This is a genomic window from Streptomyces sp. NPDC044063 (assembly GCF_056434285.1).
The window spans coordinates 100,836-158,506 of the sequence record NZ_JBWKFM010000009.1 but is presented as its reverse complement, the minus strand read 5'-3'; the positions used below and the strand labels follow the sequence as shown (position 1 = coordinate 158,506).

The 57,671-nt window shown below is 74.3% G+C and carries 44 protein-coding genes and 1 tRNA gene (1 of these 45 only partly in view); 26 read left to right on the top strand and 19 right to left on the bottom strand.

The window, feature by feature from the left end; genetic code table 11:
* Window positions 1–93, bottom strand: partial view of an HAD family hydrolase gene (locus AC07BS_RS14220; protein ID WP_478645630.1) — the 5' portion only. Its footprint begins 747 nt before the window's first position; only the first 93 of its 840 coding nucleotides appear in the window; the start codon lies at window positions 91–93; its stop codon lies beyond the left edge, outside the window.
* 451 nt (window positions 94–544) lie between these two features.
* On the opposite strand from AC07BS_RS14220, the gene ssd reads away from it, so the two are divergent.
* The 7 genes from ssd to AC07BS_RS14185 all read left to right on the top strand — a co-directional run bounded on the left by ssd (window position 545) and on the right by AC07BS_RS14185 (window position 5,631).
* Window positions 545–1,657 (top strand): septum site-determining protein Ssd, encoded by a 1,113-nt coding sequence (ssd, locus tag AC07BS_RS14215; protein WP_478932258.1) that lies wholly within the window; start codon window positions 545–547, stop codon window positions 1,655–1,657.
* Window positions 1,654–2,811, top strand: coding sequence for a TadA family conjugal transfer-associated ATPase (locus tag AC07BS_RS14210; protein ID WP_478645636.1), 1,158 nt, complete (start codon window positions 1,654–1,656; stop codon window positions 2,809–2,811). Before ssd ends, AC07BS_RS14210 begins: the two co-directional genes overlap by 4 nt.
* A complete protein-coding gene (locus AC07BS_RS14205; protein ID WP_478932256.1) occupies window positions 2,808–3,761 on the top strand; it encodes a type II secretion system F family protein in 954 nt (317 codons plus the stop codon). Before AC07BS_RS14210 ends, AC07BS_RS14205 begins: the two co-directional genes overlap by 4 nt.
* A gap of 245 nt (window positions 3,762–4,006) precedes the next feature.
* Window positions 4,007–4,633: a type II secretion system F family protein gene (locus AC07BS_RS14200; RefSeq protein WP_478932254.1), complete on the top strand. Its 627-nt coding sequence runs from the start codon at window positions 4,007–4,009 to the stop codon at window positions 4,631–4,633.
* Between the two features lie 81 nt (window positions 4,634–4,714).
* Window positions 4,715–4,945 carry a DUF4244 domain-containing protein gene (locus AC07BS_RS14195; RefSeq protein WP_478932252.1) on the top strand — a complete coding sequence of 77 codons (231 nt, stop codon included), beginning with the start codon at window positions 4,715–4,717 and terminating at the stop codon, window positions 4,943–4,945.
* Window positions 4,932–5,303: a TadE family type IV pilus minor pilin gene (locus AC07BS_RS14190; protein ID WP_478645644.1), complete on the top strand. Its 372-nt coding sequence runs from the start codon at window positions 4,932–4,934 to the stop codon at window positions 5,301–5,303. The genes AC07BS_RS14195 and AC07BS_RS14190 overlap by 14 nt, the downstream gene beginning before the upstream one ends.
* Before the next feature lie 7 nt (window positions 5,304–5,310).
* Window positions 5,311–5,631, top strand: coding sequence for an Rv3654c family TadE-like protein (locus tag AC07BS_RS14185; RefSeq protein WP_478645647.1), 321 nt, complete (start codon window positions 5,311–5,313; stop codon window positions 5,629–5,631).
* 25 nt (window positions 5,632–5,656) lie between these two features.
* Here AC07BS_RS14185 and AC07BS_RS14180 read toward each other — a convergent pair whose 3' ends face one another.
* Entirely contained in the window at window positions 5,657–8,170 is a 2,514-nt protein-coding gene (locus AC07BS_RS14180) for a DEAD/DEAH box helicase (protein WP_478932250.1), read from the bottom strand.
* A gap of 54 nt (window positions 8,171–8,224) precedes the next feature.
* On the opposite strand from AC07BS_RS14180, the gene bldG reads away from it, so the two are divergent.
* From bldG to AC07BS_RS14125, 11 genes are all read left to right on the top strand, one after another.
* Window positions 8,225–8,566 carry an anti-sigma factor antagonist BldG gene (gene bldG / locus AC07BS_RS14175; protein WP_030367299.1) on the top strand — a complete coding sequence of 114 codons (342 nt, stop codon included), beginning with the start codon at window positions 8,225–8,227 and terminating at the stop codon, window positions 8,564–8,566.
* 161 nt (window positions 8,567–8,727) lie between these two features.
* Window positions 8,728–9,207: an ATP-binding protein gene (locus AC07BS_RS14170; RefSeq protein WP_478645652.1), complete on the top strand. Its 480-nt coding sequence runs from the start codon at window positions 8,728–8,730 to the stop codon at window positions 9,205–9,207.
* 708 nt (window positions 9,208–9,915) lie between these two features.
* Window positions 9,916–12,300 carry a sodium-translocating pyrophosphatase gene (locus AC07BS_RS14165; protein WP_478932248.1) on the top strand — a complete coding sequence of 795 codons (2,385 nt, stop codon included), beginning with the start codon at window positions 9,916–9,918 and terminating at the stop codon, window positions 12,298–12,300.
* Window positions 12,301–12,633: 333 nt separating this feature from the next.
* Window positions 12,634–13,206, top strand: coding sequence for a small secreted protein (locus AC07BS_RS14160; RefSeq protein ID WP_478645656.1), 573 nt, complete (start codon window positions 12,634–12,636; stop codon window positions 13,204–13,206).
* 168 nt (window positions 13,207–13,374) lie between these two features.
* Entirely contained in the window at window positions 13,375–14,913 is a 1,539-nt protein-coding gene (locus AC07BS_RS14155; protein WP_478932246.1) for a DUF7059 domain-containing protein, read from the top strand.
* Between the two features lie 284 nt (window positions 14,914–15,197).
* The gene (gene topA / locus AC07BS_RS14150) at window positions 15,198–18,074 is read left to right on the top strand and encodes a type I DNA topoisomerase (protein WP_478932244.1); all 2,877 of its coding nucleotides are present in this window, start codon (window positions 15,198–15,200) and stop codon (window positions 18,072–18,074) included.
* Window positions 18,075–18,228: 154 nt separating this feature from the next.
* A complete protein-coding gene (gene tmk, locus AC07BS_RS14145) occupies window positions 18,229–21,660 on the top strand; it encodes a dTMP kinase (protein WP_478932243.1) in 3,432 nt (1,143 codons plus the stop codon).
* 534 nt (window positions 21,661–22,194) lie between these two features.
* Window positions 22,195–23,430, top strand: coding sequence for a DNA polymerase III subunit delta' (locus AC07BS_RS14140; RefSeq protein WP_478932241.1), 1,236 nt, complete (start codon window positions 22,195–22,197; stop codon window positions 23,428–23,430).
* A 220-nt stretch (window positions 23,431–23,650) separates the two neighbouring features.
* Complete coding sequence (locus tag AC07BS_RS14135; RefSeq protein WP_478932239.1) at window positions 23,651–25,252, top strand: alpha/beta hydrolase; 1,602 nt, start codon at window positions 23,651–23,653, stop codon at window positions 25,250–25,252.
* 99 nt (window positions 25,253–25,351) lie between these two features.
* Window positions 25,352–25,425 (top strand) — tRNA-Thr (locus AC07BS_RS14130).
* Between the two features lie 148 nt (window positions 25,426–25,573).
* On the top strand, window positions 25,574–26,185 hold the full coding sequence (locus AC07BS_RS14125) for a histone deacetylase (protein ID WP_478645947.1): 612 nt from the start codon (window positions 25,574–25,576) through the stop codon (window positions 26,183–26,185).
* On the opposite strand, the gene AC07BS_RS14120 is transcribed toward AC07BS_RS14125, so the two are convergent.
* The 3 genes from AC07BS_RS14120 to AC07BS_RS14110 form a co-directional block, all read right to left on the bottom strand.
* Complete coding sequence (locus AC07BS_RS14120) at window positions 26,130–27,188, bottom strand: UDP-N-acetylmuramate dehydrogenase (protein ID WP_478932238.1); 1,059 nt, start codon at window positions 27,186–27,188, stop codon at window positions 26,130–26,132. The genes AC07BS_RS14125 and AC07BS_RS14120 overlap by 56 nt on opposite strands.
* A gap of 13 nt (window positions 27,189–27,201) precedes the next feature.
* Complete coding sequence (locus AC07BS_RS14115; protein ID WP_478932236.1) at window positions 27,202–28,617, bottom strand: hypothetical protein; 1,416 nt, start codon at window positions 28,615–28,617, stop codon at window positions 27,202–27,204.
* A 64-nt stretch (window positions 28,618–28,681) separates the two neighbouring features.
* Entirely contained in the window at window positions 28,682–30,001 is a 1,320-nt protein-coding gene (locus AC07BS_RS14110; RefSeq protein ID WP_478645700.1) for an MFS transporter, read from the bottom strand.
* Between the two features lie 193 nt (window positions 30,002–30,194).
* On the opposite strand from AC07BS_RS14110, the gene AC07BS_RS14105 reads away from it, so the two are divergent.
* Window positions 30,195–31,139 carry a hypothetical protein gene (locus AC07BS_RS14105; protein ID WP_478645702.1) on the top strand — a complete coding sequence of 315 codons (945 nt, stop codon included), beginning with the start codon at window positions 30,195–30,197 and terminating at the stop codon, window positions 31,137–31,139.
* A gap of 189 nt (window positions 31,140–31,328) precedes the next feature.
* Here AC07BS_RS14105 and AC07BS_RS14100 read toward each other — a convergent pair whose 3' ends face one another.
* The 4 genes from AC07BS_RS14100 to AC07BS_RS14085 all read right to left on the bottom strand — a co-directional run bounded on the left by AC07BS_RS14100 (window position 31,329) and on the right by AC07BS_RS14085 (window position 35,324).
* A complete protein-coding gene (locus AC07BS_RS14100) occupies window positions 31,329–32,132 on the bottom strand; it encodes a TIGR03084 family metal-binding protein (RefSeq protein ID WP_478932233.1) in 804 nt (267 codons plus the stop codon).
* Window positions 32,133–32,200: 68 nt separating this feature from the next.
* The gene (locus tag AC07BS_RS14095; protein WP_478932231.1) at window positions 32,201–33,172 is read right to left on the bottom strand and encodes a carboxymuconolactone decarboxylase family protein; all 972 of its coding nucleotides are present in this window, start codon (window positions 33,170–33,172) and stop codon (window positions 32,201–32,203) included.
* 5 nt (window positions 33,173–33,177) lie between these two features.
* A complete protein-coding gene (locus AC07BS_RS14090) occupies window positions 33,178–34,824 on the bottom strand; it encodes an FAD-dependent oxidoreductase (protein ID WP_478645706.1) in 1,647 nt (548 codons plus the stop codon).
* Window positions 34,821–35,324, bottom strand: a complete 504-nt coding sequence (locus AC07BS_RS14085) for a DUF5987 family protein (protein ID WP_478932228.1) — start codon at window positions 35,322–35,324, stop codon at window positions 34,821–34,823. The genes AC07BS_RS14090 and AC07BS_RS14085 overlap by 4 nt, the downstream gene beginning before the upstream one ends.
* Before the next feature lie 297 nt (window positions 35,325–35,621).
* Between AC07BS_RS14085 and AC07BS_RS14080 the strand changes: the two genes are divergently transcribed.
* Together AC07BS_RS14080 and AC07BS_RS14075 are read left to right on the top strand one after the other, a co-directional pair.
* On the top strand, window positions 35,622–36,518 hold the full coding sequence (locus AC07BS_RS14080) for a ParB/RepB/Spo0J family partition protein (protein WP_478645711.1): 897 nt from the start codon (window positions 35,622–35,624) through the stop codon (window positions 36,516–36,518).
* Between the two features lie 43 nt (window positions 36,519–36,561).
* Entirely contained in the window at window positions 36,562–37,332 is a 771-nt protein-coding gene (locus AC07BS_RS14075; RefSeq protein WP_478932368.1) for a helix-turn-helix domain-containing protein, read from the top strand.
* A gap of 63 nt (window positions 37,333–37,395) precedes the next feature.
* Here the strand turns inward: AC07BS_RS14075 and AC07BS_RS14070 are convergent, their stop codons facing one another.
* The 7 genes from AC07BS_RS14070 to AC07BS_RS14040 all read right to left on the bottom strand — a co-directional run bounded on the left by AC07BS_RS14070 (window position 37,396) and on the right by AC07BS_RS14040 (window position 49,994).
* Window positions 37,396–38,742: a cytochrome P450 gene (locus tag AC07BS_RS14070; protein WP_478932226.1), complete on the bottom strand. Its 1,347-nt coding sequence runs from the start codon at window positions 38,740–38,742 to the stop codon at window positions 37,396–37,398.
* Window positions 38,739–39,197, bottom strand: coding sequence for an acyl-CoA thioesterase (locus AC07BS_RS14065; RefSeq protein WP_478645714.1), 459 nt, complete (start codon window positions 39,195–39,197; stop codon window positions 38,739–38,741). Before AC07BS_RS14065 ends, AC07BS_RS14070 begins: the two co-directional genes overlap by 4 nt.
* Entirely contained in the window at window positions 39,194–45,040 is a 5,847-nt protein-coding gene (locus AC07BS_RS14060) for a type I polyketide synthase (RefSeq protein WP_478932223.1), read from the bottom strand. Before AC07BS_RS14060 ends, AC07BS_RS14065 begins: the two co-directional genes overlap by 4 nt.
* Window positions 45,037–46,020 carry an enediyne biosynthesis protein gene (locus tag AC07BS_RS14055; RefSeq protein WP_478645718.1) on the bottom strand — a complete coding sequence of 328 codons (984 nt, stop codon included), beginning with the start codon at window positions 46,018–46,020 and terminating at the stop codon, window positions 45,037–45,039. The genes AC07BS_RS14060 and AC07BS_RS14055 overlap by 4 nt, the downstream gene beginning before the upstream one ends.
* Window positions 46,021–46,026: 6 nt before the next feature.
* Window positions 46,027–47,934: a CRTAC1 family protein gene (locus tag AC07BS_RS14050; RefSeq protein WP_478932221.1), complete on the bottom strand. Its 1,908-nt coding sequence runs from the start codon at window positions 47,932–47,934 to the stop codon at window positions 46,027–46,029.
* 6 nt (window positions 47,935–47,940) lie between these two features.
* On the bottom strand, window positions 47,941–48,912 hold the full coding sequence (locus AC07BS_RS14045) for a DUF1702 family protein (protein ID WP_478645722.1): 972 nt from the start codon (window positions 48,910–48,912) through the stop codon (window positions 47,941–47,943).
* 110 nt (window positions 48,913–49,022) lie between these two features.
* Window positions 49,023–49,994: a DUF1702 family protein gene (locus AC07BS_RS14040; RefSeq protein ID WP_478645724.1), complete on the bottom strand. Its 972-nt coding sequence runs from the start codon at window positions 49,992–49,994 to the stop codon at window positions 49,023–49,025.
* Between the two features lie 199 nt (window positions 49,995–50,193).
* Between AC07BS_RS14040 and AC07BS_RS14035 the strand changes: the two genes are divergently transcribed.
* Both AC07BS_RS14035 and AC07BS_RS14030 read left to right on the top strand, forming a co-directional pair.
* A complete protein-coding gene (locus tag AC07BS_RS14035; protein ID WP_478932218.1) occupies window positions 50,194–50,862 on the top strand; it encodes a ScbR family autoregulator-binding transcription factor in 669 nt (222 codons plus the stop codon).
* Window positions 50,863–50,945: 83 nt separating this feature from the next.
* Window positions 50,946–52,559 carry an MFS transporter gene (locus AC07BS_RS14030; protein ID WP_478932216.1) on the top strand — a complete coding sequence of 538 codons (1,614 nt, stop codon included), beginning with the start codon at window positions 50,946–50,948 and terminating at the stop codon, window positions 52,557–52,559.
* 53 nt (window positions 52,560–52,612) lie between these two features.
* Here the strand turns inward: AC07BS_RS14030 and AC07BS_RS14025 are convergent, their stop codons facing one another.
* Window positions 52,613–53,020 (bottom strand): SgcJ/EcaC family oxidoreductase, encoded by a 408-nt coding sequence (locus AC07BS_RS14025; protein ID WP_478645732.1) that lies wholly within the window; start codon window positions 53,018–53,020, stop codon window positions 52,613–52,615.
* 185 nt (window positions 53,021–53,205) lie between these two features.
* Here AC07BS_RS14025 and AC07BS_RS14020 point away from each other — a divergent pair, with 185 nt between their 5' ends.
* The gene (locus tag AC07BS_RS14020; protein WP_478932214.1) at window positions 53,206–53,832 is read left to right on the top strand and encodes a maleylpyruvate isomerase N-terminal domain-containing protein; all 627 of its coding nucleotides are present in this window, start codon (window positions 53,206–53,208) and stop codon (window positions 53,830–53,832) included.
* Between the two features lie 203 nt (window positions 53,833–54,035).
* Here the strand turns inward: AC07BS_RS14020 and AC07BS_RS14015 are convergent, their stop codons facing one another.
* On the bottom strand, window positions 54,036–55,580 hold the full coding sequence (locus tag AC07BS_RS14015) for an acyl-CoA carboxylase subunit beta (RefSeq protein WP_478932366.1): 1,545 nt from the start codon (window positions 55,578–55,580) through the stop codon (window positions 54,036–54,038).
* A gap of 225 nt (window positions 55,581–55,805) precedes the next feature.
* Here AC07BS_RS14015 and AC07BS_RS14010 point away from each other — a divergent pair, with 225 nt between their 5' ends.
* Window positions 55,806–56,303 carry a flavin reductase family protein gene (locus AC07BS_RS14010; RefSeq protein WP_478645736.1) on the top strand — a complete coding sequence of 166 codons (498 nt, stop codon included), beginning with the start codon at window positions 55,806–55,808 and terminating at the stop codon, window positions 56,301–56,303.
* Between the two features lie 25 nt (window positions 56,304–56,328).
* Here AC07BS_RS14010 and AC07BS_RS14005 read toward each other — a convergent pair whose 3' ends face one another.
* Window positions 56,329–56,976 (bottom strand): ScbR family autoregulator-binding transcription factor, encoded by a 648-nt coding sequence (locus AC07BS_RS14005; RefSeq protein WP_478932211.1) that lies wholly within the window; start codon window positions 56,974–56,976, stop codon window positions 56,329–56,331.
* Window positions 56,977–57,189: 213 nt separating this feature from the next.
* Between AC07BS_RS14005 and AC07BS_RS14000 the strand changes: the two genes are divergently transcribed.
* The gene (locus AC07BS_RS14000) at window positions 57,190–57,555 is read left to right on the top strand and encodes a winged helix-turn-helix transcriptional regulator (protein ID WP_478645740.1); all 366 of its coding nucleotides are present in this window, start codon (window positions 57,190–57,192) and stop codon (window positions 57,553–57,555) included.
* Window positions 57,556–57,671: the final 116 nt, after the last annotated feature.

Below are 57,671 nucleotides of genomic sequence, written 5' to 3'. Positions count from 1 at the left end.
GGTGAGCGTGCTCGACTTCGCAATGACTGTCTTGTCCAGATCAAAGAACGCGGCAGTCCGAGGCAAGGAGTGGTTTTCCACTCCGCCGAGCATAGGGGCCCTCCATTCGGCGTAAGCTGAGGCGTGTGGGTTTGCCTGAGAAGGCTCTCGGGTACACCATGGAAGTCACGGATCGTTCGCGACCGTGTCTAACCCGGTCCGACTCCTCCCCCCCCGAGTCGGCCGTGGGGACGACCCCCGCTCTCCCCCCCGGCGGGGGTCGTCGCATGTCCGGATACTTTTCCGGTCTCCTCATCGGGTCCTCCCCCGCATCGTGCGCCCGGACGGGCGTCGCCACCGCCTCCTTCTTACCTGTTACGCAGGGTAATCGGCGCGCTGCTCTCCGGAAGTCACCGGGATAGGTGAGGGGGATATTCACATCCGTTGAGTTGTCCACAGTTTTTGACCAAGATCCACACGATTTCCCGGTTCGCTGCACGGTGATTCCCCGCGAGTTCCGCGATGCCCGCGGATGCGAGAGCGCGTAGTGAGAGGGGAGGAGACCGTGACCGGATCCAATGCATCCGATTGCCCGGCCGCCGCCGGGGACGGGCGGCAGGGCAGGCCGCTGATCGTCACGGAGGACGAGGGGCTGCTCGACGACCTGTTGAGACTGTGCGCGGCGGCCGGGGCCGTGCCCGAGGTCGCGCACGGGGCACCCCCGAGCGCCGGCGTCTGGGAGAGTGCCCCGCTGATCCTGGTCGGCGACGACCGCGCCACCGGACTGCGCGGCACCGCCCGCAGGGACGGCGTCGTGCTCGTCGGCCGCGATCTCGACGACTCCGGCGTCTGGGAGAGGGCCGTCGGCCTCGGCGCCCAGAACGTCGTGCTGCTGCCCGACGGCGAGGGCTGGCTGGTCGACCGGATCGCCGACGCCGTGGAGGGCGTGGGCCGTCCCGCGCTCACGGTCGGCGTGATCGGCGGCCGCGGTGGTGCCGGGGCGAGCACGCTGGCCTGCGCCCTGGCCGTCGGCGCGGCCCGCGCCGGCCACCGGACGATGCTGATCGACGGCGATCCGCTCGGCGGCGGCCTCGACGTCCTGCTCGGCGGCGAACGGGCCGAGGGTCTGCGCTGGCCCGCCTTCGCCGACTCCCGTGGCCGCGTCGCCGGCCGGGCGCTGGAGGAGGCCCTGCCCGAACTCCACTCCCTGCGCCTCCTGAGCTGGGGCCGGGGGGACTGTGCCGCCGTCCCGCCCGACGCGATGCGCGCCGTCCTGGCCGCCGCCCGCCGGCGCGGCGGCGTGGTGGTCGTGGATCTGCCGCGCCGCCTCGACGAGACGGCCCTGGAGGCCGTCGGCCAGCTCGACATGGGCCTGCTGGTCGTGCCCGCCGAGCTGCGGGCCGTCGCGGCCGCGCACCGGGTGGCCGCCGTGCTGAGGATGCTGCTGGGCGATCTGCGCGCCGTCGTGCGCGGTCCGTTCGGCTCCGGGCTGCCGGGTGAGGAGATCGCCCGGCTGCTGGGCCTGCCGCTCGCCGGTGAGCTGCCCCCGGAGCCCGGGTTGACGGACGCGCTGAACGCCGGCCGCCCGCCGGGCGGCGCGGACCGCGGACCGCTGGCGCGGTTCAGCGCCGGATTCTGGGCCCGGGCGCTCCCCGAGGGCGGGGGGAGGCCGTCATGAGCGGCGCGCTGCTGGAGGCGGTGCGGCTGAGGCTGGCCGAGAGCGGCGCCGAGCCGACGCCCGCACGGGTCGCCGAGGCCCTGCGCTCCGAAGGCCGGCTGCTCGGGGACGCCGAAGTGCTCGGCGTGGCGGCCCGGTTGCGCTCGGAGCTGGTCGGCACCGGTCCGCTGGAGCCGCTCCTCGCCGAACCCGACGTCACCGATGTGCTCGTCACCGCCCCCGACCAGGTGTGGGTCGACCGGGGCGCGGGCCTGGAGCGGACGGGGGTCTCGTTCCCCGACGCGGCGGCGGTGCGGCGGCTGGCCCAGCGGCTCGCCGCGATCGCCGGCCGGCGGCTGGACGACGCCCGGCCGTGGGTGGACGCCAGACTTCCCGACGGCACGCGGCTGCACGCCGTCCTGCCCCCGGTGGCCGTCGGCTCCACCTGCCTCTCGCTCCGGGTCGTGCGGCCCCGCGCGTTCGCGCTGGAGGAGCTGGTGGCAGCGGGGACGGTGCCGCCCGGCGGACAGCGGCTGCTGCGGGCGGTGCTCGAGGCCCGGCTGTCGTTCCTCATCAGCGGGGGCACGGGCTCGGGCAAGACGACGCTGCTGTCCAGCCTGCTGGGGCTGGTCGCCCCGGACGAGCGGATCGTGCTCGCCGAGGACTCGGCCGAGCTCCGCCCCGACCACCCGCACGTCGTACGGCTGGAGACCCGGCCCGCGAACCAGGAGGGCAGCGGTCTGGTGACGCTGCGGGACCTGGTGCGCCAGGCGCTGCGGATGCGACCGGACCGGCTGGTGGTGGGCGAGGTGCGCGGCGCCGAGGTCACGGACCTGCTGGCCGCGCTCAACACCGGGCACGAGGGCGGGTGCGGGACGGTCCACGCGAACGCCGCCTCGGACGTCCCGGCCCGGCTGGAGGCGCTGGGGTCGACGGCGGGGCTCGACCGCGCCGCCCTGCACAGCCAGCTGGCGGCGGCGCTGTCGGTGGTGATCCATCTCGTCAGGGACCACGGCGGCCGACGGCGGGTCGCGGAGGTGCACGTCCTGGAGCGTGACCGGGCCGGCTTCGTGACCACCGTTCCCGCCGCCGTCGGGGGCACGACCGGGTTCGAGCGGGCGCCCGGGTGGGACCGGCTCGTGGCCCTGTGCCGTCGCGGCGGGAGCGGGCCATGACCGGCCGGTCGCGCCTGGCGATCGCCGTGCCGGTGCCGTCGTGGGCCCCGGCGCCGTGGGCCGGCCCGGGACTGCTGGTGTGCGTCACGGTTCTCGTGGCCCTTGCGGCCTTGGTGGGGCTGAGGGTGCGTCAAGGGGCGGGGGTGCGCCGGGCCAGGCTGCTGCTCGCGGAAGGTGACGCGCTCGTCGGGACCCGGCCGGGCGTGACGCTGCCGCCGTGGTGCGTGGCATGGGGCGTGCGGCTGTGGCGGACGGCGCGGGAGAGGCGCGAGTTGGTGTGCCTTCCGGTCGGCTGCGCGGTCGGGCTCCTGGGCGACTCGTTCCTGCCGGTCGTCGCGGGAGCGCTGGCCGTGCCGACGGCGCGGCGGGTGCTGGCCGCGCGGCGGCGGGAGCGGGAGCGCGAACGCCGGGAGGCGGCCGTCATCGAGCTGTGCGGCACCGTCGCGGGCGACCTGCGGGCCGGCAGGCAACCGGGTGAGGCGGTCTCGGTGTTGAAAGGACAGGAGGTGGGGCCGGGCTGGCCGGCGGTGCCGGCGGCCGCCCGGTTCGGCGGGGACGTGTCGAAGGCGCTGCGGCGGGCCGGCAGGCAGGAAGGGGCGGAAGGGCTCAACGGCGTGGCGGCGTGCTGGCGGGTCGCGGTCGACGGCGGGGCGGGGCTGGCCGCCGGTCTGGAGCGGATCGCGGCCGCCCTCGGCGCCGAGCGCGACCAGCGGGAGGAGCTGCGCGCGCAGCTGGCGGGCACGCGGTCGACCGCCGTGATGCTGGCCCTGCTGCCGGTGCTGGCCCTGCTGATGGGCAGCGCGCTGGGGGCGGAGCCGCTGCGGGTGCTGCTGCACACCCCGGCCGGGCTCGGCTGCCTGGTGGTCGGCGGGCTGCTGGAGTCCGCGGGAATCGCGTGGACGCGACGGATCGTACGGGCCGCCGAGGGCCCGGGGAGGGGGCGGACGTGAGTGCGGGGATTGTCCACAGCCTGTGGGCGGTGGTCCTGGCGGTGGCGGCGGCGTGGGCCGTGCCGGCCCTGGGGAGCGGGGCCCGGGGCAGGAGATCGGCCCGGCGGCGGGGAGCGGCGCTGTTCGCCGGTCCGGTGGCCGGGGCTGCCGGTTCCGCCGGGCGCGGGAGACGGAGGGTTCTGGCGGGTCTGAGGGGTTCACCAGAGCCAGTGAGTCCTGGGGGATCGACGGGTTCCACGGGGTCGGTGGGCTCGAAGGGCCGGCGGTCGGGGACGCCGTGGTGGGCCGCCGTGGTGGCGGGGGCCGGTCTCCTCGCGATCGGGTTCGTCGGGGGGATCGTCTGGTGCGGCGCGGGGCTCGCCGTCGCGTACGCGGTGTGGTGGCGGGGCCGGACGGCGGAGCGGGCGGCCGACGAGGTCCTGGCCGAGGAGGTGGGGCGCCAGCTTCCGTTGGCGGCCGATCTCCTGGCCGCCTGTCTGGCCGCGGGGGCCGGCCCCAGGGAGGCCGCGGAGGCGGTCGGGGGCTCGCTCGGCGGCCCGGTGGGGGAGCGGCTGGCGCAGGCCGCCGCGGAGGTGCGGCTGGGCGGCGATCCGGCCGTGGCCTGGGGGCGGCTCGGTGAGCTGCCGGGGGCCGGGAGCACGGCCCGCTGTCTGGAGCGGGCACAGGCCACAGGTGTTCCGGCCGTGGAGCCCATGGCCCGCCTGGCGGCGCACCTGCGCGCGGGGCGGGCGCGGGCGGCGGCGATACGGGCCAGGCGGGCGGGCGTGCTGGCCACGGCACCGCTGGGCCTGTGCTTCCTGCCCGCCTTCCTGGCCGTCGGGGTGGTCCCGGTGGTGATCGGACTGGCCGGCGGGCTGATGCGAAGCACGTGACCGGCGAAAGGGCCCGGTCATGAGGAAAGTGACGAGGCGCCAGGCGGGAGCGGGTCCGTGGCGCAGGGGGAGGAAACGACGATGGCGACAGCGATGGGAACGGCCGTGACGGAGACGGCGGCGGCCTGGTGGTCGCGGTGCCGGCGGCGGGCGCGGAGCGCCGGGGAGGCCGGGATGACGACCGCGGAGTACGCGGTGGGGACGCTCGCCGCCTGTGCGCTGGCGGCGGTGCTCTACAAGGTGGTCACGAGCGGGCCGGTGAACGCGGCGTTGCAGCAGCTGATCGTGAAGGCGCTCCATGCGACGTTCTGACGGGCGGTCGGCGCGGGCCGGGGGCGACGGCGGTTATGTGACCGCCGAGGCGGCGCTGGTGATGCCGGTGCTGGTGTTCCTCACGCTCGCCCTGATCTGGGGAGTGATGGCGTCGGCCGCGCAGATCCAGTGCGTGGACGCGGCGCGGGCGGGGGCGCGGGCGGCCGCCCGGGACGACCCGCCGGCGGCGGCCGTCGCCGCGGCCCGGTCGGCGGCCCCGCGCGGCGCGCGGATCTCGGTGGCGCGGGAGGGGGACCTGGTACGGGTGCGGGTCCGGGCGGAGGCGGCCGGCCCTGGACCACTGGCGGTGCCGCTGGGCGGAGAGGCGGTGGCCCTTGCGGAGGACACGGTGGGGTGACCGGGGCATGGCGTCGGTGTGGGTGGCGGTCGCGGCCATGGCGTTCTGTGTGGTGTTCGCCGCGGTGATGGCCATGGGCCAGGCTGTGGCGGCCCGGCACCGGGCGGGAGGCGCGGCGGATCTGGCGGTGCTGGCGGCGGCCGATCACGCCCTCCTCGGCGAGGGCACGGCCTGCCGGCTGGCCCGCGAGGTCGCCGCGGCCCAGGCGGCGCGCGTGGTGCGGTGCGCGGTGCGGGGGGAGTTCGCGGACGTGGAGGCGGAGGCGAGGGCCGGCCCCTACGCCGTACGGGTCCGCTCCCGGGCGGGGCCGCCCCAGGCCCTCCCCTGAGTCCAGGGCGCCACCCCGGGGGACCCTACGGCCCCTCTGGGGCCTCCCTGCCCTCCTGGCCCTCCCCGCCCTCGGTGTTCTCCGGGTTCTCCGGGTTCTCCGGGGCGGGGGCGCCGGCGAGGAGGTGGGTCAGGAGGCGGATCGCCGCCCGTTTGTCGAGCGGGTCGTTGCCGTTGCCGCACTTGGGGGACTGGATGCACGAGGGGCAGCCGGTGTCGCACTCGCAGGCGGCGATCGCCTCGCGGGTGGCGCCGAGCCAGCGGGCGGCCGTGTGGAAGGCGCGCTCGGCGAATCCGGCGCCGCCGGGCTGGCCGTCGTAGACGAAGACGGTGGGGAGGAGGGTGTCGGGGTGGAGGGGCACGGAGACGCCTCCGATGTCCCAGCGGTCGCAGGTGGCGAAGAGGGGGAGCATGCCGATGGAGGCGTGTTCGGCGGCGTGGAGGGCGCCGCCGAGGGCCTCGGGGATGATCCGGGCGGCGTCGAGCTGGTCCTCGGTGACCGTCCACCACACGGCGCGGGTGCGCAGGGTGCGGGGCGGCAGGTCCAGCTTGGTCTCGCCGAGGACCTCGCCGGTGATCAGTTTGCGGCGGAGGAAGGAGACGACCTGGTTGGTGACCTCGACGGAGCCGAAGCACAACCGCGCGTCCCCCCAGGGGATCTCGGTGGTGGTCTCCAGGACGGAGATGGCGGTGGTGTCGCGGGCGGTCGTCGAATACGGCGGGTCGGCCTGCTCGACGAGGGCGACGGACTCGTCCAGGTCGAGGTGGCGCACGAGGTAGGTGCGGCCCTGGTGGAGGTGGACGGCGCCCTCGTGGACGGTGCCGTGGGCGGCGGCCGCGTCCACGGTGCCGAGCAGCCGGCCCGTGCCCTCCTCCACGATCTGGACGGGCCGCCCGCCGCCGCCCCGGATGTCGGCGAGGTCGGCGGCCCGTTCGCGGCGGGTCCAGTGCCAGGCGGAGGCCCGGCGCCGGAGCAGCTTGCGGGCTTCGAGCTGGGAGATGACGACCATGGCCTCAGGGCCGAAGAGCGACAGGTCGGACTCGGTGAGCGGCAGTTCCTCGGCCGCGGCGCACAGATGGGGGGCGAGGACGTAGGGGTTGTCCGGGTCGAGGACGGTGGACTCGACGGGCTGCCGGAACAGAGCGTCGGGGTGGTGGACGAGGTAGGTGTCCAGCGGGTCGTCCCGGGCGACGAGGACGGCGAGCGCGCCCCGGCCCGTACGTCCCGCGCGGCCGGCCTGCTGCCACAGGGAGGCGCGGGTGCCGGGGTAGCCGGACAGCAGGACGGCGTCGAGGCCGGCGACGTCGACGCCCAGTTCGAGGGCGGAGGTGGCGGCGAGGCCCAGCAGCTCGCCGGTGTGGAGGGCGCGCTCGATGGCGCGGCGTTCCTCGGGGAGGTAGCCGCCGCGGTAGGCGGCGACGCGGGAGGGGAGGGAGCGGTCGACGGCGGCGAGGCGTTCCTGCGCGATCAGGGAGACCAGCTCGGCGCCGCGCCGGGAGCGGACGAAGGCGACGGTGCGGACGCCCTGGACGGCGAGGTCGGTGAGGAGCTCGGCGGTCTCGGCGGTGGCGGTGCGGCGGACGGGGGCGCCGCGCTCGCCGTGGAGCTCGGTGAGCGGGGGCTCCCAGAGGGCGAAGACGAGCTCGCCGCGCGGTGAGGCGTCCTCGGTGACGCCGGTGACCGGAAGGCCGGTGAGGCGGCTCGCGGCGACGGCGGGTTCCGAGGCGGTCGCGGAGGCGAGGAGGAAGACGGGGTCGGAGCCGTAGCGGGCGCAGACGCGCCGCAGCCGGCGCAGCACCTGGGCGACGTGCGAGCCGAAGACGCCGCGGTAGGTGTGGCACTCGTCGATGACGACGTAGCGCAGGGCGCGCAGGAAGGAGGCCCAGCGGGGGTGGGCCGGCAGGATCGAACGGTGGAGCATGTCGGGATTGGTCAGCGCGTAGTTGGCGTACTGGCGCACCCATTCGCGTTCCTCGACCGGCGTGTCGCCGTCGTAGACGGCGGGCCGGACGCCCTTGCCCAGGGGCTCGGCCAGGGCGCGGACGGCGCGGCGCTGGTCGGCCGCCAGGGCCTTGGTGGGGGCGAGGTAGAGGGCGGTGGTGCCGCGTCCATTGGGGGCCTCGGAGCCGTCCAGGAGGGTGCTGAGCACCGGCGCCAGATACGCGAGGGACTTGCCGGAGGCGGTGCCGGTGGCCACGACCACGGACTCGCCGCGCAGCGCGTGCTCGGCGGTGCGTGCCTGGTGGGCCCAGGGTCGTTCGATGCCGGCCGCCCGGATGGCGTCGATGACCTCCGGCCGGATCTTCTCGGGCCAGGGGGCATGACGTCCGGGACGCGGGGGCAAGTGCTCCGTATGAGTGATGCGTGCAGCCCGGCTCGGCCCGGCGGCGATGCGGTCGAGGACCGTCCGGGGAGCGGGATGTACGCCCGCCTCCGGCGGGAGTTGATCGTTGGCCATCGACACCGAGTGTGTCACTGGAGTGACGGACAATGGCGTCAAGGCGTCGTGCACGCCTGCCGGTAAGTGATTGAATGCCATCGCGGCTGCCGATCCATGGGGGGCGACCGCTCGATGCAAGGTGCTGGAGGATCCGTGGACCTGTCCCTGTCGACCGAGACCGTAGGCGACCGCACGGTTGTCCGGGTCGGTGGCGAGATTGATGTGTACACCGCGCCCAAGCTGCGGGAGCAGCTGGTCGAGCTGGTCAACGACGGCAGCTATCACCTCGTCGTGGACATGGAGGGCGTCGACTTCCTCGACTCCACCGGGCTCGGCGTGCTGGTCGGCGGACTGAAGCGGGTACGGGCCCATGAGGGCTCGCTGCGGCTGGTCTGCAACCAGGAGCGCATTCTGAAGATTTTCCGTATCACCGGCCTGACCAAGGTGTTCCCGATTCACACCTCGGTCGAGGACGCGGTGCAGGCGACCGACTGACACCCCGCCGGGCGGACGCGGCGGCCGGGCTGACCGGCCGGTGGCGGACGCCCGACGACAGAACCGCGCCGGGGGGTCATGGGCCCGAGGGTCCGGCCCCTCCGCGAGTCCGCCCTCTTCCAGGAGAGGGAAAGAGGGCACGTTCCACCGAGGGGGATGGCATGGCCACCGTCGAACTTCTCTTCAGTGCCCTTCCCGAGCACGTCCGGACCGCCAGGCTCGTGGCGGCCGCGGTGGCGCGCCGGGCCGGAGTCGACGAGGCCGTGCTGGACGAGGTCCGGCTCGCCGTCGGTGAGGCCTGTTCGCGTGCCGTCAGCCTTCATGCCAGCCAGGGGATCTCCAGCCCGGTGCGGGTCGTGCTGACCGAGGACGAGAAGAAGTTCTCCATCGAGGTCGACGATGACGCCCCGCGGGCCACTCCGGTGGCCCTGGCCACGTCGGGTGCGGCGGGCGCGTCGGCGTCACCGGGCTCCGCCGGTGCCGGCCGGGCGCCCGAGGAGGCCGGTGGTGGCGACAGCGAGGACGACATGGGTCTCGCGGTGATCAGCGGTTTGGTCGACGACGTCGAGGTCTCGGCCGGTGAGGCCGGCGGGACGATCCGGATGAGCTGGCCGACGACCCCGGCCCCCGCCGCGTCGTAGCCCGCCCGTCACGCCCTGGCCCGTCAGCCGTGTCCTGGCCCGTCGGCCGCGTCCTGGCCCGTCGGCCGCGTCCTGGCCCGTCGGCCGCGTCCTGGCCCGTCGGCCGCGTCCTGGCCCGTCGGCCGCGTCCTGGCCCGTCGGCCACCTCCTAGCCGTCAGCCACCTCCTAGCCGTCAGCCGCGTCCTGGCCCGTCGGCCATGTTCTGGCCCACCCCTCGCGCCCTGGCTGCCTGTCCCGTCCTGGCCCCTCCGCCACGCCCTGGCCGGCCGCGTCCGGCCGCCGCCTCGTGGCCCCGGCCGGTGCCCGCCGACCGTAGGCCGGTGGCCGTCTTCTGCTGTAGGCCGGGCGCCTCAGGTGCCGTATTCGCGACCGGGGAAGGGGCGAGCGTGCCCGGGGCGTGGCCGATCGTGTCCGCGTTCCTGTCCCTCCCGCCTCAGGCTCCCGTCGTGCGTTCCGCGCGGGTTTCCCGGATCTTCACGGGGAGCGTCGCATCGGCGGATCATTTCCGGGATCTTCACCGATGAACAATGCGCCGGGAATCTCGAAGCGTCTCATTCCGTTTGCCGCGCTCTGTTTTGATCCGGTCATGCTCCCTACAATCCGTCCATCTTGAGCTCAGGACGCCTGAGCGTGGCGGCCGTTCCCGTGCCTGTCCCCGTTGTCGCGGTGCGGCCGCGCGCCCATGTGCCAAACGTCAGGGAGGACGAATGGCGGGGCCTTTTACCCCTCGACAGGTGGACTTCACTCAGACTCTCGCGGTCGAGCTGACCGACGGCAATCGCACCCTGGTGATGGTGATCGCGGCGGTCGCGATCGCGGCACTCGCGGTGGCGGTGGTACTGGTGCGACAGGTGCTCTCGGCCGGCGAGGGGACCGATTCCATGCGGAGAATCGCCGCGGCGGTGCAGGAGGGCGCGAACGCCTATCTCGCCCGGCAGTTGCGCACGCTCGGCGTGTTCGCCGTGATCGTGTTCTTCCTCCTCATGCTGCTTCCGGCGGACAACTGGTCGCAGCGGCTCGGTCGTTCGCTCTTCTTCCTGGTCGGCGCGCTCTTCTCGGCGGCGACCGGCTACCTCGGCATGTGGCTGGCGGTGCGCAGCAATGTGCGGGTGGCCGCCGCCGCGCGTGAGGCCACGCCCGCCGAGGGCGAACCCGAGAAGGACCTGACGGCCGTCGCGCACCGGGCCATGAAGATCGCGTTCCGCACGGGTGGCGTCGTGGGGATGTGCACCGTCGGGCTGGGCCTGCTGGGCGCCTCCTGCGTCGTTCTGGTGTACGCGGCCGACGCGCCCAAGGTGCTGGAGGGCTTCGGCTTCGGTGCCGCCCTGCTGGCCATGTTCATGAGGGTCGGCGGCGGCATCTTCACCAAGGCCGCCGACGTGGGCGCCGACCTGGTCGGCAAGGTGGAGCAGGGCATTCCGGAGGACGACCCGCGCAATGCCGCCACCATCGCCGACAACGTGGGCGATAACGTCGGCGACTGCGCGGGCATGGCGGCCGACCTCTTCGAGTCCTACGCGGTCACGCTCGTCGCCGCGCTGATCCTGGGCAAGGCCGCCTTCGGCGACGCGGGGCTCGCCTTCCCGCTGCTCGTGCCCGCCATCGGTGTGGTGACCGCGATGATCGGCATCTTCGCGGTGGCGCCCCGGCGCAGCGACCGGAGCGGCATGACCGCCATCAACCGGGGCTTCTTCATCTCGGCCGTCATCTCCCTCGCCCTGGTGGCGGTGGCGGTGTTCGCCTATCTGCCGTCGAGCTACGCGGACCTGGCCGGCATCGGTGACGAGGCGATCAGCGGCCACGGCGGGGACCCGCGGGTGCTCGCGCTCGTGGCCGTCGCCATCGGCATCGTGCTGGCCGCCCTCATCCAGCAGCTCACCGGCTACTTCACGGAGACCGGCCGGCGGCCCGTGCGCGACATCGGCAGGACCTCCCTGACCGGACCCGCGACCGTCGTGCTCTCCGGCATCTCCGTCGGGCTGGAGTCGGCGGTCTACTCGGCGGTGCTGATCGCGCTCGGCGTCTACGGCGCGTTCCTGCTGGGCGGCACCTCCATCATGCTGGCGCTGTTCGCGGTGGCCCTGGCCGGTACGGGTCTGCTCACCACCGTCGGGGTCATCGTCGCCATGGACACCTTCGGGCCGGTCTCGGACAACGCGCAGGGCATCGCCGAGATGTCCGGCGACGTCGAGGGCGCGGGCGCGCGGGTGCTCACCGACCTCGACGCCGTCGGCAACACCACCAAGGCGATCACCAAGGGCATCGCCATCGCCACGGCCGTGCTGGCCGCGTCGGCGCTGTTCGGGTCGTACCGCGACGCGATCGCCACCGCCGTCGCGGACGTACAGGCCGACGCGGGGGCGCTCGGCCTGAGCCTGGACATCTCGCAGCCGAACAACCTCGTGGGCCTGGTGCTCGGCGCCGCGGTCGTCTTCCTCTTCTCCGGCCTGGCCATCAACGCGGTGTCCCGGTCGGCCGGCGCGGTGGTCTACGAGGTGCGCCGGCAGTTCCGCGAGCACCCCGGGATCATGGACTACAGCGAGAAGCCGGAGTACGGGCGGGTGGTGGACATCTGCACCAAGGACGCCCTGCGCGAACTGGCCACGCCCGGCCTGCTCGCCGTCATGGCGCCCATCGCCGTCGGCTTCTCGCTCGGCGTCGGGGCGCTCGGCTCGTACCTCGCGGGCGCGATCGGCACCGGCACGCTGATGGCCGTCTTCCTCGCCAACTCCGGTGGCGCCTGGGACAACGCGAAGAAGCTGGTCGAGGACGGGCACCACGGCGGCAAGGGCAGCGAGGCGCACGCGGCGACGGTCATCGGCGACACCGTCGGCGACCCTTTCAAGGACACCGCCGGTCCCGCCATCAACCCGCTGCTGAAGGTGATGAACCTGGTCGCGCTGCTCATCGCGCCGGCCGTGGTGAAGTTCTCGTACGGCGCCGACGCCAACCGGGGTCTGCGGATCGCCGTCGCGGTGGTGGCGATCGTCGTCATCGTGGGCGCGGTCTACGTGTCCCGGCGGCGCGGTGTGGCCATGGACGGCGACCCCGGGCCGGCGACGCGGCCGGCCGATCCGGCGGTGGTCTCCTGACGGTTCCTCAGCGCGGCACGCGACGGCCGAGCACGTGACGGCCGAGCACGTGACGGCCGAGTACGTGACGGCCGAGTACGTGACGGCCGAGTGCGTGACGGCCGAGCACGCGTCGGCCGAGTATGTGACGGCCGGACGCGTGCCGGAGCGCACCGTACGTCCTCCGTTCGTCCTCCGTTCGTCCCCGCGGAAAGGGCCACCACGTGCGGCGAATGCCACGCCCAGCGTGGTGCAAATGGATTGAAATAAGGACGTATGGTGTGCTCGGCTCCTGGCGCTCGTGCCCCGGCCGTGTAAGTTCCGGGGCCGAGAGCCATTGAAGGGACCAATCCGGTGAACAAGAAGCTTGTGGCTGCTCTGTCCGGCGGGGCGGCACTTGTCCTGGCGCTGACGGGCTGCGGCGGTGGCGGCGACGACAGCAAGAAGAAGCTCGACGACTGGGCCAAGAACGTCTGTGACCAGATGCAGCCTCAGGTGAAGAAGATCCAGGAGGCCAACTCCTCGATCGCCAATGTCCAGAACGAGGAGGACTCGAAGAAGATCCAGCAGACCGATTCGACGGCCTTCCAGGCCAACGCCGACGCCTACAAGGCGCTGGCCACCTCGGTCGACCGTGCCGGCGCGCCGCCCGTCAAGGACGGCGAGACCAGCCAGAAGAACGCGGTCAAGGCGCTCAACGACCTCTCCGCGGCCTACACGGGTCTGAAGAAGCGCATCGACGAGCTGGACATCAAGGACAAGGCGAAGTTCGCCGAGGGCCTCAAGGGCATCGCCGGGGACATCGGCAAGCTCAGCAGCCGCAGCGACGACGCGCTCAAGAAGCTCCAGTCCGGTGACGTGGGCAAGGCGATGGCGCAGCAGCCGGGCTGCAAGTCGAACGCCTCGTCGACGCCGACCAAGAAGTGACGTCGGCCAAGAAGTGACGTCGGCCGAGAAGTGACGCCGATCAGGAAATGAAACGCCGGCCGGGAAGTGCCCCGGTCGGCCGTTCCGTTGGCTTCGTCCGGCGCGTCGCCCCCGTGGGCGCCGCGCCGGGCTTTCGCCATTCTCCGCGGGCGCCCCGACAATGGTCCCGTGAGTACCACGCACCTCCCCACCGCCGACCCCGCGCGCACCGCCCGGCTGCGCGACTCCCTGCTGGCCGCGGCCTTCACCGCCGACGGCCTCCTCGAGCTGCTGGGCGCCCCCGCCTACGCCGCGCTCGCCCGCAGCGAGACCGTTCCCGCCCTGCGCGCCACGCGCGGCGACGGCCCGCTGGAGACGCTGGTCCGGCTGTTCCTGTTGCAGCGCCCGGTGCCGTACGGGCAGGCCGCCGCCGTGCTTCCGGTCGACGACTGTCTCGCGGACGGCTGGCTGGTGCGCGACGCGCGGGACGAGACGCTGGTGCGGGCGACCGTGGACGTGCGCCCGTACGGCGGTCCCGAGGGCCAGGACTGGTGGATCGTCTCCGACCTGGGGTGCGCCGTCGGCGGCGCGGGCGGGATCGCCGGGGGCCCGGGCGGCCCGGCCGGCGTGGACCGTTCGGAGCTCGTCCTCGGCGTGGGCGGCGCGTCCACCACGCTCGCCGGGATCACGGTCCGCACCCCCGTGGGGAGCGCCCTCGACCTGGGCACCGGTTCCGGCATCCAGGCCCTCCACGCGGCCCAGCACGCCACCCGGGTCACGGCCACCGACCTCAACCCGCGCGCACTGGGCATCGCCCGGCTCACGCTCGCACTGTCCGGCGCACCGGAGGCCGATCTGCGCCAGGGTTCGCTCTTCGAGCCGGTCGCCGGGGAGACCTTCGACCTGATCGTCTCCAACCCTCCTTTCGTCATCTCCCCCGGCGCCCGTCTGACCTACCGCGACGGCGGCATGGGTGGCGACGACCTGTGCCGGACGCTGGTCGGCGGGGCGGCGGAGCGGCTCAACGACGGCGGCTACTGCCAGCTTCTGGCCAATTGGCAGCACGTCGAGGGCGAGGACTGGCGGGAGCGGCTGGCCTCCTGGGTGCCGCGCGGCTGCGACGCGTGGATCGTCCAGCGCGAGGTGCAGGACGTCACGCAGTACGCCGAGCTGTGGCTGCGCGACGCCGGCGACCACCGCACCACGCCGGAGGAGTACGCGGCCCGCTACGACGCGTGGCTGGACGAGTTCGAGGCCCGGCGGACCAAGGGCATCGGATTTGGCTGGATCACGCTGCGCAAGACGGGTTCCGACCGTCCCTCCGTGATCGCCGAGGAGTGGCCGCACCCGGTCGAGCAGCCGCTGGGCGACACCGTGCGGGCGCATTTCGAGCGGCAGGACTTCCTGCGCGGCCACGACGACGCCGCGCTGCTCGCCGCGCACTACCGGCTGGCCCCCGAGGTGGCACAGGAGCAGGTCGGCCTGCCGGGCGCCGAGGACCCCGAGCACGTGGTGCTGCGGCAGAACAGGGGCATGCGGCGGGCCACGAAGGTCGACACGGTGGGTGCCGGGTTCGCGGGCGTGTGTGACGGCTCTCTCAGCGCCGGCCGCATCCTGGACGCCATCGCCCAGCTGGTGGGGGAGGACCCGGTGCTGCTGCGCGACCGCACCCCCGAGTCCATCCGGACGCTTGTCGACCAGGGCTTCCTCACTCCGGTCAGCGGCTGAGCCGGCCGCCGGGGCCGCTCGCGGACTGCCGAGAAGGGGGGATGGAGGGGTCGTGTTCGCGTCAGGTTTTTCACTTCCCCCCTTCCCCCCGGGTCGTGGCAGCCTTGCCAGTGGCGGTGTGACGGTCCGGGCGGCAGACAGGACGCTTGTCGGGTTACCGTTCGAGTGGCGTTGCGGGCTTTTTCCGTTTGACACGGGGGCGGGATGTACCGTCACACTCCGCAGCGTCACGTAACGCCCACACGAAACGCCCACACCGAGTGCCGACCGGAAGAAGAGCGAAGTTGTCCCCGACCAGCGAGACCGCACAGGGCGGCCGCCGACTCGTCATCGTCGAGTCGCCTGCCAAGGCGAAGACGATCAAGGGCTACCTCGGCCCCGGATACGTCGTCGAGGCGAGCGTCGGGCACATCCGTGACCTGCCGAACGGGGCCGCCGAGGTCCCGGCCAAGTACAAGGGTGAGCCCTGGGCCCGGCTCGGCGTGAACGTCGAGGCGGACTTCCAGCCCATCTATGTCGTCAACGCCGACAAGAAGGACCAGGTCAAGAAGCTCAAGGAGCTGCTGTCCGAGTCCGACGAGCTCTTCCTGGCCACCGATGAGGACCGCGAGGGCGAGGCCATCGCCTGGCACCTCCAGGAAGTGCTCAAGCCCAAGGTCCCGGTCCGCCGGATGGTCTTCCACGAGATCACCAAGGACGCCATCCAGGCCGCCGTCGCCAATCCGCGCGAGCTGAACAAGCGGCTCGTCGACGCCCAGGAGACCCGCCGCATCCTCGACCGCCTCTACGGCTACGAGGTCTCGCCGGTCCTGTGGAAGAAGGTCATGCCGCGGCTCTCGGCCGGCCGTGTGCAGTCCGTGGCCACCCGTCTCGTCGTCGAGCGGGAGCGCGAGCGCATCGCCTTCCGCTCCGCCGAGTACTGGGACCTCACCGGCGTCTTCGGCACCGGCCGGGCGGGCGACGCGGGCGACCCGGCGACCATCGCCGCCCGGCTGACCTCGGTCGACGGCCGGCGCGTGGCCCAGGGCCGCGACTTCGGCTCGACCGGGCGGCTCAAGGACGGCGCTCCGGTGCTGCACCTGGACGAGGCGAACGCCCGCGCGCTGGCCGCGGCGCTCGCGGACGCGTCGTTCGCCGTGCGCTCCGTCGAGTCCAAGCCGTACCGCCGTTCGCCGTACGCCCCCTTCCGCACCACCACGCTCCAGCAGGAGGCCTCGCGCAAGCTGGGCTTCGGCGCCAAGGCGACGATGCAGGTGGCACAGAAGCTGTACGAGAACGGCTTCATCACCTATATGCGTACGGACTCCACCACGCTGTCCGACACGGCCGTGAAGGCGGCCCGTGCCCAGGTCACGCAGCTGTACGGGGCCGACTACCTGCCGGAGAAGCCGCGCACGTACGCGGGCAAGGTCAAGAACGCCCAGGAGGCGCACGAGGCGATCCGTCCTTCGGGTGATCGTTTCCGCACTCCCGCGGAGACCGGTCTGACCGGTGATCAGTTCCGGCTCTACGAGCTGATCTGGAAGCGGACCGTCGCCTCCCAGATGAAGGACGCGATCGGCAACTCCGTCACCGTGCGGATCGGCGGCCGGTCCGCCGACGGCCGGGACGCCGAGTTCAGCGCGTCCGGCAAGACCATCACCTTCCACGGCTTCATGAAGGCCTACGTCGAGGGTGCCGACGACCCGAACGCCGAGCTCGACGACCGCGAGCGCCGGCTGCCGCAGGTCGCCGAGGGCGACGCGCTGACGGCCGAGGAGATCGCCGCCGACGGCCACGCCACCAAGCCCCCGGCCCGCTACACCGAGGCGTCGCTGGTCAAGGAGCTGGAGGAGCGGGAGATCGGCCGCCCGTCGACGTACGCGTCGATCATCGGCACGATCCTCGACCGCGGCTACGTCTTCAAGAAGGGCACGGCCCTGGTGCCGTCCTTCCTGAGCTTCGCCGTGGTCAACCTGCTGGAGAAGCACTTCGGCCGGCTCGTCGACTACGACTTCACCGCCTCCATGGAGGAGGACCTCGACCGCATCGCCCGCGGCGAGGCCCAGGCCGTGCCGTGGCTGCGCCGGTTCTACTTCGGCGAGGGCGAGGGTGTCGGGGGCGGCGCCGCGGACGCCGGCAACGGCGACGGCGACCACCTCGGCGGCCTCAAGGAGCTCGTCACCGACCTGGGCGCGATCGACGCCCGCGAGGTGTCCTCCTTCCCCGTCGGCAACGACATCGTGCTGCGCGTCGGCCGCTACGGCCCCTACGTCGAGCGCGGCGAGAAGGACGCGGAGGGCCACCAGCGGGCCGACGTGCCCGGCGACCTCGCCCCCGACGAGCTCACGGTGGAGTACGCCGAGGAGCTGCTCGCCAAGCCGAGCGGCGACTTCGAGCTGGGCCGGGACCCCGTCTCGGGCCACCAGATCGTCGCCAAGGACGGCCGCTACGGCCCGTACGTCACGGAGATCCTCCCCGAGGGCACCCCGAAGACCGGCAAGAACGCGGTCAAGCCGCGGACGGCGTCGCTCTTCAAGTCGATGTCCCTCGACACGGTGACGCTCGACGACGCCCTGAAGCTGATGTCGCTGCCGCGCGTCGTCGGCGCCGACGCCGAGGGCGTGGAGATCACCGCGCAGAACGGCCGCTACGGTCCGTACCTGAAGAAGGGCACGGACTCGCGGTCGCTGGAAACCGAGGACCAGCTCTTCACGATCACGCTGGACGAGGCCCTGGCCATCTACGCGCAGCCCAAGCAGCGCGGCCGGGCCGCGGCCAAGCCCCCGCTGAAGGAACTGGGCACCGACCCGGTCAGCGAGCGCCCGGTCGTGGTGAAGGACGGCCGCTTCGGCCCGTACGTCACCGACGGCGAGACGAACGCGACCCTGCGCCGCGACGACGACGTCGAGACGATCACGCCGGAGCGCGGTTACGAGCTGCTGGCCGAGAAGCGCGCGAAGGGCCCGGCGAAGAAGACCGCCAAGAAGGCCGTGGCGAAGAAGACGACGGCCAAGAAGGCGCCGGCGAAGAAGACCGCCGCGAAGAAGACCGCCGCCAAGAAGACGACGACGACCAAGAAGGCCGCCGCCACGAAGAAGACGGCGGCGAAGAAGACGACGGCCGCGGCGGCGAAGGCGGCCGCGGAGGCGCCGGCTTCGGCGTCGGCCTCGGCGGAATAGGCGTCGCCTTCGGCGGAGTGACAGCTGGTCGGTGGGGGTGGACCTGGGCGGTCCACCCCCGCCACCGTGTTCCGGGGGTGTGCACCCGGACACATGTTCGTTCACGCGTTCGGCGCAAGGTTCGGCATTCGGGCACTCCGGATAGGCTGGCAGGATGACGCGAGCCCAGCAGCCAACAGGGGAATCCCCCACTTCCGGAGCACTGGCGGCGGACTCCCGCGAGCGTGCCGTACGGGCCCTGCTCCGCTTCCGTCCGCTCAGGCGCCTGTGGAGCGCCCAGGTCAGCGGGGGCGTCGGCGACGCCCTCTCCGTCCTCGTCCTTCTGCTCCTGTCGTTGCAGGCCGCGCTGGTCGCGGGATCGTTCGGCGGCGGGTACCGGGGCGCGGCCCTGGCCGTCGCGGCCGTCGTCGCCGCGCGGCTGCTCGCGACGCTCCTCTTCGGCGCGGCCCTGCTCGGGCCGCTGTCCTCGCTGTTCGCCCCGGCCGGCCCGCTGGACCGCCGCTGGAGCATGATCGGCGCGGACGGGCTGCGGCTGGTGCTGCTCGGCCTGGCGCCGACCTGGATCGACCTCACCGAGGGCAAGGCGCTCGCCTGCCTGCTGGTGACCGCCTTCGTCGCCGGCGTCGCCGAACGCGTCTGGACCGTCTCCAAGGACGGCGCCGTGCCGGCCCTGATGCCGAACGCGCCGCCGGAGGGCGACGCCGTACGGCCGCTGCCCGACCACTACGCGGCGCTGCGCCTGCTGACCCTGCGGACGACGTTTGTCGCCCTGCCGCTGGCCGCCGCCGCTCTCGTCGCCGTCACGCTCGTCGGCAACGTGCTGGGCGGCGCCGGGCTCGACTGGTTCCACAGCCACCAGGCCGCCCTGGGCGCGTACCTGGCCGCCGCGCTCTTCGCGACGTCGGGCACGATCCTCTACCTCCTGCCGCTCCCGGGTGTACCCAAGGGCGCGCAGGCACCTCGCGTGCGTTCCCCCCTTGAGGGGATGCGCCGCCCCAAGACCGCTGACGGCACGCCCGACCCCGGCCGTACCGGCGCGATCCCTGTCCTGGTCCTGGCCTGCGCCGCCGTCGCCGGAGCGATCGCCGCGGCCGTCGGCGTCGCCGTGCTCCAGGCCGGTGAGCTCGGCGGCGGCCCCGTCGGCTTCGGGCTGCTCGTCCTCGCGCTCAGCGGCGGCCCGGTCGCCGGCATCCGGGGCGCCCGCAAGGTGCTGCCCGGCTTCTCCCGGCGCCGCCTGCTCGCGCTGGCGCTCGCCCTGACCGGCCTGGCGCTGCTCGCCGCCGGCCTGGTCCCCGACCCGACGACCGTCCTGCTGCTCCTCCTCGTCGCGGGCGTCGGTGCCGGCGTCGTCGCCGGCACTGGGCACGCCCTCCTCGACCAGGAGACCGAGGAGAACCACCGGGCCCGCGTCACCGAGCACCTGCACGCCGTCGTCCGCGTCCTCGTCGCCGTGGGCGCCGTCGTGGCCCCCGTCTTCGCCGCGCTCGTCGGCCCGCACCGGGTCGAGAGCGGCAACTTCGTCTTCGCGCACGGCGGGGCCGCGTTCACCCTGATGCTCGTCGGCGCCCTCCTGCTGCCCGTCGGCGCGATCGTCCTGGGCAAGACCGACGACCGTCACGGCGTGCCGTTCCACAAGGACCTGCTGGACACGCTGCGCGGCGGCGAACCGGCCGAGGGCACCAGCCCCACCGGCTTCTTCATCGCCTTCGAGGGTGGCGACGGCGCCGGCAAGTCCACCCAGGTGCGGGCCGTCGCGGAGTGGATCCGCGCCAAGGGCCACGAGGTCGTCGTGACCCGCGAGCCGGGCGCCACGGCCATCGGCAAGCGGCTGCGCGCCATCCTGCTGGACGTCGCGTCCGCCGGACTGTCCGACCGCGCCGAGGCACTGCTCTACGCCGCCGACCGCGCCGAGCACGTCGACTCCGTCGTCCGCCCCGCCCTCGCGCGCGGCGCGGTCGTCATCACGGACCGCTACATCGACTCCTCCGTCGCCTACCAGGGCGCCGGGCGCGACCTGTCCCCGACCGAGATCGCCCGCATCTCCCGCTGGGCGACCGACGGCCTCGTACCGAACCTGACCGTGCTCCTCGACGTCTCGCCGGAGACCGCCCGCGAGCGCTTCACCGAGGCGCCGGACCGGCTGGAGTCGGAGCCCGCCGAGTTCCACCAGCGGGTCCGCGCCGGCTTCCTGACCCTCGCCGCCGCCGACCCGGCGCGGTACCTCGTCGTGGACGCCGGCCAGGAGCCGGAAGCCGTCACCTCCCTCGTACGCCACCGGCTCGACCGGACGCTGCCGCTGTCCGCGGCCGAGATCGAGGCCCGCGAGGCCGCCCGTGAAGCCGCCCGCAAGGCGGCCGAGGAGGAGGCCCGGCGCAAGGCCGAGGAAGAGGCCGCGCGCAAGGCCGAGGAGGAGCGGCTGGCGCGCGAGCGCCAGGAGCGGGAGCGCGCCGAGGCGGAGGAGCGCGAGCGCCGCGAGGAGGAGCGCCTGGCGGAGGAGGCCCGGCAGCGCGCCGAGGTCGCCCGCAAGGCGGCGGAGGAGGAGCAGCGCCGCCGCGCGGCGGAGGAGCGCGCCCGCGCCGCCGAGCAGGAACGGCTCCGCAAGCAGGCGGAGGAGGAGGCCCGGCAGCGTGCCGAGGCCGAGGAACGACGCCTGGAGAAGCAGCGCAGGGCCGAGGAGGCCCTGCTGAAGGCCGAACGGGCACGGCTGGCGGCGGAGGCCGCGGCGGCAGCGGCGGCGGGTGCGGCGGCAGCGGCGGCGGTGGCGAACGCGGCCGACGCGGCCGACGCGGCCTCCGCGGCCTCCGCGGCTGAGGCGCCGACGGTGGAGCGTCCGGCGGTGGGCGCGACCGACGAGCCGACCGTGGAGACGCGGATGCCGGACGCCTCCGGCGAGCGGGACGCGGAAGAGGCGCCCGCCGATCCGCGTGATGCTTGGACGGCGAAGCTGACGAAGTCGGACGAGCCCGCGGCCGCGGTACGTCCGCCGGTCGTCGGGACGGGTCCGCTCCGCAAGGCCGCTGACGCGGCCGGCGCCGGGGACGCCCCCACCGTGGAAACGCCGGCGCCGGCGCCGCGCGGCACGGAGGACGAGACGGCGGTCCTGCCGCCCGTCCGGGACGAGGACGAGACGGCGGTACTGCCTCCGGTGGACGGCGGGAGCCGGAAGCCGGCGTGGCCGGCCATGCCGCCGACGGCTCCGCCGGCCGCGCGCGTCACGTGGGGCCTGGAGCCCCCGGCGGGTGCGGCGGGCTCGGAGTCGGAGGAGACGGCGGTGCTGCCCAAGCCGGCCACCCCGCCCGTACCGGCGGCCCGTCCGGAGGACCCGGCGGACCGGGTGCCGGACTGGCTGTTCCGGAAGCAGGACGAGGCCGCCGCGGACGCCCCGGGCGAAGCCGAGCCCACCCGTCGCCTGCCGCACGTCGACGGCGAGGACGAGAGCGAGAGCGAGGGCGGCGACCGTACACCCCAGCGGCCCGTACGGAAGGCACGGCGCCGGCCCGAGTGGGCGGACGACGCCCCCACGCTGGCGGACGACCTCCTCGGCCGCCGCGACCGCGGCGACGACGGGGACCGCGAGCGCGGCTGAGCCGCCCACGGCTCCGCCGGCCCTGCACGCGACGACGCCCGTACCGGTCGCCGTTCTGGGGGACCCGGTGGACCGGGTCTCCGACCGGGCGGGCGGTGACGGGGCGCGCGAGCGCGGCTGAGCCGTGCCCGGCGCGGGTGTGCTGGTCACGGCGGTACGGGTGGTGGCGGCGGCTACGGCGTGGCCCGCTGGCCGCGGGCGTGGCGGGCGTGGCAGGCGCGACGGGTGGGTGGACCGCGACGGCCCGCGCCCCGGCGTGCGGGACGCGCTGCCGCGGGTGTCGGCGGCGGGTGCGGCGTGGCCCGCAGGCGTGGCAGGCGCGGCAGGCGTGCCCGGCGCGGCGGAAGGTGGACCGCGACGGCCTCCGCCGCTACGGGTGCCGGTGGGTGCGGCCTCCCGGCGCGGGGGCGCGGGCCGTCGCCCCCGCGGCGGGACGAGGCCGCGGCGGCCTTCGCCGCCCCGCCGTGCGGGGCGTGCTGTCAGTCGTGTGGCCCACAATGGGTAATCGCAGGACCGACGGCGCGGAGGACAGGCATGGCGGTGTGGGACGACCTGGTCGGGCAGGACCGGGTGATCGAGCAGCTCGCCGCTGCCGCGCGGGACGCCGACGCGCTGGTCACGGCCGGGGCCGGGGCCGGGGCCGTTACGGCCGGGGCCGGTGACGCGGGCGCTCCCGGCGCGTCCAAGATGACGCACGCGTGGTTGTTCACCGGGCCGCCCGGTTCGGGGCGGGCCACCGCCGCCCGGGCGTTCGCCGCCGCGTTGCAGTGCGTCAGCCCGGACCGGGCGTACGGCGGGCCGGGCTGCGGTTTCTGCGACGGCTGCCACACCACCCTCGTGGGGACGCACGCGGACGTCGAGATCGTGCGGACGGACGTGCTGTCGATCGGCGTCAAGGAGACGCGTGACCTGGTGCGGCGCGCCCAGCTGTCGCCCGCCGGCGGCCGCTGGCAGGTGATCGTGCTGGAGGACGCGGACCGGCTCACCGAGGGCGCCGGGAACGTCCTGCTCAAGGCGGTGGAGGAGCCCGCTCCGCGGACGGTGTGGCTGCTGTGCGCGCCGTCGCTGGAGGACGTGCTGCCGACGATCCGCTCCCGCTGCCGGTCCCTGACGCTGCGGACGCCGTCCGCCGCCGCGGTCGCCGACATCCTGGTGCGCCGGGACGGCGTCGAGCCGGAGCTGGCCGGGCGGTCCGCCCGCGCCACCCAGGGCCACATCGGCCGGGCCCGCCGCCTGGCCACCGACGAGCGGGCCCGCGCCCGCCGCGCCGCGGTGCTCAAGGTGCCGCTGCGCGTCGCGGACATGGGCGGAGCCCTCAAGGCGGCCCAGGAGCTGATCGACGCGGCCGCCGAGGACGCGAAGCAGGTCGCCGAGGAGGTCGACACCAAGGAGACCGAGGAGCTGCGCGCGGCGCTCGGCGCCGCGGCCGGCACCGGCGGTCGGCTCCCCCGGGGCACGGCGGGCGCGATGAAGGAGTTGCAGGACCGCCAGAAGCGCCGCGCCACCCGTACCCAGCGCGACAGCCTCGACCTGGCCCTGACCGACCTGACCGGCTTCTACCGCGACGTGCTGGCGCTCCAGCTCGGCTCGCGCGTCGAGCTGGCGAACGACGACGCCCGGGACGCCCTGGAGCGTGTCGCCGCCGGTTCCCGCCCGGAGGGGACGCTGCGCCGCATCGAGGCGATCGTCGCCTGCCGGCGGGCCCTCGACCGGAACGTGGCGCCCCTGCTGGCGGTCGAGGCGATGGCGGTGGCCCTCCGCGCGGGCTGACGCGCGTGCCCGCGCCGACGTGCCCGCGGAGGCCCGTGAGTAATACGGGCGGGAGGGGGCAGACCGCAGGTTGGGTGATTCCTCACTCGTACGAGGACTAGTGACCGGTAAGGCTGGCCAAGGCGGGTATCCGTCCGGATACGCTCCGTAAGCACGCATGTGGTGCGAATGCGCCGCCTGCGCGTGATGCCACCTGTCTCCCACCCCGAGGGACCAGCCGATGGACACCAGCCGTCTGCTCCGTACGTCCGGCATGCTCGTCGCCGCCGCGGCCCTGCTGCTCTCGGCGGCCGTCCAGGGCAGCGCGGTGCCGGACTCGGGTGCGGCCGGCGGGGCGAGAGGGCGGAGCGCGGCGGCCGACACCCCGGTGCCCGTGCTGGAACCGCTGCCCGTCGCGCTGCCGGCGGCGCTGCGCCCGTACTACGCGCAGAAGCCGGTGTGGCGTCCCTGCACCGGCAAGTCCGGCGCCGGCTTCGAGTGCGCCACGCTGCGCGCCCCGCTGGACTACGCCGAGCCGAAGGCCGGCGACGTCCGGCTCGCGGTGTCCCGGAAGAAGGCCTCGGGTCCCGGTCGGCGCGTCGGCTCCCTGCTGGTCAATCCGGGCGGGCCGGGCGGCTCGGCGATCGGCTTCCTGCGCGGGTACGCGGCCGCGGGCTATCCCGCCGCCGTCCGCGCCCGGTACGACCTGGTGGCGATGGACCCGCGCGGGGTGGCCGGGAGCGAGCCGGTCACCTGCCTGTCCGACACGGAGATGGACGCGTACGCGCGGGTGGACCAGACCCCGGACGACGCCGGGGAGGTCCAGGAACTGGTCGCCGCCTACAAGAAGTTCGCGGCGGGCTGCGCGGCCCGCTCCGGGAAGCTGCTGCGGCACGTCTCCACGGTGGAGGCCGCCCGCGACATGGACGTCTTCCGGGCGGTGCTGGGCGACGAGAAGCTCCACTACGTCGGCGCCTCGTACGGCACGTTCCTCGGCGCCACCTACGCCGGGCTGTACCCCTCCCGGGTCGGCCGGCTGGTGCTCGACGGCGCGCTGGACCCCTCGCTCGACCAGGAGCAGGTCAACCGCGACCAGAACGCGGGCTTCCAGACCGCCTTCGCGTCCTTCGCCCGGGACTGCTCCCGGCACGACGACTGCCCGCTGTCGGGCGGCGGCCGGGCGGACGTCGCGGCGGCCCGGCTCAAGGCCTTCTTCCACGAGCTCGACGGCCGTCCCCTCCCGGTGGGCGGGTCCCGCGAGCTGACCGAGAGCCTGGCGACCACGGGTGTGATCTCGGCCATGTACGACGAGGCGTCCTGGCCCCTCCTGCGCAAGGCCCTGCGCGACGCCCGGCAGGGCGACGGCGGCCTCCTCATGCGCCTCTCGGACGCCTACTACGAGCGCGACGAGCACGGCGTCTACAGCAATCTGATGCCCGCCAACTCCGCTGTGAACTGCCTCGACCTGCCGCCCGGCTTCAGTGGCCCGGCGGCGGTCCGGCGCGCCCTGCCCGACTTCGAGGAGGCGTCCCCGGCCCTCGGCACCAGCTTCGCCTGGTCCGCTCTGACCTGCGCCTACTGGCCGGTCCCGGCCGTCGGCACCCCTCACCGCATCCCGGCCCGCGGCGCCGCGCCGATCCTCGTCGTGGGCACCACCCGCGACCCCGCCACCCCCTACCCCTGGGCCCGCGCCCTGGCCTCCCAGCTCGCCTCGGGCCGCCTGCTGACGTACGACGGCGACGGCCACACGGCCTACACCCGGGGCAGCTCCTGCGTGGACTCCGCCATCAACGACTACCTCCTGACCGCCACCCCGCCCCCCGCCTCCCGTACCTGCTCCTGACCTGCGCGATCCCCCTCCGGCCCAGCACGGTCGGAGCACCCCCGGAAACTGTGTAGACTTGGCCGCGCTGCTGATGCCGACCTCGGTAACCGGCAGCTTGCCGCCTTAGCTCAGTTGGCCAGAGCAACGCACTCGTAATGCGTAGGTCTCGGGTTCGAATCCCGAAGGCGGCTCGGTTGAAACCCAGTCCGGATCCTGTCCGGGCTGGGTTTCGTCGTTTCCGGAGGGTCCCCGGTCCCCGTTCCCGGTTCCTCGTTCCTGGTGACTCTTGTTCCTGGAGTGATCGTGGCCACTGTCTGGTATGCCGCCTACGGTTCCAACATGGATCCCGTCCGGCTGCTGCACTATCTGGCCGGTGGGCGGCCGGTGGGGGCGGGGCGGGTGTATCCGGGGTGCCGGGATCGGACGCCGCCTCGGGAGTCGCGGGCCGTGGAGTTGCCCGGGGCGTTGTACTTCGCGACCGAGTCGCCGGTCTGGAAGGGCGGCCGGGCCTTCTACGATCCGCAGGTGCCGGGGCGGGTGCGGGCGCGGGCGCATCTGGTGACCTCGGGGCAGTTCTCCGACATCGTCGCGCAGGAGATGTACCGGGCCCCCGGGGGCGATCTCGACCTGGCGGAGGCGCTCCGGGAGGGGCGGCAGGTGCTGGGGCCCGGGCGGTACGAGACGCTGGTGTGTCCCGGGCGGCTGGACGGGGTGCCGCTGCTGACCTTCACCGCGCCCTGGCGCATGGCCGAGGTGCCCCACACCCGGCCGTCCGCCGCCTATCTGCGGCATCTCGCGGTGGGGCTGCGCGGGGCGGGGGTGTGGGACGAGGGGTCCGTCGCCGACTATCTCGCGCGGGCGCCGGGCGCGGCGGGGCACTGGAGCGCGGAGCGGATCAGGGAGCTGCTGGAGCCGCCTCCCAGTCCCCCAGGAAGTCGATCTCCGAGGTGAGGCGGACGCCCGTGTGCAGCAGGACGCGGTCGCGGACGAGGTCGATGGCCCGGGCGAAGGCGGTGGCGGTGGCGCCGTCGTCGGCGACGAGCGTGGGGTGGAGGGTGGAGACGCGGACGCCGGGGGTGAGCGGGGTGCCCGGGGGGAAGCCGGAGTGGCGGATGAGCCAGCCGGCGCTGACGCGGGTGGAGCCGTCGGGGAAGCGGTTGACCGGGGCCGCGCGTTCGCGCAGGGCCGTGGCCTGGTCGGGGGTGACCTCGGGGCTGAGGAAGACGCTGCCGACCGAGCGCCGGTCGGGGGCGCGGTCGTCGAGGACCATGCCCTTGCCGCGGCGTACGGTCAGGACCGCGCGGGCGGCGTCGGCGAGCGGGACGCGGCTGCCGCGGGGGACGCCGAGTTCGGCCGCGACCGCGCCGTAGTCGACCGGGGCGCTCAGCGCTGACCGGCGCAGGGCGAAGACCAGGGTGAGCAGGGTCCAGCGGCGGGTGTGCTTGAAGACGCTGGTGCGGTGGCCGAGGCCGCAGTCGGCGGCGTCGAGGGTGACCTCGCGGCCGAGGTGCCAGTCCCAGGCGGTGACCCGGAGCAGGGTGTCGGCGACGACCTGGCCGTACGCGCCGACGTTCTGGACGGGGGTGGCGCCTGTGGTGCCGGGGATGCCGGTGAGCATCTCCATGCCGGTCAGGCCCTCGGCGACGGTGAGCGCGACCAGGTCGCCCAGCGGGTGGCCGGCCTGGACCTCCAGCAGCAGGCCGCCGTCCGGCGCGGTCCCGGTGACGCGGACGCCCCGGGTGGCCATCCGCAGGACGGCGGGGGAGCAGCCGGCGTCGGCGGCCAGGACGTTGCTGCCCTCGCCCAGGCAGACCGGCGGCCCGGGGCGGGTGGCGGCCAGCGCGGCGAAGTCCGGGAAGTCCTCCGGGTCGTGGAGTTCGGCGAGGACGGACGCGGGTCCGCCGACGCCGAGGGTCGTCATCGGGGCGAGCGGTAACTCATGGGTGACGTGCATGTGTTCCTTCTGCCTAGCAGGCGGCGCGGGGGCTGTCCTCCTCCCGCGGCCGGTCGGCCGTCAGGAGGTCGTCGGTCCGCTGCACGATCCGCCGGGCCGCCTGGCTGTCGAAGCGCAGGAAGCGCCGGCGCAGGTCGGTCAGGCGGGCGGTGGCGCGCAGCGAGGTGACGGTGTCGGTGAGGTCGAGGGCGTCCCCGGCGGCCTCGGCCGCGCCGTCGACCTCGCCGCGGGCGAGGCGGGCCTCGGCCAGGGAGGCGCAGTGCAGCAGCCGGTTGCGGGGCTGGCTTTCGCCGAGCAGTTCGATGCCGTGCTGGAGGTGCCATTCCGCCTGGTGGGGGCAGCCGATCTCCAGCCAGGCGCGGCCGGCGTCGGCCACCATGACGGCGGGGGAGAGCCAGTAGGCCCAAGGGGCGTCGGCCGGGGGGCCGCCGGCCTCGGCGAGCTCGGCGGCCTCCTCCAGGGCGCGCCGGCAGCCGGTCCCGTCGCCGAGCCCGGCGTGGGCGCGGGCCTGACGAGTGGCCAGCAGGGCCTGGGTGATGCCGGGTTCCTCGCCGGCGGAGCCTTGGCGGGCGATGCGGATCAGCCGCAGCGCCTCGTCGCCCCGGCCCGCCCAGCCGGCGCGGTAGCTCATGCAGGAGATGACGTACGCGGCCAGGGAGCGGTCCCCGGCGGTGCGGGCGGCTTCCAGCGCGGTGAGGAAGCAGGTGCGGCTGCGGCGTTCCAGGCCGAGGTCGGCGGCGAGCCAGCCGGCGAGCTGGGCGAGTTCGGCGATGATGCGGTGGAGGCGGACGCCGGTGGCGGGGGAGTAGGCGTAGTCGGTGGCCATCGTGCGGGCCCATCGCAGGTCCTGGAGCGCCCAGTCCATCACCAGCCCGCCGTGGGAGCTGTCGTCGAGGAGGCGGAGCTGGCGGATCCGGGCGGTCAGGATCTCCAGCGCCTCCCCGGGTATCTCGGCGCCGCGCGCCCTGGTGGGCGGCGCGCCGCCGGCGTCCAGCAGCCAGTCGACGGCGGCCGGGAGGGGGTCGGGCAGTGCCGTCCCGGAGGGAGCGGGGACATGGAGCGGTCCGCCGGGCGGGGTGCCGGGCGGTGCGGGGACCGGTGAGGCCGGGACCGGTGAGGCGGGGACGGGCCGCCGGGCGCGGGGGGTCGCGGGGACGAGCGAGGGGCGGTCCGGCGTGGCGGGCGCCGGGAAGTGGCGGGGCCAGAGCGCGCCGACGGTGACGGGTTCGCCCAGCCGCTCGGAGAGGATCGCGGCGACGACCTGGGGCAGTCGGCGGCGCGGCAGGGAGCCTTTCAGCCAGTTGTAGGGGGCCTTGGGGCTGATGGTGCCCGGGCCGCACTTCCGGTTGATCTCGCGGGCCAGCTGTTCGGGGGTCCAGGACAACAGCTGCAGGCAGGAGGCCAGTACAGAGGTGCCGCCGGCTTCCATGCTCGCTCCCCCGCCCGTCGCGGACGCTTCTGAACGTAACCAGGCATTCCCTTTACCCGTGAGGTCAATCTGTGACAACAGCCACAGAGAGTGACTCGTCGTGCGGGGCGCGTACGCCGTCCGCGGGCCGGCGCGGGGTGAGGACCCGCAGGTAGAGGAGGACTCCGGCGGCGAGCACGGCGTCGGCGAGGAGGAAGGGCGCGTGGAACGATCCGGTGGTCTGCGCCAGCCAGCCCGTCAGCAGCACACCGCACGCGGTGGCGGCGGTGTTGGCGAAGTTCATCAGTCCGCTGACGGCGCCCACCGCGCCCGGCGGGGCGAGCAGTCCGGGCAGGCTCCAGGCCACGGGCGCGGCCACGGCGAGCCCCGCCAGGGAGACCGACATCCAGCACACGGCCATCGCCGGGGAGCCGGCCGTGCCCGCCGCGCCGATGGTGGCGCCGGCCGCCAGGCCCCCCACCAGCACCCGCCGCCGGACGGCCCACGGGTCGCCGCCGCGCCGTACGAGGCGGTCGACGAGCCAGCCGCCGAGCAGCAGTTCCGCCACGGTGGCGACGGCCCACGGGATCATCGAATAGACGCCGGACGCGAGCAGTTTCACGTGGAACTGCCGCTGGAAGAACTCCGGCATCCAGGTCAGCACGATGTTGATCGTGTAGCCGTAGCAGGCGAAGCCGAGCGAGAGGGTCCACACCCGGCGGGAGCGCAGCGCCCGGCGCAGCTCCCCGGCCCGCGGCCGGTCGGCGTCGCGCGCGCCGCCCCGGAGGATGAACTCCCGTTCCGCGGGCCGCAGCAGACGGTGTTCGGAGGGGTCGCGGTAGCCGATCCACCAGACCACGGTGAAGATCAGGCTGAGCACCGAGGTGAAGAGGAATCCGGCCCTCCAGCCCCAGGTGCTCATCACGAACGCCAGCACCGGGAAGGCCACCATGTTGGACAGCTTGGTGGCGCCGTCGAAGAGGGCCGTCGCCAGGCCGCGCTCGCCCAGCGGGAACCAGGCCGCGGTCGCCTTCGACGCGCCGACCATCGACGGCCCCTCCGCCACCCCCAGCAGCAGCCGGGCCGCGATGACACCACCCAGTCCGCCGGCGATCGCGGTCAGCAGGCCGGCGACCGCCCACAGCACCGAGGCGACACGGGTGAGACGGGAGACGCCCAGGGTGTCCACCAGGAGCCCGGCCGGCAGCTGCACCAGGCAGTACGACCAGGTGAAGGCGGAGAGGACGACGCCCAGCCGGGTGAGGTCGAGCCCGAAGTCGGCGGCGATGGAGGAACTGGCGACGGACAGCGCGGTCCGGTCGACGAAGTTGACGAGGATGCCGCCGGCGATCAGTCCTCCGATCGCCCAGCGCGTACGTCCTCCGGATTCCGCTCCGGGTGCCACGGCCCCGCCCTCCCTGTACGTGCCGGGGGCGGGGAACCGGACCGATCGGGCCGATCGGGCCCTCCCGACTGACCGTATTGACCGGCCGAGCTGACCGGACTGACCAAACTGACCACCGCCATGCCTTCAGAAAGGATCTCAGGTGCGGTGAAGTTGACCCACCAGTCACGACGCGCACGGGGGAGATGAAGCCATGTCCGATGTGTTGGCGGGGACCGAGATCGTGTCCTTGGACGCGCTGCTGCCGGCCGACTCGCCGCGCCTGGCCGGGGAGAACGTCCGGCACACGCGGATGCTCGCCGAGTCGGGCGCGGAGCTGCCGCCGATCGTGGTGCACCGGCCCACGATGCGCATCGTCGACGGGACCCACCGCCACCGCGCCGCCCTGCGCCGGGGCGACGCGTGCATCCAGGCGCGGTTCGTCGACGGGACGCCGGAGGACGCCTTCGTCCTCGCCGTACGGCTGAACAGCGCGCAGGGCATGCCGCTCACCCGCGAGGACCGTACGGCCGCCGCCGCCCGTATCCTCGCCAGTCACCCGCACTGGTCCGACCGGCGCATCGCCGCCGTCACGGGCATCTCCGCCAGCGTGGTCGCCCAGCGGCGGCGCGCGATCGGCCGGGACAAGCACCTGAACTCCCGGACCGGGCGGGACGGTCGGGTCCGCCCGCTCAACGCGGCGGACGGCCGCCGGCGGGCCGTGCAGTACATCGCCGACCGGCCCGGCGCGTCCCTCCGGGAGATCGCTCAGGTGGCCGGGGTGGCCGTCGCCACCGCCCGGGACGTGCGCGAGCGGCTGCGGCACGGCGAGGACCCGGTGCCGGCCAAGCTCCGCGCGGCGGAACGCGGCGCGGCGGCCGAGGTGCCGGCGCCCTTCGACAGCGGCTCCGCGATGCGCCGCGACCCGTCACTGCGCTTCTCCGAGTCGGGCCGGACCCTGCTGCGGCTGCTGAGCTTCAGGACGCTGGACGGCGAGCAGCTGCGCCGGCTCGTCGAGAGCGTGCCCCCGCACCGCACGGCCGACGTGGCCCGCGCCGCGCGGCGCTGCGCCGAGCAATGGCTGAAATTCGCCCGTGAGGTCGAGCTCCGGGGCATGGAACGACGCCCGGCCCAGCGCGGCGGGTTCACCGGCGTCTGACCAGGGGCTCACGCGTGCCCGATGCCCCGCCGGGCCGGCCACCCCCCGGCCGGACCCCCCACCGGGGCCCGGCGGGCCGGCGTCCGGCGTTCCCGCCCCGGCCGCTCCCGGGCCGGGGCGCCGGCGTCCCCGGCCGGGCCCTCGCCCGGCCGGGACGCCGGTCACGATCCGCCTCCCGAAAACAGGACGTCAGGAATCCGTCTCCGCGAACTGGCCCGGCCTACGACCCTGGCCCGCCGGGCCGCGGTAGGCCTGGGCTATCGACAGCCAGTGGCGGGCGGTGTCCCCGGTGGCCTCCAGGGCGAGGTCGTCCGCGTGGCGGCGCCGGGTGGCCAGCAGGCACAGGTCCAGCGCCGGCCCCGTGATCCGCTGCGCGGCGTCCGCCGGGCCGAACTCCCAGCGGGCGCCGGAGGGGGCGGTCAGCTCGAAGCGGAACGGTTCCTCCGGCGGGGTCAGGCCGTGCGAGAGGTAGCCGAAGTCGCGGGTGAGCACCACGAACTCGACCAGGTGGCGCAGCCGGTCGGTGGACTCGGGCCGGACGGCGGCCGTGTCGGCGATGTCCTGGCCGTGCGCGAACACCTCCATGATCCCGGCGCGGGCCAGCACGGCCGGCGGCAGCGGGTTGACCAGCCAGGGCACCAGCTGTCCGGCGGGCACGGCGGCCAGGGCCGCGACGGAGGCCTCCGCCTCGGTCCGCCAGCGGTCCAGCACCTGCTCGCGGGTCAGGGCCCGGTACGGCCGGAGCGCCGCGTTCACCGCGCCGTCGAAGTCGCGCGCCGCGCCCGCGGCCATGGCCTTGAACGCCTCGGGGTCCCGGGCGGCCGTGCCGGCCGCCTGGAAGATGAAGGTCAGGTGGGCGATCTGGTCGGCGACGGTCCAGCCGGGCGCGGGGGTCGGCGCCTGCCACAGCGCGTCGTCGAGTCCGGCCACCAGTCGGTCGAGGTCGTCGATCGCGGCGGTCAGGTCCTTCAGGACGTCCATGTGCTCATTCATCCGGGTTCCCTCCATTGGATGCCATCGGATGCCATCGGATGCCATCGGTGGCGTTGGATGCCGTGCGGTCAGGACGCGGCGAGCCGGGCTCCGGCCCGCCGGGCCGCCGTGAGGGCGGCCCACGAGGTGAGTTCGATCAGCGGCCGGTCCCCGGGCCGGACGGCCCGGAAGGCGGCCACGTCGGCGGGCCCGGCCCGGTACGAGGCCAGGGCGGTCAGCAGCGCCAGCCGGGCCGCCGGGCGCAGGGTCGGGGGCAGGGCGGCCACGGCGTCGCCGGACCGGTCCCGGTCGCCGCCCGGTGGGTCCGCCAGCCGGTCGAGGACCAGGCGGCGTACGGGCTCGGGCACCGCGCGCTCGCCGGCGGCGTCCACGGCCGCGGCGGCCCGTGCGAAGGCGCCCGCGACGGCGGGCCGGCCCGCCGCCCAGGCGAGGTCCTCCGGCAGGGGCGCGGCGGGCAGCAGGTCCAGTGAGCCGCCGGGGGCCGGGTCGCCGGCGGGCCGGGTGACGCGGCTGACCGCCCGCAGCATCCCGCCGCGCATCGCGGCGGGGGTGAAAGCCGGTACGGGCGAGTCGCGGAGGAAGACGTTGACCATGCGGTTGAGGTAGTGGAAGGTCACGGCCACGCCGATGACCTCGGGCGCTTCGCCGGCCGGGAAGGGCCGGGGTCCGCCACGGCCCGCCCAGGCCGCGAGGCGTCCGGCGGTGTGGTCCGGCGGCAGGGTGCGCACCTGGGCCCGGTGCACGTCGACGCAGTAGGGGCAGGAGTTGGCGCGGGAGACACCGGTGGCCACCGCCTCCTTGGCGGCGCGGCTGACCCTGCCGTCGGCGAGCAGGGTCTCGCGGAGCATCAGCCAGCAGGCGGCGAGGGTCTCGGGCGCGGGGGAGTGGAGGGCCAGCGGCGGCGCGAGCAGGCCGAACTCCCGCTCGGAGGCGGTGTAGACGGCGGCGACCAGGCCGTCGGCCGCGCCGGGCGGCACCGGCCGGACGTGCCGGACGCCGGCCAGGGAGCCGCGCAGCGCCGTGCGGACGAGGGTCCTCACCGCCGTCACCGCGCGGAGGTCATGGGCAGCACGCCGCGCCGCCCCGCCGCCCCGCCGTCCGGTGCCGGGGCCCCGTAGGTGACCTTCACGCCCCGCTCCCGCGCCGCGCGGACGATGCCGGGCACGGCGCGTTCGGCGAGCGCGGCGATGGTCATCGCGGGGTTGACGGTGAGGGCGCCGGGCACGGCCGAGCCGTCGGTGACGAAGATGCCGGGGTGGCCGCGGAGTTCGTGCCGGTCGTCGAGGGCGGAGGTGGCGGGGTCGTCGCCGATGCGGCAGGAGGCGAGCGGGTGGACGGTGTAGGCGCCGACCACGTCGTTGGTCCAGGGCAGGACGGTGGCGAGGCCGTCCTTCTCCAGGATCTCCTTGACCTCGGCGTCCGAGAGGGCCCAGCCGCGCAGGGTGTTCTCGGTGGGGACGTACCGCAGCGCGCCGCGGCCGAGCATCTGCTGCGAGACGCGGTGGGCGTTGCCGGTGGCCGGGGGCGGTCCGAAGACGCCCTCGTTGTCGTCCTCGCTCATGGTGAAGACGGTGAGCCAGGAGCGCCAGCGTTCGAGCATGCGCCGCTTCTCCGGGCCGAACCACACCGGCCCGTCCGCGCCGGCGGTCTGGGCGAGGATGGTGCCGAGGCCGGGCGGGAAGTAGAGCTGTTCGAGCGAGTAGCGGGTGTATTCGGGCAGGGAGCCGTCGAGCCGGTCCCAGCTGGCGGCGGTCGGGCCCTTGCCGATGTGGTTGGCGGCGTAGGCCAGGCCGTCCTCGCGGGAGAGGCCGAGGACCTCGGCGACCCTGGTCTCGTCGAGGACGGCGGTGTTGAGGCGTTCGCCGTTGCCGGAGAAGTAGCGGCCGACGGCCCGGGGCATGGGGCCGAGCGTGGCCTCGCTGCGTTGGAGGATGACGGGGGTGGCGCCGGCCCCGGCCGCGAGGACGACGATCCGGGCCTCGATGGTGCCGCCGCCGGTGTGGACGCGGTAGTCCTCCTCGTCGATCAGTGTGTAGTGGGCGCGGAAGCCTCCGTCGTCGGTGCGTTCCAGGGACTGCACCTCGTGCAGCGGACGGATCTCGGCGCCGTGCGCGAGGGCGGCCGGCAGGTAGTTGAAGAGCAGCGACCGTTTGGCGTCGAAGCGGCAGCCGGCCATCATCCAGTTGCAGTTGACGCACTTGTCGCCGTCGATCGCCACGGGCAGCGGATTGGCGGTGCGCCCCGCGTGGTGGCAGGCGGCGGCCCACACACCGCCGGCGTAGGTGACGTCGTCCCAGGTCTGCGGGGTGACGGGAAGGGCCTCGGCCACCCGGTCGTACCAGGGGTCCAGGGAGTCGCGGGTGATCGCGGCCGGCCACATCCGGCGGCCGATGCCGCCCCGCCGGTCGAAGACGAAGCGGGGGGCGCGGGGCATCGCGGCGAAGTAGACGACGCTGCCGCCGCCGACGCAGTTGCCGCCGAGGACGCTCATGCCGTCGCCGACGACGAAGTCGAAGGCGCGGGTGTACGAGGAGCCGAGTTTGTAGTCCTGCTCGAAGTCCTCGCCCGACAGCCAGGGTCCGCGTTCGAGGACGGTGACCCTGGCGCCGCCCGCCGCGAGGTGGTAGGCGGCGATCGCGCCGCCGAAGCCGCTGCCGACGACGAGGACGTCGGTGCGTTCGGTGCTGCTCATGCCGGGCTCCCTGAGGGTGTGGTGTCGGGGTGGAGGCGTGCCAGCGGCCGGCCGTAGGAGTGCCGGGTGTACCGCCACAGCCCGTCCGCGTCCGGTGGGGTCATGCCCATGGCGGTGAGGCCGGGGTGGCCGGCGGCGATCGCCTCGGCGGTGTGGAGGTGGGCCGCCGAGTCGAAGGCCATGTTGGAGAACAGCGCGAGCAGCACCCAGAATTCGCGCTCGGGGTGGCCCGGGGCGGTCAGCCGCCGTACCAGCGCCGCGCGACGGTCCGGCGGCAGCGCCACGAACCCGCCGGCGTCCAGGCCCTGTTCGGCGGCGTGCGAGCGCGCGTGGCCGTCGAGGAGCCGTGCGAGCTCGTCGAGGTCGCCGGAGACGCCGGTGGCGTCCCAGCGGAGGAGTTCCAGGGCGCCGGCCTCGGCCGCGCCGTCGATGATGGTGTCCGCGTACGCCTCCAGCGTGCGGGCCGTGTGCGGATCTTCCGGTGCCGTCCGGTCGCTCAACTCTGCCTCCACTGCGTGGATAGGGCTTTCGGGATGCCGGTAATAGGCTGGGGAGCGAGGGGGCGTCCCGCGCTCCCGGCGAGTTCGGAAGACGGTGTTCCGAATTCCGTCGGAACTGACCCTCTTGAAATTCTTGCCAAAAACAGGTCAGCCGGTAGGCTCTGACCGATCAAGGCCGGGCCGTGCCGCATGAACGCCCGCCCGGCTTGCTCCGCCCTGAGGTACGGCCCGCTCGACCAGAGATCACGCGAGGCACGACGAACCACGGGGGACAGCATGGAAAGAGCAGACGCCTGCGTGCGTTTCGCGCATGCGGTGCACATAGGCGATCTCCTGCCCGCGGATTCACCACGACTGGACGGGCTCGACGAGGAGCACGCGCGCCGGCTCGCCGAGAAGGAATCGGAATTACCCCCGATCCTGGTGCACCGGCGGACTCTTCGGGTCATCGACGGAATGCACCGGATAAGGGCGGCCCGGCTGAACGGCCGTACGGAGATCAGGGCCGTGTTCTTCGACGGCTCGGAGGCCGACGCGTTCCTCCGTGCCGTCGTCGCGAACGTCTCGCACGGGCTGCCCCTGTCGATGGCCGACCGCAAGGCCGCGGCGGGCCGCATCCTGGCGTCGCACCCCCTCCTCTCCGACCGGGCCGTCGCCGCGTACACCGGCCTGGCCGCCCGCTCGGTGGGCGCCGTGCGGCGGCGTTCAGCCGCGGATTCCCTCCGGCTGAACATCCGCATAGGCACCGACGGCAGGGCGCACCCGCTGGACCGGGCCGCCGGCCGGGTCCGGGCCTCGGAGATCATCGCCGAGCGCCCCGGCCTGCCGCTGCGGGCGGTCGCCAGGGAGGCGGGCATCTCCGTGGGCACGGCCCACGACGTCCGCCGGCGGCTGCGCCGCGGGGACGATCCCGTCCCGGCGGCACGGAGAGCCCCGCACGCCGCCGGCACCTCACCGGACCCCCGGTGCACACTGCGCAGACTCGCCGGGGACCCCGCGCTGCGGCAGAGCGAGGCGGGCCGCGAACTGCTGCGCTGGCTGCACGTCCAGATCGCCATGGGCGACGACTGGAAGAAGCGCACGGACGCCGTTCCGCCGCATTGCGCGGACGCCGTGGCGGAACTCGCCCGGCAGTGCTCCGCGACCTGGCAGGAAATCGCCCGGGAACTGCGCCGCCGCACGTCCGCCGAATGACCTTCGGTCGCACCGTGTCGCATCGTCATCGAAGCAGGGAGGAATCATGCTGAATTCCACCGAGTCGGCCGTCAAACGGGTCATCGACGACATGCACGCCAATCTGGGCCAGGAACTCACGATCGACGACATGGCCCGTACCGCGATGTTCAGCAAGTTCCATTTCACCCGCATCTTCCGCGACACCACCGGGGTCTCACCGGGGCGCTTCCTTTCCGCGCTCAGGCTCCAGGAGGCCAAGCGCCTTCTCGTGGACACGTCGATGAGCATCGCCGACATCAGCAGCGAGGTCGGCTACAGCAGCGTCGGGACGTTCAGTTCGCGATTCAAGATATGTGTGGGGGTGGCACCCTCCGCATATCGCGAACTCGGTGGATTCACCGCGGAAATCCGTACCGACGACAGTCACCGGACGACCGGCCGGCAGCAGTCGCTGCGCGGCGAGCTCCTCCTTCCGCCGGCCCGTTCCCCGGGCTTCGTCTTCGTCGGCCTCTTCCCCGGCTGCGTCCCCCAGGGCCAGCCGGTGCGCTGCGCGGTGCTCGACGGGCCCGGCGCGTACGAACTGCCGGACGTGCCGCCGGGCACCTGGTACGTGCTGGCGCACTCCGTCCCGTACGGCTACGAGGGCGTGCCGTCCGGGCTGGGCGACGCGGTGACGCCGTCCGTGGGCTCCGTCGGTCCGCTCACGGTCCTGCCCGACAGCGTCCTCGCGCCGGCCGACATCCGGTTGCGTGGGGTGCGGGCGCTCGACCCGCCGGTGCTGCTGGCGCTGCTCGACCTGCGGATGGCGGCCCTGGAGGCGGTGGCCGGCTGACGGGCGGCGGCCGCCGCGGGGACGGGGGCCCGGAGCGCGGCCGCGGCGCGGGCGGGGAACCGCTCATGCCGCGGCCCGGACGGTCATCCGCAGCCCGCCCCGCACCCGCAGGGAGAGCATGGGCTCCGGGACCACCCGGTGGCCGGGCGGCGTGCTCAGGGTGAGCTCCCGTACGACCGTGGCCGTCACGAGGACGGCCTCCATCATCCCGAGGTTGCTGCCCACGCAGAAGCGCGGACCGCCACCGAACGGCAGGTAGGCGTAGCGCGGCCGGTCGTCCCCGCCGCCGGGCCCGAAGCGGTCCGGGTCGAAGCGGTCCGGCGCCGGCCAGAAGGCCGGGTTCCGGTGGATGGTGTACGGGCAGATCAGCACGTCGGCTCCGGGCGGCACCGTCCAGCCGCCGACCTCGTCGGCCGCCTGCGCGCGCCGGGGCAGGATCCACACCGGCGGGAAGAGCCGCATGGCCTCCTGGACGACGGCGGTGGTGTACGTCAGCCGGGCCAGGTCCTCGAAGCGTGGGGCACGGTCGCCGAGGACCGCGAGGGCCTCCGCGCGGACCCCCTCCCGCGCGTCCGGGTGGAGGTCGAGGAGGTGGAAGGTCCAGCCGAGGGTGCTCGCGGTCGTCTCGTGGCCGGCGAGCAGCAGGGTGACCAGCTCGTCGTGGAGCCGCTGCCGGGCGGCCCGGGGGTCGGCCTCCCGCCGGGTCGAGGCGATCAGCCGGGACAGCGCGTCGTCCCCGTCGGCGCCGCCGCCGGGCCGGGCCGTCCGCTCGGCCACCAGGCGGTCGACGACCTCGCGCAGCCGGCCGCGGGCGCGCCGGAAGCGCAGCTGGTGGGGGAGCGGCAGCCACATCGGCACCAGCCCCTGGGAGACCATCTCGAACATCGCCTGGTCCTGCACGGCCTCGAAGTCGTGGGCCACCGAGGCGTGGGCGGTCAGGTCGGCGTCCAGCAGCGTGTGCCCCAGCACGCCGAGCGTCAGCCCGGTCAGTTCGCGCACCACGTCGACGGGCCCGCCGCCCTCGTGCGCCCGCAGCCGGGCCACCAGCCCGGCCGCCTCCTCGGCGACGACGGCGGCGCGGCCGGCGATCCGCCGGTGCTGGAAGACCGGCTGGATCGTCCGGCGCTGGGCCCGCCAGCGCTCGCCGTCACTGGTCAGCAGGCCGTCGCCGAGGGCGCGCCGGGCCTCCACCAGCCCGATGCCCTTGTGGTAGTTGGCGCTGTTGTCGGCCAGGACGTGCTTGGCGTGGTCGGGGTGGTTGAAGACGTAGAGCGTCTTGGGGCCCATGGACACCCGGACCGCGTCGCCGAGCGCCGCCGCGTCCCGCATCAGCGCGAGCCGGTCGGTGGCCAGCTTCCGCAGCAGTCCCGGCAGCGCGGTGAGGGGCGGGCCCGGCGGGGTACGGCTCATGCCGGCCTCCCCGCGAACCGGGTGCCGTGCGTGGCGTACGGCCGGAGCGCGCGGACGAGGGCCTCGGGCACGAGGGCGGGCGCGGTGGCGGTGTTGGGCCCGCGCATGCACGCCACCCGCTGGCGGCCGCGGGCGATGAGCGCCTCCGTGCCGTCCGGGCCGAGCCGGACGTAGTCGAAGGTGAATTCCAGCTGGGTCTGGCCGAGTTCGGCGAGCCGCATGCGCACCGACAGCTCGTCGAAGGCGCTGATCTCGGCGAAGAACTCGCAGTCGACCTTCAGGGTGAACAGCTTGAGGTCGTCGCGGAGTTCGGCGAGGACCTCCGGCGCCCGCTCCTTGAGGAACAGCTCGCGGCAGCGGCCCTGCCAGCGCAGGTAGTGGGTGTAGTAGACGTTGCCGACGAGGTTGGTCTCCTCGAAGCCCACCGTGTGCCGGTGCTCGAAGTAGTCCGTCATCCCCGCTCCACCCCTTCCACCCCTTCCACCCCTTCCGTCCCGTCCGCGAGGAACGCGAACACGACCGGCCGCTCCTCGCCGCGCAGCGCGGTGACGAACGTCGCGATCCGCAGGCCGCCGGAGGCCAGCACCGTCCAGCGGTCCCCGCGCGGCGGGTCCGCGGCGAGCGGGGCGCCGGCCGCGACCCCGGCCTTCTTCAGGCATTCGAGGGCGGTCCACACGCGGGTGGCGGCGGTGTCGCGCCCCTCGCCCGACTGGGCGGCGAGCAGCGCGGCGAGCGGCGCGTGGTCGCCGAGGAGCGCGTCCCAGTCCTCGGCCGCGCGTGCGGTCACGGTCTCCGCGTCGCAGGCCACGGTGGTGTCCGCGACCGCGCACAGGGTCACCCCGGCGCCGTGGGACGCCGACACGCAGGCCGCGCCGTCGGTCTCGGGCCGTCCGTCGGGGCGGTGGCGCACCTCGGCCGGGCGGCCCAGGGCGCGCCCCGCCGCCAGCGCGGTCCGCGCCCGGCGGTCCGGCTCGCCGCCGCCGTCCCGGGCGGGCGGCTCCACGGCGACGGCCACGCGCGCGCCCAGTACGTCCTCCAGGGCACGCTCCAGATAGGGCCCCAGCAGCGCGGGCGCCCAGGGGCCGCCGCCGTCGCCGCGGCGCACGGCCCGCAGCCGCAGGCCCTCCCAGCGCTCGACCACCTCGCCCCGCCCGTCGCGGACGGCGATGTCGTAGACGTAGGTGTCGCCGTCGCGTTCGCGTTCCACGGCCTGGTAGCGCAGGAGGTCCCCGGGCGCCGGACCGCCGCCGAGGGGGTGGATGCGCGCGACGGCGGACGGCAGAAGCGTCGCGTCCGGTACGCACACCTGGTTGCCGTGCATCAGCGCGTCCCGCATCCCGGGGTCGCCGAGCAGCAGCCGGTCCGGCAGGAAGCCGGCGAACCAGCCGCCGGGGCCGGCCGTGGCCACGTCGGCGTCGACGTGCCGGGCGGCGGCCCGGTGGTAGCGGCGCAGCCGCTGGAAGCGGGAGCCCTGGAAGAGGACGTCGCCGTAGAGGTCGGCGGCGGGGTCCAGCGGTACGGGCGGCAGGCCGTCCGCCGCCGGCAGGGGCTCCCCGTCGGGGACGGGGTCCCCGGAGAAGACCAGCCGGGCCCGGAAGTGGTCCGCGGCGAAGCCGGTCTCCTCGCTGTGCACGGCGACGTCGACCGTGCCGGGCCCGGTGACGGTCGCGGCGATACGGAGGGTGGTGCTGCCGGCCGGGGGCACCACCACGGGCCGCGGGAACTCGGCCCGTTCGATCACCGGTACGGCCGTCCAGCCGGTGGCGGCGGTGGCCGTCTGGGTCATGGCCTCCAGCCCCATGACGGCGGGAAGGAGCAGGTCGCCGTCCAGGAGGTGGTCCGCGAGGTAGGGGTCGGTGCCGGCGTTCAGCTCGACCTCCGTGACCAGCTCCACGCCGTGGTAGCGCACGAGCGGCCGGCCGAGGAAGCGCAGCAGCGGCAGCGGCGGCAGGGCGTGCCGCATCGTCTCCACGCCCTCGGTGCGCCCGCTGACCACCACGGGGCCGTGGACGTCCGGGTCGTCGACGAGCCGGCGCAGGACGGCGACGCCCTGGTCGGGGGTGAGGGGCGTGATGCCCTCGCGGGCGAGGGACTCGACGACGGACAGTCGTTCGCCCATCCCCACCCCGGACCACACCGACCACTCCAGGCACAGCGTCCGGCAGTGCGGGTGCCGCGCGGCCACCTCCTCGGTGAGGTCGGTCAGCCATTCGTTGGCGGTCGCGTAGTGGGCCTCGCCGCGCAGGCCGGAGCGGCCGATGACGCTGCCGAACGCGACCAGCAGCCGCAGCGGTTCCGGGTCGAGGGCGTCCAGCAGGTGCCGCAGGCCGTCGACCTTGGGCGCGAACGTCCGCCGGAACGCGGCCATGTCCAGGCCGGTCAGGGCGGCCGGCTCGTTGCGGCCGGCGCCGTGCAGCACGGCGGTCACGGGGCCGAGGGCGGCCGTCAGTTCCGCGACGGCCGCGCGCACCCGGGCCGGGTCGGTGACGTCGGCGCGCGCGTACCGCACGGTGACGCCCTCGCCGGTCATCCGCTCCAGATTGGCCGCGAGCTCCCGGTCGGCCGCCGGGTCCGAGCGGCCCAGGACGGCCAGCCGGGCGCCGGTACCGGCGACCAGCGCCAACGCGCACTCGGCCGAGATGCCCTTGCCGCCGCCGGTCACCAGCAGCACATCGCCCTCGCCCAGCGGCGGTACGGTCCGCTCCGGCGCCACCGGCAGCGCGCGCAGGACGGGCACCGTGCGGGTGCCGTCGGCGTCGTAACGCACCTCCGAGAAGCCGGTGGTGGCGGCGGTCTCCGCGACCGCCCGGTCAATGGCCTCGGGCGTCTCGGGTACGTGCAGCACGGTGGTGCGCAGCCGGCCCGACTCCAGGTGCAGCGTCTTGGCGAGCCCGGCCGCGCCCCGGCCGTGCTGGACGAGCACGAACCGCTCCACGTCCGGCTCGGCCAGCGCCGCCCGGGCCCCGTCCAGGGCGGCTTCCAACTGCTCCTCGGCGCAGCCGGCGGGCAGCCACACCAGGACGCCGCCGCCGACGCCCGCCGTGGCCAGCGCGGCGCGCAGCGGCTCCGCGTACGGGGTGCCGCCCGGCGTGAACAGCCGCCACGGCCCGTCGGGCCCGGCCGCGGCCCGCTCGGGCGGGGGGAGTTCCTCGTGGCCGGGCGCGAAGGCGCGCACCCAGGGCGCGGCGCCGGCGACGGCGGGCGCGGGGGCGGCGTCCCGGTCCCGTTCGGTGCCGGCCAGGGCTTCGAGGGCCTCGGCGAGCTCGCCGACGGTGGCGGTGGCGAAGTTGGTGGGCACCCGCGCGGGCGGCACGCCGAGGTGGCGGGCGGCCCGGCCCGCGAGCTGTCCCACGGTGATCGAGCTCAGGTGGAGGTCGTCCAGCAGCCGGCTGTCGTCGCCGACCAGTTCCAGGGGCAGTTCGGCGCGCTCGGCGACGAGCCGGCGCAGCAGGGCGGCGGCGGGCTCGCCGTCGTTCGCGCCGTCCGACCGGGGAGCGGCCTCCGGTCCGTCCTGGGGCGGGTCGGCGACCGCCGCGGCCCCGGCGGCGCCGCGCGCCGTCGTCGTCCGGAGGGCCGGTACGTCGGGGGCCTGCTCGCAGGGGCTGGCGAGGAAGTGGAGTTCGGCGCCGATCTCCAGGGGGCGGATCAGCCGGTCGTGGAAGAGGCGTTCGTGGGCCAGCGGGGTGCCGGCGACGTAGGCGGCGCCGGCCACTTGCAGCAGCCCGCGCAGCGACTCGTCGTCGGTGTCCAGGGCGACGGCGGGGACGTCCGTGGCGGCCGCGGCCAGTCCGCTGAGCACCCGTCCCGGGCCCACCTCGACGAAGAGGTCGACGTCCTTGGCCGCCAGCTCCACGGCCTGGGCGAAGAGCACCGGGTCGGTGATCTGGCGGCGCAGCAGCGCCGGTACGTCGGTGCCGGGGGCCAGGGGCCGGCCGGTGACCGTGGAGACGACGCGCCGGTCCACCGCGGCGAAGTCCACCCCGGCGAGCCAGCCGCCGAAGGACTCGGCGGCGGCCGCCACCAGCGGGGAGTGGAAGGCGTGCGAGACGGGCAGCGGGGTGCAGCCGGTGCCGGCCCGGCGGGCCCGCTCGGTCACGGTCGTGACGGCGTCGGCGGGGCCGGCGACGACGGTCTGTTCGGGCCCGTTGTAGCCGGCGACGACGACGGGCAGCCCGTCGGTCAGCGCGGCCACGGCCTCGGGGGCCACGGCGAGGGAGGCCATGGTGCCCGAGTCGCCGTGCTCGGTCATGGCCCGGCCGCGGACGGCTGCGACCCGCAGCAGGGTCTCCTCGTCCAGGGCGCCGGCCCAGTGCAGGGCGGAGATCTCGCCCAGGCTGTGGCCCACGGCGACGGTGGCCTCCACGCCGAGCGCCCGCAGGGCGCGCAGGCCCGCCAGCGAGCCGGTGACGATGCGCGGCTGGGCGACGGCGGTGGCCACCATGTCGCCGGCGGCGGGCAGTCCGGCCCGCTCGTAGACGCGCGCCGCCTCGGGCAGCCGGCGGCCGAGCGCGCCGCCGGTGGTGCCGCTCCCGGAGCCCTGTCCGGGGAAGAGGAAGCCGATGCGCGCTGGACCGTGCGCGTGGCCGAGGAAGACGCGGCCGTCGGCGGCGAACAGGCTGGTCTCGCCGGCGTCCACCGCGTCGCGCAGCTGCCGGACGCGGCGTTCGGCGTCCTCGGGCGAGGAGACGACGGCGGCGGCCCGGTAGGGCGCGTCGCGCAGCTCCCGGCGCAGGGCCGCGGCGAGGTCGGCGAGCTGGGCGTACGCGAGCCGCGGCACGAAGCCGGTCAGCCGGTCCAGCCGGGCGGCGAGCTCCTGCGGCGAGTCGCCGTCGAACAGCAGCAGCTCCATGTCCTGCGCGGAGGATGCCAGCATCCGGTCGCGCTGCCCGGCGACGGCACGGCCGTGGGCCGCGGGCCGGTCGAGGACGACGTGGGTGTTGATGCCCCCGAAGCCCATGGCGGTGACGCCGGCGCGCAGCGGCGCACCGTCCGGCCAGGGTTCGGCCCGGCGCAGCACCCGCAGGGGCGCGGCGGGGGCGGTGAGCAGTTCGTGGGGGTCGGGGCAGCCGATGGCGGGCGGCAGCATGCCGGCGTCGAGCGCCATGGCGGCCTTGATCAGGCCGGCCACCCCGGCGGCGGCCTTGGTGTGCCCGATCATGGCCTTGACGGAGCTGATGACGGCGGGCGGCGCCTCGGGGTCGGCGGTGGTGCGGGCGAGCATCAGGGCGCGCAGCTCGGTGGTGTCGCCGACGGGGGTGCCGGTGCCGTGGCCCTCGAAGAGCGGCACGGTCTGGATGCCGAACCCGGCCCTTTCGTACGCACGACGCAGCGCGAGCTGGTAGCCGCTGACCTCGGGCCGGGTGATGCCGCCCTGGCCGTCGGAGGCGATGCCCCAGCCGGCGACGGAGGCGTAGACGCGGTGGCCGGCGGCGAGCGCGTCGGCCTCGCGCATGAGGACGACCATGCCGCAGCCCTCGCCGGGCCAGAAGCCGTTGGCGGCCCGGTCGTAGACCCGCATCTCGTGCCGGGCCAGGGCGCCGGTCTTGGCGAAGCCGGTGATCTCGAACGGGTCGATGGAGAGGTCGACCCCGCCGGCGACGGCGACGTCGACGTCGCCGGCGAGGAGGGCGGCGGCGGCCGTGGTGACCGACAGCAGCGAGGACGAGCAGGCGCCGTCGACGGTCCAGCCGCCGCCGTTGAGGTCGAAGTGGTTGCAGACGCGGCCGGCGATGGTGTTGGACAGGCCGCCGGCGAGGGTGTCCTCGTCGACGGCGGGGAACGGGCTCTTGTAGGTCTCCTCGACGCCCGCCAGGAAGCCGGCGAGCCGGTCGTCGTCCCAGCCCTCCTCCTTGAGGGCCGCGGCCATGACGCGGCGTACGTAGGGCCAGCGCAGCCGCATGACGTTGGCGCGCGCGAACTCCCCGGTGAGGGTGTTGCCCACGATCACGCCGGTCCGTTCGCGGGGCAGGCCCTCGCCGAGCGGGAAGCCCGCGTCCGCGAGCGCCCGCCCGGCCACGTCGAGCGCGAGCCAGTGGGTGAGGTCGGTGGAGCGGTAGGTGCTGCCGGCGACCTTGTGGGCGAGCCGGTCGAACGTATATCCCTCCAGGACCGCGGCCTCGCGCGCGTAGAAGCGGTCCGGCGCGGCCGGGTCCGCGTCCCAGTGGTCCTCCAGGCGCATCCGGACGCCGGGGAGCCGGCGGAAGGCGCGCCGTCCGGCGACGGCGTTCTCCCACAGCTCGCGGGGGGTGGCGGCGTCCGGATAGCGGCACGCCATGCCGACGATGGCGATCCTGCTCATGCAGCCACCGCTTCCTTCCCCGCTCCGGACGCGGGCGTGGGGCTGTCCTTCCCCGTGGTGGTCCCGTCCGCGCCGGCGGCCGCGGCGGCGCGCTGCCGCTCGCCGATGTGCAGCCACCAGAGGTAGCCGCCGCGGATGAGGCAGACGGCGGCGGTGGCGAAGAAGATGCCGTACGCGATGCCGAGCGCGGTCAGCAGGCCGTACATCGCGGCGACGCCCCCGCCGAAGGCGATCTGGGAGTCGCGCCGGGACGGGGAGGTGCCGGGGTCGGTGACCATGTAGTTGGTGAAGAGCACGAAGGCGGTGCCCGTCATCATGCCCAGCGCCGCCGGGATGGAGGTGCCGAAGATCAGCCCGCGCACCACGGCCTGCAGGGCGAAGCCGACGAGCCAGGCGCCGATCAGCCACATGCGCTCGGTGAGCTTGGAGTTGAGCAGGGTGCCGAGGCCGAGGATGACCACCGGCAGGCCCCAGTCGACGGGGGTGCCGACGTTCTCGGTGAAGTGGTACGGCGGGGCGATGCTGGCCCAGGGGAACAGCAGCAGGATGATGGCGATGCCGAAGTTCGACGGGTTCATGAAGTGCCGCATCCGCCCGCGCACCGGGGCCCGCAGCACCCACTTGGTGCCCACGGCCACCACGACCCCGAAGATCATCACCCAGACCCGGTCGTTGACGTAGGTCAGCATGTTCACCGCGAGGCCGGTGATGTGCGAGGGGAAGAGGAACTCCACCATCCCGCGCACCCCGCGCCCGGCGAACCGCGGCGCCCTGCCGTCGGCCTTGGCCGCGATCGCCTCCAGGCCGATCTCCACCGTGTAGGCGGTGAAGACGGCGATGAGCGGCCAGGTCCAGGGCTGTTCGAAGCCGAGCACGGTGTAGCCGAGGATGTTCAGGACCGAGATGGAGATCGCGAAGCGGCGGAGCGCGGTGACGACCTTGGGATCGTGGTGCGGTGGGCTGCTGGGCTGAGTGGCCATCGTCTGTCACTTCTCCTTGGCTTCGGAGCCGAGTTCGAACGCGTGCCGGCCCGGGCTCGTACGGAGGTCCTGTTCGCGCACCTGACCGCCGCGGTCCCGCCAGGTCAGGTGGACCGGCACCGGCCCGCCGCCCCAGTGGCCGAGGCCGATGTGCACCTCGTGGCTGCGCTTGCCCGAGTGACCGCCGCCGCCGTCGACGCGGGAGAGGCGTTTCTTCCCGTCCGGCAGGGTGACGACGACCTGGGTGTCGACCGCCGGGGCGCCGTCGGGGTGGGTGAGCCGGAGCGAGAGGAAGTCACCGGGCCCGGGAGCCTCGTTGTGGTAGAAGACCGGCTCGCCCCACTGCCGGGCGACGGCCATGTCCAGGCGCCCGTCGCCGTCCGCGTCGCCGGTGGCGATGCCGCGGGTGGGGATCGGTATGCCCATGCCCAGCGGCTTGGACAGGTTGGTGTAGCGCCCGTCGCCGCCCTTCACGAAGAAGCGCATGAACTGGTTGCCCGCGAGGTCGTCGCCCTGCTTCACGTTCGGCCAGAACAGGGGGTTGTGGGTCAGCTGGTCGTTGGCCGTGGCGAGCTCCTGGAGCTGCGGCCAGCGGTTGGTCTTGCCCTTGACGAAGCCGGTCGCCTGCGCGATCTCCAGCGTGCCGTCGTTGTCGAAGTCGCCCGTCTTCACGTCCCAGCCCCAGCCGGACCAGGCCAGGCCCAGCGGCGCGCTGCGGTCCTCGAAGGGCGCCTCGCCGCCGCTCAGGCTCTTCCGCGCGGACTTCAGGTCGCGGGCCTGGTTGAGGAAGGCGAAGTTGGACTCCTGGATGCCGAACGACGTGGTGATGTTGCTGATGAACATGTCGTTCATCCCGTCGCCGTCCAGGTCGGCGATGTCCACGCCCATGCCCTTGAAGGAACTGCGGCCCAGCTGCTTGGACTTGGGCACCATCGCGTCGCGGGGCGCGTCGGCCACGGCGAAGCGGATGTTCCCGGGCTTCGAGCGGTTGCTGAGCAGCTTCGAGGTGCCGAAGTCGTGCGCGAGGTAGAGCTCCGGCAGCTGGTCGCCGTCGAGGTCGGCGGCGGAGACGGCCAGCGTCCAGCCGTGGCGGACCTGCTGGGGCAGGGCGTCCTTCGCCTCCTCGAAGCCGCCGCGGGTCCAGCGCAGGACGTGGTCCTCGCCGCCGTTGTGGGCGGCGGACAGCGAGTCGTTCATCTCGACGCCGCCGTTCTTGGTGTCGTCGAGGACCGGGCTGTCCGGGAAGTAGTTCCCGATGTAGATGTCGTCGTGCCCGTCGCCGTCGAGGTCGCCGATGGTGGTGGCGTTGCTGTTCCACAGCGGGCCGGTGTACTTCCCGCCGGAGCTCACGCCCCGCATCAGCTCGGTGGCCTCGAAGGAGGCGGCCGAGCGCCCGTCGGAGCCGGGCCGCGCCATGTAGAGGATGGGGGTGCGGCCCCAGTAGTAGACGAGCAGGTCGGTGCGGCCGTCCTCGTTGAAGTCGCCCGCGGCGCAGCCCATCGGGGCCATCGTCCGGGTCATCGGCAGCGGCGCCGGGTCGAGCGCGAACGGCCGGTAGCGGCCGGAGTTCCTGCCGGGCACCGGCGTCACGGCGACCTGGTCGATACGCGGGTCGGTGACGCACAGGTCGTTCGCCAGTCCGTCGCCGTCGACGTCGTTCATGGAGATGCCGGCGCCCACGGAGGAAATCCACGCCTCGATGTGCTGGTAGGCCTTGTTGACCTTACGGATGGTCTGCTGCTTGAAACCGCCGGGCAACTCGATGCTCATGGGAGTGAACGCGAACTTCTCCGCCATCCTCGCCTTGCCGGCGGCCGAGGTCGAGGGCGGCTGGACGGCGATGAACAGCCCCACCATCAGCACGAGCGCGACAATCCCGGGGAGTTGTTTGATGTACCAGGGGCGTTTCGCCATGGGTCTTCAGCACCTTCCGCGGGAAACGAGCTCCTCGGCGATCCGCCGCCGCCAGATCTCATAGGCGGGAACGTCGCCGCCGCCCGGTCCGGTCGGCCGGGTGCCGGCGCACAGCTTCGCCGCCTCGTCGGGGGGCATGCCGAGAAGCGTCTCCGTCGCCAGCCGGGTGTGGTCCACGGTGAGCCCGGCCTTTTCGCGGGCCTCGGCGGCGAAGGCCACGCCCTGGAGCAGCCGCGGGTGGTGCGGTCCGGAGCGCTCGGCGAGGTGCCGCAGCTCGGCCTCGCCGGCGCCGCCCGCGTAGGTGGCCGCCAGGCCCAGGCCGCTGTAGAGGTCGGCCCTGCGGTGCTCCGGATAGGCGTCGGCCAGGTCGGCGGCGCGCCCGGGGTCGGTGCCGCCGACGAACCACAGGGCGCGGCCGATGCCCTGGTCGACGGCGTTGCGGTGGTACGTGGCGGGTGTGGCGGCCCAGGCGAGGGGCGGGTCCTGGTGCTGCCCGCGGACGTAGCGGTCGGTGTGGAAGTAGGCCTGGTGGAAGCCGTAGCCGTCGAGGACGAGCCAGCGCAGCAGGGGGTCGGTCCGGGTCACGTCGGGCCACAGGACGCGGGGCAGCCGGGCCATGGCCCAGCCGACGCCGACGTAGGCCATGTAGTGGTGGAGCCGGCCCCGGCCGGACAGCAGGCCGGACAGCCGCCGGCCGCCGCTGCCCGGCAGCGCGTCCAGCACGGTGGCCCCCATGGCCGCGCCCTCGTAGGCGAATCCGCGGAACTGCCGGGGGACGGACTCCAGGAGGGTCTCGGTCCGGGCGACGGAGGGTTCGCCGACCGCGTGGCCATAGCCCTCGAGAAACGTCCGGCCGATCATCTCCAGCAAATCCCGGGCCGCGGAATTCTTCTCGTGGAAGCCACGTCGCTCCAGGCTCGTGGCCGATACGCCGGGGGTGAGGATCTTGCGCCTGAGCGCACGCAGAAGAGTTGACAACGCGCTGTACCGCCCCTCGTCGATATGCCTCGTGGTGCTCGGTCAGCCGAAATCGAATGTACTCACGCTCAACGAACTGCCGTCTACTTCAGGAGTGCTGGGTTCCCCTGTTATTGCAGACGGATTCGCACATTCCGTCGCCAGGATTCATACGCCGGAACGCGCCCGGAATCGGAGGCCGGAACGGCGCAGTCGTCCGCCAGCGCGGACGCCTTCTCCACGCCGATGCCCGCCAGCGCGGTCACGGCCGCGTGGGTGTGCTCGGGCACCGTTCCGGAGTGGTCGCGCGCCTTGGCGGCGAACACCGCGCCCTGCCCCAGCTCGGCCCGGTACGGCCCGGCCGCGCGGCGCAGTGCGGCCAGGTCGGCGGGGGCCGCGCCCCCCGCGAAGACCGCGGCGAGGCCCACGCCGCTCCACAGGTCCCCGTGGCGGTCCGCGGCGAAGCGCCGCACCGCGGCCGCCACATGGTCGGCGCGGGCGCCGTGCACGAACCACAGGGCCCGCCCGACGCCCTGGTCGACGGCCCGCCGGAAATAGCCCGGCGTGCCGTCCCACGGGTAGGCCGCGGGCACGTACTGCCGCTCCACCCAGCGCCGGGTGTCGAAGTAGGCGCGGTCGAAGCCGTATCCGTCGACGGCCAGCCAGCTCATCACCGGGTGGTACGGGGAGCCGGTCACGTCCGGCAGCACGTTCCGCCACAGCACCCGGGGCAGCCGGGCCATGGCGAAGCCGACGCCGATGTAGTTGAGGAAGACGTGCGGCAGACCGGGCCCGGACAGCAGGTCGCGGGCGAGGTGCCCGCGGCCGGGTCCCATCGCGTCGCGGACGGTCAGGGCCATGGTCGCGCCCTCGTAGGCGAAGCCGCGCAGCGGCGGGTCGGCCAGCTCCAGCCGCCGTTCGGTCTCCCACAGGTCCCGGGCGTCGATCGCCCACTCGAATCCGCAGACGACCGCCCGCGGGATGGCCTCCAGGTGCCGCGCGGCGGGTGACGAGGCCCCGGGGAAACGGCGTTCGGTGAAGCCGACGCTCGCCAGCGACGGGGTGAGCGCGAGCCGGCGCAGCGATCCGAGCACGGTGGGCACGGTTGCCTCCTGGTCCCTGGGCCACCGTCCGCCGGTGGCGGAGAGCTCATGGTCGTGCGCGGGGCCCGGGGCCGGCATCTCCGGCCGTGCGGAGCTCGTGGGACGGGCGGTGACGGGGAGCAATCTCAAGGTTGCCGGGGAGGACGCCCAGGCGCTGGGATGACGGGGGAACGCCGACCAACAGGGCGGTTGGGAGAGCATGCAGGATCGCGCGAGTCGGACCCGCGAGGTGATCCTCCGGGCTGCGGCCACGGTCTTCGACGACCGGGGTTACGTCGGAACCCGCCTGGAGGACGTCGTCGACGGCCAGGGCATCAGCAAGGGCGCGCTGTACTTCCACTTCCCGTCCAAGGAGGCCCTCGCGGCCGCCGTGGTGCGCGAGCACTACGACCTGTGGGCGGAGCTGACGCGTCGGCTCCGGCCCGAACACCCGCGTGCCGTACGGCTGCTGATCGAGCTGTCCCGGCGGATCGCGCGGATGCTGCTGGACCAGACCGGGGTCCGGGCCGGGCTGCGGCTGATGTCCGAGCGCAATCTGATCGGCCCCTCGGTGCCGCGTCCGTTCGTCTCCTGGGTCACGGCCGTCGAGGGGCTGCTGGCGGAGGCGCGGGAGCAGGGCGATCTGCGGCCCGAGGTGGTGTGCGGACCGACGGCCGTGGTGATCGTCTCGGCGTTCGCGGGCCTCCCGCAGGCCCTCGCGGCCGGCGCGGACCCGGCCGACCCGGTGGGCTGGGCGACGGCCCTGTGGCGCTCGCTGCTGCCCGGCCTGGTGACCGCGGCCTGCGCGGCGGAGATGTACGCCGTGCTGGACGCGGTCCCGGAAGACGCCGTCGGCCCGGCGGGGGAACGGCCTCCACCGGGGGAGTGACACAGCACAGGGGGAGAAGACACGGCCCGGTGCCCCCAGCATCCTGGTGGCCCGCAATCCCCGTCCCCATGTGAGGAGTACGAGTGGAGAGCCGTGTCCTGATACCCCGCCCCCTGGTGTTCTGGGCGGGCGTGCTCGTCTGCTCGGCCGGGGTGGGCGAGCACGTCGTGATGTTCGTCGATTCGGCGTCGATGGACTACCGCATGGCCCATATGCCGGTGGGCGCCTCGATGTGGCTGGCGATGGCCGCGATCGTGGCCGGCCTGGTCCTGGCGGCGGGCGGGCTGGTCCCGCGCCGCCTGACCGGAGCGCCGGAGGCCGCGCGACCGGACGCCGGCGCCGGAGCCGGTGACGAGCCCGGACCCGGTGACGAGCCCGTGCCCGGTGACGAGCCCGTGTCCGAGGCCCGGCGGCGGCTCGCCCGCCGGCGGCTGGTGGCCGTGCTGTCCTTCGCGCTGGTCGTGGACCAGATGAAGCTGGCCACGCTGGCGTTCATGCTGCCGGGCGCCCGCGCGGAGTACGGCCTGACCGCCTCCGAGGTGGCCTGGCTGCCCATCGGCGGGCTGACCGGCACGGTGGTCGGGTCGCTGCTGTGGGGCCATCTGGCCGACCGGATCGGGCGCCGGGCCGCCGTGCTGCTCGCGGCGCTGCTGTTCGTGGGCACCACGGTCTGCGGGGCCATGCCCAGCTTCGAGGCCAGCGTGTTCATGTGCCTGCTGATGGGCATGTCGGCGGGCGGCATGCTGCCCATCGTCTACGCGCTGATGTCCGAGGTGCTGCCCGGGCGCAGCGGGGTGATGGTGCTCCAGGCCGGGCTGACGACGGTCGGCGGCTATCTGGCCGCCAGCGGCCTCGCGGCGGTCTTCGAGCCGATCGCGGGCTGGCGCATCCTGTGGTTCGTCCAGCTGCCGCTGGCGCTGGCCCTGCTGGCGCTCAACCGCTGGATCCCGGAGTCGCCCGCCTTCCTGGCCTCGCGCGGCCGGCTGGCCGAGGCCCGGCGGATGAGCCGGCTGTTCGGGCTGGCCACCACGCCGAAGGCACCGGTGGGGCCGCGGCAGGGGCCGGGCGCGCTCTTCGGCCGGGGCTATCTGACCCAGACGCTGATCATCTGCGGTTACGGGCTCTCCTGGGGGCTGATCTACTGGGGTTTCCTCACCTTCCTGCCGAGCCTGCTGTCCAAGGTGGGCGTGGGCGTGAAGCCGCCGCAGATCCTCTTCGTGTCGTCGATCCTGTCCATCCCGGGCACGGCCGTCGGCGCGTGGCTCTACAGCCGCTGGTCGTCGCGGAAGACGATGGCCCTCTACGGCGCCACGGCCTCCGTGTCCCTGCTGGCGCTGCTGGTGATCCCGCTGCACAGCGCGCCCGCCGTGATCGTCGTGCTGATGGGGCTGCTGACCGGGACCAGCGGTGTGGTGGCGGTCCTCGGCCCGTACGCCGCGCAGACCTATCCGACGGCGTTCCGGGGGATGGGCAGCGGGCTGGCGGCGGCGTGCGGCAAGTCGGGCGGCATGTTCGGGCCACCGCTCATCGCGTGGATGACGTCCTTCATGGCGCTCAGCCGGGTGGCCGCGGTGGTCGCGGTGCCGATGGCGCTGGCCACGGCGGCGGTGGCCGCGCGGGGCAGGGAGACCGTGGACCGGTCGGCGGACGCGGGGGCCGCGGAACGGGAGGGCGAGCGCGCGGCGGCCGTGTCCTGACGCGGGACGGCCGGCCGCCCGTACGGGCCGCCGGCCGTTCGCTGTCGTACGGGTCAGGTGCGCGGGCTGTTCTGGTAGGCGGCGAGCCGCCAGTCGCCGTCGTGCCGTACGAGCAGCCAGGTGGCGTGGACGCCGTGCTCCTCGCGGACCTCGGTCTCGCCGTCGGCCAGGATGCCGCCCCGGGTGATGAGCAGCGCGGTGCCGGCGTCCAGCCGCCGGAGGTCGACCGGCGTCCCGGTGACCCGGGTGCCCTTGAACGGTCCCTGGTAGGCGGCGTTCATGAAGTGACGGATGGCGTCCCGGCCCTTCTCGAACACACCGGGCAGGATCATGGTGGCGTCCTCGGTGAACACGTCGGCGAATGCCTCGGCGTCCTGGGCCGCCCACGCCTCGGCGATGCGCTGCGGGACGGCGGCCGCGGTCGCCAGCTCGGGGTCGGGGTGCACGTCGTTCGTCGTCATGTCGGTTCCCGTCTTCCGGTCACGGATGCGGCCTCATCGTCCTGGCGCCGTTCCGGGACGGACAACTCCGGGGTTGCCGAGTCGGGCCGGGACGCGGGCCGGGACGCGGGCGGGGCAAACCGGAATGGCGGCATCCGCGCAAATCCCTGTTGCGAGCGCCGAGTTCCGCCATGCAGCATCGCGCCATGACGACGAACTGGACCGGACTCCTGACCACCGCCGTCGGCAGGACCGCCGACGTACTCCTGAAGGGCGCGGACCAGGACTGGTCCCGCAAGGCCGCGGACTCCGCGTGGGACTGCCGCGAGACGCTCGCGCACATGGCCGGCTGCCTGACCGGCTACGCCGGCCTGCTCATCGCGCGGCCGGACGATCGCGAGGGCGCCGGGCGCTCCTGTCGCGCCCTGCTCACCACCCTCGACCCGGAGGCCACGGTGCCCGCGGCCCTGGAGGGGCTCCGCGTCGCGGGCGGGCTGCTGTCCGCCACCGTCGCGGCCACCCCGCCCGAGGCGCGCGCCTGGCACCCGTACGGCAACTCCGACGGCCCCGGCTTCGCCGCGATGGGCGTGATCGAGACGATCGTCCACGGCCGGGACATCGCGCTGGCCCTGGGCCTGGACCCGGACGCGGCCGTGTCGGACGAGCTGTGCGCGCCGGTGGTCGAGCGCCTCTTCCCGGACGCGCCCACCGGCTTCGGCGCGGCGGAGACGCTGCTGTGGTGCGCGGGGCGCGTGGCGCTGCCGGGTCACGAGCGCCGGGGGGAGTGGCGCTGGGACGGCAGGGTGCGTCCGGAGCCGTCGCCCGCCGTCTGAGGCCCCCGCCCGGCGGGACTTACGTATGGGTAAGCACCTGGGGGTAAGTGGGCACTTTCAGGTAGGTACTTGTCACGACGTCCGGTAGGTGCGTAAATCGGGGCAGGCCATTTGTCCCGTCCCCCGGGATCAGGACCGGACCGCCCTCGGGCGGTCCGGTCCTTTTCCGTGCGGGGAGGCGCAGGGGCGTGCGCCTCCCCGGGTCACTGCGGCTGGTTGCCGTGCTTGCGGGCCGGGAGCGCCGCGTGCTTGCTGCGGAGCATCCGGAGCGCGTCGATGAGGGCCTCACGGGTGGCGCCCGGGTCGATGACGTCGTCCACGAGGCCGCGCTCGGCCGCGTAGTAGGGGTGCATCAGCTCGTCGCGGTACTCCGCGATCCGGGCCTGCCGGGTGGCCTCCGGGTCGTCGGAGGCGGCGATCTCGCGCCGGAAGACGACGTTGGCCGCGCCCTCGGCGCCCATTACCGCGATCTCGTTGGTGGGCCAGGCCAGGGCGAGGTCGACGCCGATGGAGCGGGAGTCCATCACGATGTACGCGCCGCCGTACGCCTTGCGCAGCACCAGCGAGATCCGGGGCACCGTGGCGTTGCAGTAGGCGTAGAGCAGCTTGGCGCCGTGCCGGATGACGCCGCCGTGCTCCTGGTCGACGCCGGGCAGGAAGCCGGGCACGTCGACCAGGGTGACCAGCGGGATGTTGAAGGCGTCGCACATCTGCACGAAGCGGGCGGCCTTTTCGGACGACTCGATGTCGAGGACGCCCGCCAGCCGCTGCGGCTGGTTGGCCACGATGCCGACGACCTCGCCGCCCATCCGGGCCAGGGTGCAGATGATGTTGGGCGCCCAGCGCTCGTGGACCTCGAAGAAGTCGCCGTCGTCGACGATCTCCTCGATCACCGCGCGCATGTCGTACGGGCGGTTGCCGTCGGCCGGCACCAGGTCGAGCAGGGCGTCGGTCCGGCGGTCCACCGGGTCCTGCACGGGCTCGGAGGGCGGCATCTCGCGGTTGTTGGAGGGCAGCAGCGACAGCAGGTGCCGTACGTCCTCCAGCGCGGCCTCCTCGTCGTCGTAGGCGAAGTGCGCCACGCCGGAGGTCTCGGCGTGGACGTCGGCGCCGCCGAGGCCCTCCTGGGTGATCTGCTCGCCGGTGACCGCCTGGACCACGTCGGGGCCGGTGATGAACATCTGCGAGGTGCCCCGCACCATGAAGACGAAGTCGGTCAGCGCCGGCGAGTACGCCGCGCCGCCCGCGCAGGGGCCCATGATGACGCTGATCTGCGGCAGCACACCGGAGTTGCGGACGTTGCGCTGGAAGATGCCGCCGTAGCCGGCGAGCGCGGTGACGCCCTCCTGGATACGGGCGCCGGCGCCGTCGCACAGGCCGATGATGGGCGCGCCGGCGGTCTCGGCCAGGTCCATCAGCTTGTGGATCTTCTGGGCGTGCGCCTCGCCGAGCGCGCCGCCGAAGATCCGGAAGTCGTGGGCGTAGGCGAAGACCGTGCGGCCGTCGACCTCGCCCCAGCCGGTGACGACGCCGTCGGTGTAGGGCTTGCGCGCCTCCAGGCCGAAGCCGGTGGCGCGGTGGCGGCGGAAGGGCTCGGTCTCGGTGAAGCTCCCCTTGTCGAAGAGGAGTTCGAGACGCTCCCGGGCGGTCAGCTTGCCCTTGGCCTTCTGCGCCTCGGTGGCCTGGGCGCTCGGGCCGTCGAGGATCTGCTCCCGCAGCCCGGCCAGTTCCGCCACGCGCTCGGCCATGCCGGGCGGGGCGTTGTGCGGCGACTTGTCCTCGACAGTGCTCACGCGGACCTCTCTCCGGTCGAAGGAACGCCCCGTCGTAGGGTGGCGCTCGGGCACCCGACAGGCTGGCGGGGACGCCTATAAGGGAGCTCGAAGCGAGCTGGACTCCCGCCTGGGGCACGCCCCACCGGGTCTCACCCGTACCTCGATCCCCACTCGAGGATCGCGGCGCAGGCTGACGGCGTGCTGACAGAGACGATTTCCCCCGACCTCTTCCGCGCCGCCCTGTCCCACTGGGCCAGCGGCGTCACCGTGGTGACCACGCGCGACGCCGCCGGACAGAACCACGGGTTCACGGCCAGCGCCTTCTCCTCCGTCTCGCTCGACCCGGCCCTGGTGCTGGTGTGCCTCGACAACAGGGCCAACTGCTTCGACGCGTTCGACCGGTCGGAGGGCTTCGTCGTCCACCTGCTGGCGCGCGACCAGCAGGAGCTGGCGGGGCGCTTCGCCAGCAAGGGAGCCGACAAGTTCGCCGGTACGGGCGTGACGCTGTCGTCCTCCGGGCAGCCGCTCCTGCCCGGCGCCCTGGCCCGGCTGGAGTGCCGTACCGAGCGGCGCGTGCCCGGCGGCGACCATCTGATCCTCATCGGCGAGGTCCACCACGCCACGGAGACGGCGGGGGAACCGCTGCTCTACCACCGGCGGGGCTTCCACGGGCTGACGCCGGAGCCCGCCCGGTGAGCGCCGCCGGCTGAGGCCCGGCGGGTCACCGCCCGGCGCGGAGGCCCTCCAGGGTCCCCAGGCGCAGCGGCCGGTCCGGCGCCATGTCCAGCCGGGTCAGCACGCCGGGCACGGCGATGCCGGGCAGGACCGTCCGGAAGAGCGCGGCGATCTCGTCGACCAGCTCTACGCCCTCCTGCGGTACGGCCTCGCACATCAGCTGCACACCGGTCCACGAGCCGACCAGGAGCCGCGCGGTCGCGACCGGGTCGGTGTCCGGCAGCGTCTCGCCGCGCTGCCCGGCCTCGGTCAACAGGGCGGCCACCACCTCGACCCAGTCGGGCCACCGGGTGCCGAACAGCGCCCGCGCCCGCTGGTCGACGGCCAGCCGCAGCGAGGCGCGCAGCAGCGGCTCCCTCGGCAGCCGGTGGGCCAGCAGCAGGGAAGCATCCACCAGCTCCTGGAGTTTGAACTCCTGGGGCAGTACGCCCTCCATCGTCACGGCGGTGTCGAGCACGCCCCGTGCCAGGTCCTCCTTGGAGCTGAAATGGAAGTACAGGGCGCCCCGCGTCACATCGGCCTGGGTGAGGATCTGGGCGATCGTGGCCGCTTCGTAGCCCCACTCGTCGAAGACGGTGCCGGCGGCCTCGAGAATCGCCTGCCGGGTCCGGATCGCACGCTCCTGTTGCGGCATGCAAACCCTCCTTCTGTTTCGACGAGTGGAGCAATCTTCCACGCTGGAAGTCAGAATTCCGAATCGCCGGGGCGGGTTCGCGGAACGGATATCCCCGGTACTCGGGGGAATGGTTCGGCTCCTGTCGGGAAAAATACCGCTCATGCGGTACGGTCTGGTCGTCGTATATGAGGCTCGGTCAGGTGCAGTTGTGGCGCCGGAGAGAGGTGGGGCATGAGACGCCAGCCGGTGCGGACTCCGCAGCCGTTCACCTGCGGTCTGCTGGCAGCGCTCGGAGTGATCGGCGGGAAGTGGAAACCCGTGATACTGACCGAGCTCCAGTGCCGCCCGCTTCGCTTCGGTGAACTCCGGCGCGCCATTCCGGGCGTCAGCGAGAAGGTGCTCAGCCAGCAGCTGCGCGAGCTGGAGACGGACGGCGTCGTCCACCGCGCGGAGTGCGCCCGCGCGTTACCCAGGGTGGTCCGCTACTCCCTGACGGACCTGGGCCTGGCCCTCCACGAGAGCCTGCGGCCGCTGGCGGCCTGGGGCGAGGTCACGAACGAACGCCGCGACCATCCCGAGGACGCCGACGGGCGGTGACGCCCGTCGGCGCGGTCCGCCCGCCGGGCGGAGCTCCGCGGGACGGACCCCCCCGCTCCCGCTCCCCTCCCCCCCCGGCCCCATCGGCCCCCCGTCACTCTGAGAAAGCGCCCGCC

What these genes read in the sequence shown, in the direction of transcription:
- AC07BS_RS14210 (WP_478645636.1), top strand. Translation starts at nt 1,654, where the DNA reads ATGAGCGGCGCGCTGCTGGAGGCGGTGCGGCTGAGGCTGGCCGAGAGC.
- AC07BS_RS14205 (WP_478932256.1), top strand. Translation starts at nt 2,808, where the DNA reads ATGACCGGCCGGTCGCGCCTGGCGATCGCCGTGCCGGTGCCGTCGTGG.
- AC07BS_RS14195 (WP_478932252.1), top strand. Translation starts at nt 4,715, where the DNA reads ATGGCGACAGCGATGGGAACGGCCGTGACGGAGACGGCGGCGGCCTGG.
- AC07BS_RS14190 (WP_478645644.1), top strand. Translation starts at nt 4,932, where the DNA reads ATGCGACGTTCTGACGGGCGGTCGGCGCGGGCCGGGGGCGACGGCGGT.
- AC07BS_RS14185 (WP_478645647.1), top strand. Translation starts at nt 5,311, where the DNA reads ATGGCGTCGGTGTGGGTGGCGGTCGCGGCCATGGCGTTCTGTGTGGTG.
- AC07BS_RS14180 (WP_478932250.1), bottom strand. Translation starts at nt 8,170, where the DNA reads ATGGCATTCAATCACTTACCGGCAGGCGTGCACGACGCCTTGACGCCA.
- AC07BS_RS14170 (WP_478645652.1), top strand. Translation starts at nt 8,728, where the DNA reads ATGGCCACCGTCGAACTTCTCTTCAGTGCCCTTCCCGAGCACGTCCGG.
- AC07BS_RS14165 (WP_478932248.1), top strand. Translation starts at nt 9,916, where the DNA reads ATGGCGGGGCCTTTTACCCCTCGACAGGTGGACTTCACTCAGACTCTC.
- tmk (WP_478932243.1), top strand. Translation starts at nt 18,229, where the DNA reads ATGACGCGAGCCCAGCAGCCAACAGGGGAATCCCCCACTTCCGGAGCA.
- AC07BS_RS14140 (WP_478932241.1), top strand. Translation starts at nt 22,195, where the DNA reads ATGGCGGTGTGGGACGACCTGGTCGGGCAGGACCGGGTGATCGAGCAG.
- AC07BS_RS14135 (WP_478932239.1), top strand. Translation starts at nt 23,651, where the DNA reads ATGGACACCAGCCGTCTGCTCCGTACGTCCGGCATGCTCGTCGCCGCC.
- AC07BS_RS14125 (WP_478645947.1), top strand. Translation starts at nt 25,574, where the DNA reads ATGGATCCCGTCCGGCTGCTGCACTATCTGGCCGGTGGGCGGCCGGTG.
- AC07BS_RS14120 (WP_478932238.1), bottom strand. Translation starts at nt 27,188, where the DNA reads ATGCACGTCACCCATGAGTTACCGCTCGCCCCGATGACGACCCTCGGC.
- AC07BS_RS14115 (WP_478932236.1), bottom strand. Translation starts at nt 28,617, where the DNA reads ATGGAAGCCGGCGGCACCTCTGTACTGGCCTCCTGCCTGCAGCTGTTG.
- AC07BS_RS14105 (WP_478645702.1), top strand. Translation starts at nt 30,195, where the DNA reads ATGTCCGATGTGTTGGCGGGGACCGAGATCGTGTCCTTGGACGCGCTG.
- AC07BS_RS14100 (WP_478932233.1), bottom strand. Translation starts at nt 32,132, where the DNA reads ATGAATGAGCACATGGACGTCCTGAAGGACCTGACCGCCGCGATCGAC.
- AC07BS_RS14090 (WP_478645706.1), bottom strand. Translation starts at nt 34,824, where the DNA reads ATGAGCAGCACCGAACGCACCGACGTCCTCGTCGTCGGCAGCGGCTTC.
- AC07BS_RS14070 (WP_478932226.1), bottom strand. Translation starts at nt 38,742, where the DNA reads ATGAGCCGTACCCCGCCGGGCCCGCCCCTCACCGCGCTGCCGGGACTG.
- AC07BS_RS14065 (WP_478645714.1), bottom strand. Translation starts at nt 39,197, where the DNA reads ATGACGGACTACTTCGAGCACCGGCACACGGTGGGCTTCGAGGAGACC.
- AC07BS_RS14060 (WP_478932223.1), bottom strand. Translation starts at nt 45,040, where the DNA reads ATGAGCAGGATCGCCATCGTCGGCATGGCGTGCCGCTATCCGGACGCC.
- AC07BS_RS14055 (WP_478645718.1), bottom strand. Translation starts at nt 46,020, where the DNA reads ATGGCCACTCAGCCCAGCAGCCCACCGCACCACGATCCCAAGGTCGTC.
- AC07BS_RS14050 (WP_478932221.1), bottom strand. Translation starts at nt 47,934, where the DNA reads ATGGCGAAACGCCCCTGGTACATCAAACAACTCCCCGGGATTGTCGCG.
- AC07BS_RS14035 (WP_478932218.1), top strand. Translation starts at nt 50,194, where the DNA reads ATGCAGGATCGCGCGAGTCGGACCCGCGAGGTGATCCTCCGGGCTGCG.
- AC07BS_RS14025 (WP_478645732.1), bottom strand. Translation starts at nt 53,020, where the DNA reads ATGACGACGAACGACGTGCACCCCGACCCCGAGCTGGCGACCGCGGCC.
- AC07BS_RS14020 (WP_478932214.1), top strand. Translation starts at nt 53,206, where the DNA reads ATGACGACGAACTGGACCGGACTCCTGACCACCGCCGTCGGCAGGACC.
- AC07BS_RS14015 (WP_478932366.1), bottom strand. Translation starts at nt 55,580, where the DNA reads ATGGCCGAGCGCGTGGCGGAACTGGCCGGGCTGCGGGAGCAGATCCTC.
- AC07BS_RS14005 (WP_478932211.1), bottom strand. Translation starts at nt 56,976, where the DNA reads ATGCCGCAACAGGAGCGTGCGATCCGGACCCGGCAGGCGATTCTCGAG.
- AC07BS_RS14000 (WP_478645740.1), top strand. Translation starts at nt 57,190, where the DNA reads ATGAGACGCCAGCCGGTGCGGACTCCGCAGCCGTTCACCTGCGGTCTG.